Origin of the sequence: Prescottella equi (assembly GCF_020171745.1) — a bacterium.
In the GTDB taxonomy this organism is placed as follows: Bacteria; Actinomycetota; Actinomycetes; order Mycobacteriales; family Mycobacteriaceae; genus Prescottella; species Prescottella equi_A.
Genome location: NZ_JAIVAH010000013.1, coordinates 57261 through 114931, shown reverse-complemented (window position 1 = coordinate 114931; position 57671 = coordinate 57261). Strand labels below are relative to the sequence as shown.

Genomic DNA, 57671 nt, shown 5'->3' with positions numbered 1-57671 from the left:
GACCGCTCTACCGCGTCCAGCAGGCCGACGTCGCCGACCATCGCGGACGAATCCGCGGTGACGGCCTCGAGGACACGCACGAACCGCTCGCCGAACACCCGCATGGACCGCTCGTCGAACAGGTCCGTGGCATAGGTGAGCTGGACCGAATAGCCGCTCCCCGACGGCTCGACCGTCACCTGGAGGTCGAACTTCGCGACGGCCGCGTCGAAGTCGACCGCCGACGCGCTCAGCCCGGGAAGCTCGAGCGACGCGCGATCGAGGTTCTGGAACGCGAGCATCACCTGGAACAGCGGATGCCGGGCCTGCGAGCGTTCCGGGTCGAGGATCTCGACCAGACGCTCGAACGGCAGGTCCGCGTGCTCGAACGCGGCCAGGTCGGTGGACCGGACCTGCGCGAGCAGATCCGCGAACGACCGTCCGCCGTCGACCTCGGTCCGCAGCACCAGCGTGCCGACGAACATGCCGATCAGGTCGTCGAGGGCGGCCTCGCCGCGGCCCGCGACCGGGGTGCCGATCGCGATGTCGGAGGTGCCGCTCAGCCGTGCGAGCAGCACCGCCAGCGCCGCATGGACCACCATGAACGGCGTCGCACCGTGCACTCGAGCGACGTTGTCGATGCCGTCCTGTAGCTCGGCATCGATCGAGAACCTGTGCGTGGCGCCACTGTTGGAGGCCACGGCCGGCCGGGGCCGATCCGACGGCAGATCCAGCTGCTCGGGCAGGTCGGCGAGCTGCCCGGTCCAGTACGAGACCTGCTGCGCGATCAGCGACTCGGGCTCGTCCTCGTTGCCGAGGACCTCGCGCTGCCACAGCGCGTAGTCGGCGTATTGGACGTCCAGCGGCGCCCAGCCCGGAACCTCGCCGGCGGAGCGGGCCGCGTAGGCGCGCATCACGTCGCGGGTCAGCGGACCCATCGAGAAACCGTCGGCCGCGATGTGGTGCACCACGAGGACGAGGACGTGTTGATCTGCTGCCAGCTGGAACAGCTTGGCGCGCAGCGGAACATCCGATGTGAGGTCGAAGCCGGCCGATGCCAGCTCCTCGATCCGGGCGACGATTTCCGTGTCGGTCGCGGACTCCACGACGAGGTCGACCTTCGCGGCGGCGGCGGGCAGGATCGTCTGCGCGCCCACGCCGTCGACGTCCGGGAAAACCGTGCGCAGCGACTCGTGCCGCGCGACGACATCACGGAGCGCGGAGCCGAGCGCGTCGGCCTCCAACGTGCCGGTCAGCCGGATCGCGACCGGAATGTTGTTCACCGCCGAGTCCGGCTCGAAACGGTTGAGGAACCACATGCGCTGCTGCGCAAGCGACAACGGAATCCGGTCCGGACGCGGCCCTGCCGTGAGCGCCTTGCGGGCACCCGCACCCGCAAGCGACTGCAACGCCGAAGCCAGCGCATCGACCGTCGACGCCTCGAACAGCACCCGCACCGGAACCGTCGTGTCGAACGCCGCACCCAACCGGGCCACGACCTGCGTCGCCACCAGCGAGTTACCACCGAGGGCGAAGAAGTCGTCGTCCAGACCCACCCGATCCACACCGAGCACATCGGCGAACACACCCGCGACGATCTCCTGCGTCGGTGTCATCGGCGCCCGGAACTCGCGCACCTCGAACACCGGCTCCGGCAACGCCTTCCGATCCAACTTGCCCGACGCATTCAACGGGAACGCATCCAGCACCACGAACGTCGAAGGCACCATGTACGACGCCAAGCTCCCGGACAGGACAGCCTTCGTACCCTCGGCATCGAACGGCCCGTCTGCCACCACATAGGCGACCAGCTGATCATTCTTGACCAGCACCACGGACTGCGCGATCGACTCCTGCGCCAACAGCGCCGTCTCGATCTCACCCAACTCGATCCGCAGACCACGCAACTTCACCTGGAAATCGGTACGGCCGATGTACTCCAACTCACCGTCGGAAGTCCACGTCACCAGATCGCCCGTGCGATACATCCGCTCCCCGCCATCGGAGAACGGATTCGCCACGAAACGATCCGCCGTCAGATCACTGCGCCCCACATAGCCGCGCGCCAACTGGACGCCCGCCAGATACAACTCACCCGGAACACCCACCGGCACCGGATTCAGACGCCCATCCAACACGAACACCTGCGTGTTCCACACCGGCGCACCGATCGGCACACTCGCCTCGTCCGCGGCCGTGACCTCGTGGAACGTCACGTCCACCGCAGCCTCGGTCGGGCCGTACAGGTTGTGCAGCGCCGCACCCGAGATTTCCCGGAAACGCTCTGCCGTCGACGCCGGCAACGCCTCACCCGACGCGAACACGTTTCGCAGCGTCGTGACGTCCTGCGCCGCCGCCTCGGCGACGAACACCGCGAGCATCGACGGCACGAAATGCGCGGTCGTCACCGACTGCTCCACCATCACCCGCGCGAGATACGCCGGATCCCGATGACCGTCCGGAGCGGCGATCACCAGACGAGCACCCACCTGCAACGGCCAGAAGAACTCCCACACCGACACATCGAACGTGAACGGCGTCTTCTGCAGAACCGTGTCGTCCGCAGTCAGGCCGTACTCGGCCTGCATCCACACCAGACGATTCACAATCGCCGCATGCTCGACCGCCACACCCTTCGGACGACCCGTCGAACCCGACGTGAAAATCACATACGCGGTGTTCGAACCACGCAGCGGCCCAACCCGATCCGCATCCGACAGCGGAGCATCCGAGAATCCGGACACATCCGTCTCGTCGAGATTCACGACGGAGACAGACCTCTCCCCCGCGACCTCGAAACCGTCTCGCGACGTCGACAGCACCAACGCCGGAACAGCCGTGTCCAGGATGTAGCCGTTGCGCTCCGACGGCTGATCCGGATCCACCGGCACATACCCGGCACCCGCGGTCAGCACCGCATACATGCCCACCAACAGATCCAGTGATCGCCGCATCCCGAGGCCGACAAGGGTGTCGGGGCCGACACCTTCCGCGATCAGGAACCGCGCTGTCCGATGCACCCGCGCCGCGAACTCCGCATACGACAGCGACTCGCCCTCGAACACCACCGCGACAGCGTCCGGCGTCCGGACGACCTGCTGCTCGAACAGATCCACCAGCGTCGCGTCCGGCACCGGGTGCGACGTCGCGTTCCACTGCTGCAGCAGCGCACGCTCCGATGCGTCCACCACCTCGACGTCGCCCACTGCGATCGAGGGATCGGCCGTCACCGCGTCGAGCAGACGAACGAACCGGTCCCCGAAGGACACCATGGTCGATTCGTCGAACAGATCGGTGGCGTACGTCAGCTCGACGGAAAGACCTGCCGTCCCGCCGGACTCGTCCACGGACTCGGCGACGGTCACCTGGAGATCGAACTTGGCGGCCGCGGCGTCGATGTCGACCGCCGAGACGGAGAGCCCCTGCAGTTCCAGGGCGAGCGGGCCGAGGTTCTGGAAGGTGAGCATCACCTGGAACAGCGGATGCCTCGCCTGCGAGCGCTCGGGGTCGAGCACCTCCACCAGACGCTCGAACGGCACGTCCGCGTGCGCGAACGCAGCCAGATCGGTCTCCCGCGTCTGCGCCAGCAGTTCCTCGAACGAGCGGGCGCCGTCGACCTCGGTCCGCAGCACCAGCGTGCCGACGAACATACCGATCACGTCGTCGAGCGCCTGCTCGCCGCGACCGGCGATCGGGGTGCCGACCGCGATGTCCGACGTCCCACTCAGCCGCGCGAGCAGCACCGACAGCGCCGCGTGGACGACCATGAAGGGGGTCGCGCTCGCCTGCTGGGCGATCGTCTCGACGGCCCGGTGCGTCAGCGCGTCGATCGTGAACCGGTGCGTCGCACCGCGACCCGACGCGACCACCGGCCGGGTGCGGTCCGCCGGCAGATCCAGCTGCTCCGGCAAGCCGGTGAGCCGGTCGGTCCAGTACGAGACCTGCTGGGAGATCAGCGAATCCGCGTCGTCCTCCGAGCCGAGGACCTCGCGCTGCCACAGAGCGTAGTCCGCGTACTGCACGGGCAGCGGGGTCCAGGCCGGCGTCTTTCCCTCGCAGCGCGCGGTGTACGCGACCATGATGTCGCGGGTGAGCGGGCCCATCGAGAAGCCGTCGGCCGCGATGTGGTGCACGACCAGCGCCAGCACGTGCTCGGTGGGGCTCAGCTCGTACAGTGCCGCGCGCAGCGGCACTTCCCGGGTGACGTCGAACGTCGACCGCGCGAGATCGCCCAGCGCATCGATCAGCTCGTCCGTGGTGACGGCGATCGGGTCCAGCGCGATCCCCGTCCGAGATGCCGGCCGGACCACCTGGCTGCCGACACCGTCGACCTCGGGGTACACGGTGCGCAGCGACTCGTGGCGCGCGATCACGTCGGCGACGGCCGCGCGCATCGCGGTCCGGTCCAGCAGACCCGACAGGCGCACCGCGACGGGGATGTTGTTGCCGGCCGACTCGGTGTCGAACCGGTTGAGGAACCACATGCGCTGCTGCGCGTACGACAGCCGCACGACGTCGGGCCTACGCTGCGCCATGAGGCGCGGACGGCCACGCGTGCCGGAGAACTGTTCGATCCACGCGGCGAGGGCGCCGACGGTGGACGACTCGAACATCGCCCGCACCGGCACCGACGTGTCGAGCGCCTCGCCGAGGCGTGCGACCACGCGGGTCGCGGTCAGCGAGTTGCCACCCAGTTCGAAGAAGTCGTCACCACGCCCGACCCGGTCGACGCCGAGCAGGTCGGCGAACACGTCGGCGACCATCTTCTCGAGCGACGTCTCCGGCGCCTCGAACGCGCGGGACTCGAACTCGGGTTCCGGCAGCGCCTGCCGGTCGAGCTTGCCGCTTCCGCTGATCGGCAGCTCGTCGAGCACGACGACGGCCGCCGGCACCATGTAGGACGGGAGCGCGCGTCCGACGGCATCCTTCACTGCGGACGAATCGATCGACTCGCCTTCCGTGGCAACGAGATACGCCACCAACTGCTCGCGCTTGACCACGACCACGGCCTGCGCGACGGCGTCCAGTCGCAGCAGGACGGCCTCGATCTCGCCGAGCTCGATCCGGAAGCCACGCAGCTTCACCTGATCGTCGGCGCGGCCCACGTACTCGATCACTCGGTCGCCGCTCGTCCGCACGACGTCGCCGGTGCGGTACAGGCGGGATCCGGGCGCCCCGAACGGGTTTGCCACGAATCGCTGTGCGGTCAGACCGGCACGGGCGTGGTAGCCGCGGGCCAGTCCGGCTCCCTCGAGGTACAACTCGCCGACGACCCCGGCCGGGACCGGGCGCAGCCGCGCGTCGAGCACATAGGTGTTCGCACCGCGGATCGCCCGTCCGATCGTGACGGATTCCCCCGGAACCAGCGGATCGGAGATGTTCGACGCCACGGTCGCCTCGGTCGGGCCGTACGCGTTGAACATCCGCCGGCCGCCGGTGGCCCACCGCGCAACCAGATCGGCCGAACAGGCCTCACCACCGACCACGACCGCCCGCAGCGCGTCCAGGCCGGACGGGTCCACCGATGCCAGCGCCGCCGGAGTGACGAACGCATGCGTCACTCGTTCGACAGCCAGCAGTTCGGTCAGTTCCTGACCGCCGTAGATCGACGTCGGCGCGATCACCATGGTCGCCCCGGCGCCGAACGCCATGAGCAACTCGAGGATCGACGCATCGAAGCTCGGCGACGCGAAATGAAGTGTCCGCGAAACGGACTCGACGCCGTAGCGCTCCACCTGCTCGGCCGCGAACGCGGCCAGACCGGTGTGCGCGACCACCACGCCCTTCGGCACACCCGTCGAACCGGAGGTGTAGATGAGGTAGGCGGGATGGCTCGTCGTGAGAGCGCGCACCCGGTCGGTGTCCGTGATCCGGACCGGCGACTGCTCGTCGACCGCGGCGGAGACCGCGGCGTCGTCGAGGACCAGCCACGGAATGCCCTCCGGCAAACCCGCGGCATGCTCGGACGTCGTCACACCCAGCAGAGCGCCGGAATCCGAAACCATGTGCGCCACCCGGTCACCCGGATAGTTCGGGTCCACCGGGACGAACGCGGCGCCGGACTTGGCGACCGCCCACACCGCGGTGACGGACTCGACCGAGCGGGTCAGCGCAACAGCGACGACGTCCTCCGGGCCGGTGCCACGCGACACGAGCAGGCGCGCCAGTCGGGTGGATCGCTCGTCGAGTTCGCGATACGTCACCCCGGTGTCACCGGAAATGAGCGCGACCGCATCGGGGTCGATGTCCGCCGCGGCCGTCAGCAGATCGGCCAGCAGCACCGGCGCGGGCGCGGCCACGGGAGCCGGTCCGGTCAGCTCGGCTGCCTCGTCGGCACCGAGCAGGTCGATGTCGCCGACGACGGTGTCCGCCGAGGCGATGACAGCCTCGAGCACGCGGAGGAACCGGGTGGTGAACGCGCGCACCGTCGGCTCGTCGAACAGATCCGTCGCGTAGGTGAACTCGCCGGTCATGCCCTCCGCGAGTCCGTCTGCTCCGATGGCCTCGCGGAAGGTGAACTGCAGATCGAACTTGGCGACCGCGGCATCGAGGTCGACCTTGTCGATCGTGAGTCCGTGCAGGTCGAGATGGGTGGCGCCGAGGTTCTCGAACGAGAGCATCACCTGGACGAGCGGATGCCGTGCCGTCGACCGGGTGGGGTTGAGGACGTCGACGAGTCGCTCGAACGGAATGTCCGAGTGCGCGAACGCCCCGAGCGCGACGTCCCGCGCACGTGAGAGGACGTCGGTGAACCTGGCGTCCTGCTCGACCTCGGTCCGCAGGACCAGGGTGTTGACGAACATGCCGACGAGATCGTCGAGCGCCTGCTCACCGCGCCCGGCGACCGGGGTGCCGATCGCGATGTCAGAGGTGCCGCTGAGCCGCGACAGCAGCACCGACAACGCGGCGTGGACGACCATGAACAGCGACGCGTTGTGCGCGTGCGCCAGATCGATGAGCGCCCGGTGTGTGTCCGGGGAGATCTCGAACTCGACGTGCGCACCGCGGAAGGACTGGTGCGCCGGCCGCGGCCGGTCGGCGGGCAGGTCGAGCTGGTCGGCGAGCCCGTCGAGGTGCCCGGTCCAGTACCGGGCCTGGCTCGAGATCACCGAGTTCGGGTCGTCCTCGGAGCCGAGGATCTCGCGCTGCCACAGCGCGTAGTCCGCATACTGCACCGGCAACGGAACCCATGCGGGCTGATCCCACTGGGTGCGGGCGGCGTAGGCCGCCATGATGTCGCGCGCGAGCGGGCCCATCGACCAGCCGTCGGCGCTGATGTGGTGCACGACGATCGCCAGCACGTGCTCGGTGGAATCGAGGCGGAACAGCTCGGCTCGAACCGGCGTCTGGGTGGTGACGTCGAATCCGCGACCGGCGAGGGTCAGCGTCGCGTGCCGCAGCCCTTCACGGGACACGTCCCGAGGCAACAGGTTCGGCACACTCTGGACGGCGTCGAGCACCACCTGATGAGGTCCGTCCGCGGAATCAGGGAAGACCGTGCGGAGGGACTCGTGCCGGTCGAGAACGTCCATGATCGCGATCTGCAGGCCGCCGACGTCCAGGCCACCGGACAGCCGCAGCGCGAAGGCCAGGTTGTAGGTGGGCGATTCGGGATCGAGGCGGTTGAGGAACCACATCCGCTGCTGCGCGAGCGACAGCGGGATCCGCGCCGGGCGGGGTCCGGCGACGAGTTCCTTCCGGGCACCGGCGCCCGCGTGCTGTTCGACGCGCGCCGCGAGCGCGGCGACGGTCGACACCTCGAAGAGCACCCGCACCGGAATCCGGGTGTCCAGCGCCGCGCCCAGGCGGGAAATCACCTGCGTCGCGATCAGCGAGTTGCCGCCGAGCGCGAAGAAGTCGTCGTCGAGACCGACCCGGTCCACGCCGAGGACGTCGGCGAAGACGTCGGCGACGATCTCCTCGATCGGTGTCGTCGGCGCCCGGAACTCGCGCGCCTCGAACACCGGTGCGGGCAGGGCGGCGCGGTCGAGCTTGCCCACCGGGGTGAGCGGCACCTCGTCGAGCACGACGATCGACGCGGGCACCATGTACGACGGCAGCAGCGACGCAACATGATCCGAAACTGCCGCCACGTCGACGCCGTCGCGTGCCGACACGTACGACACGAGCGCGGTCTGACCCGACGGCATGCGGTGGCCGACGGTCGCGGCGAACGACACGTCGGGATGATCGGTGAGCGCGGCATCGATTTCGCCGAGTTCGATGCGGAAGCCGCGCACCTTCACCTGGAAGTCGGACCGGCCGACGTACTCGATCGCCCCGTGCGCGGTCCAGCGGACGACGTCACCCGTGCGGTACATCCGCTCGCCGGGCCCGCCGAACGGGCTCGCGACGAACCGGTCGGCGGTGAGCGCGGGACGGTCGATGTAGCCGCGCGCGAGCGCGTGGCCGGTCAGGTAGAGCTCACCGGCGACCCCGACCGGGACGGGCCGCAGCCGCGAGTCGAGGATCAGGGCCCCGGTACCGGCGACCGGGCCACCGATCGTTACCGGCTCACCCGCGAACAGTTCCGCGCGAGTGGAGACGATGGTGGTCTCGGTGGGTCCGTACGCGTTGAAGAACTGCCGGCCCGGCGCCCAGCGGGCGACGAGTTCGGCGGAGGAGGCGTCGCCGCCGACCGACACCACGCGCAAGTGTTCGAGGTCGTGCGCGTTGACCGAACCGAGGACCGCAGGGGTGATGATCGCGTGCGTGACGCGCTGCTCGGCGAGCAGCGCATGCAGTTCCGCGCCACCGATGATCGTGGGCGGGACGACCACCAGTTCGGCGCCGGAAGACGACGCCAGCGTCCACTCGAGCACCGACGGGTCGAAGCTCGGCGAACAGATGTGCAGCACCCGGTCACCCGCGCCGACCCGGTACAGCGCCCGGGTCTGGTCCACCAGCCCGGCGAGGCCGCGGTGCGTGACCGCGACGCCCTTGGGCCGGCCCGTCGAGCCCGACGTGTAGATGACGTAGGCGACGTGGTCCAGCCTCAGCCCGGCCGTGCGCTCGACGTCCCGAACGGGGCCGGACGCCCGGTCGCGCGCCGCCGCTTCGAGGTCCGCGAGCGCGTGCCAGCGCGTCGCCTGCGGAAGCTCGGCGAGATCGGCTGCGGACGTGATGCCCAGCACCGCACCGGAATCCGACAGCATGTGCGCGATCCGCTCGGCCGGGTACGTCGGATCGACCGGCACGTAGGCGGCACCGGTCTTGGCGACCGCCCACACCGCCAGCACCATCTCCCACGATCGCGGGAACCCGAGTGCCACGACGGATTCGGGGCCGACACCGGACGCGATCAGTTCCCGCGCCAGCCGGCTCGACCGCTCGTCGAGATCGCGGTAGCTCAGCACCGTGCCCGCGCAGCCGACCGCGGCCGCGGCCGGGTCGATCGCGACGCCGGACGTGAGGAGATCGACCAGCAGTCGCTCCTCCTGCACGGGATCGCCGTGGACCGCGGTCAGCGCGTCGAACTCCCCGGAATCCAGGATCTCGATGTCGCCGACCGCTGCGGCGGGATCGGTGACGACGGCGTCGAGAAGGCGCACGAAGCGCTGCGCAAAGGACTCGACCGTCGACGCGTCGAACAGGTCCGTGGCGTACTCGAAGACCGCCGCCACCGCGGCCGGAGCGCCCGATTCGTCGAACGCCTCCGAGATCTGCAGCTGCAGATCGAACTTCGAGATCGGCACGTCCAACTCGGCCGCGCTGGCCCGCACGCCCGCGAAGCTCAGGTCGCGGACACCGGTGACCTCGGCCGACAGCATCGCCTGGAACAGCGGATGCCGGGCCGGCGACCGGGTGGGCTCGAGCGCCTGGACCAGCCATTCGAACGGGACGTCCGCGTTGCCGTAGGCCTCGAGATCGGTCTCCTTGACTGCCGACACGAGGTCGGCGAACGACACCGTCGGATCCACCCGGGACCGGAGCACCAGGGTGTTGACGAACATGCCGATCAACCCGTCGAGGGCCTCGTCGCCGCGGCCGGCGATGGGAGTGCCGATCGCGATGTCCGACGTGCCGCTCAGCCGCGACAGCAGGACGGCGTACGCCGCGTGGACCACCATGAACAGCGTGGCGCCGTGCTCGCGGGCGAGGCCCTGCAGGCGAGCGTGGGTGTCGGCCGGGATCTCGAAGCGCAGCTTGGCGCCGGCGTTGGACGCGACCGCGGGCCGCGGACGATCCGCCGGGAGGTCGAGCTGGTCCGGCAGACCCGCCAGCGTCCGCTTCCAGTACGCGATCTGCTGCGCGGCAACCGAATCGGCATCGCCCTCGGAGCCGAGCACCTCGTGCTGCCATACCGCGTAGTCGGCGTACTGGACCGGCAGCGGCTCCCATGCGGGCGCCGCGCCCTCCGCGCGGGCGGCGTACGCGATCATGAGGTCCGCGGCGAGCGGGCCGAACGACGATCCGTCGGCCGCGATGTGGTGCAGCACCATCGCGACCACGTACTCGGTGTCGGACAGCTGCAGCAGTTCGATCCGGAACGGCGGTTCGGTGGTCACGTCGAAGCCACGCGCGGCGAGGCCGAACAGCGTGCCCTCGAGCGCGTCGGGCGCCGTGGCCACCGGTTCGAGCGGCCGGACGACGTCGGAGACGGGCAGGATCACCTGCTGAGCGGCGCCCTCGACCTCGGGGTACACGGTGCGCAGCGACTCGTGACGCGCCACGACGTCGGCGAACGCGGCCGAGAACGCCTGGGTGTCGACCGCACCGGACAGCCGGACCGCGAACGGAAGGTTGTACACGGCCGTCTCGGCGTCGAAGCGGTTGAGGAACCACATCCGCTGCTGCGCGAGCGACAGCGGGATACGTGCGGGGCGGGCGACCGAGCCGAGCGCAGGGGCCCCGGTGCCACGCTGAGCGGTCGCACCGGCACGTGCCGCCAGCGCCGCGACGGTCGACGCCTCGAACAACTCACGCACGCCGAGCCGGACGTCGAGGGCGGCCCCGACCCTGGTCACGACCTGGGTCGCGACGAGCGAGTTGCCACCGAGTTCGAAGAAGTCGTCGTCGAGCCCCACCCGCTCGATGCCGAGCACCTCCGCGTACACCGCGGCGACGGTCTTCTCGGCATCACTACGGGGAGCCCGGAACTCCTTGTTGCTCAGGAACATCGGCTCCGGAAGGGCCTTGCGGTCGAGCTTGCCGCTGGTATTGAGAGGGAACGCGTCGAGCACGGTCACCGACGCCGGGACCATGTAGGCCGGCAGCGACCGGCCCGCGAACTCGGCCAGCTCGGCCGGGACGATCGTGCGCCCGGGCCCGGGTACCACGTACGCCACCAACTGGTCGCCGGTCGCGGTCGGCACCACGAGGACGACGGTCTGCGACACGTCGTCGTGCGCGAGCAGGACCGTCTCGATCTCGCCGAGTTCGATGCGCTGGCCACGGAACTTCACCTGGAAGTCGGTGCGCCCGATGTAGTCGAGGTTGCCGTCCGCCCGCCAGCGGACGAGGTCGCCGGTGCGGTACATCCGCTCACCCGCGTGGCCGACACCGTCGACGCCGCCGAACGGGTTGGCGACGAAGCGATCCGACGTGATGTCGGGCCTGCCGACGTAGCCGCGGGCCAACTGGTCGCCCGCGAGATAGAGCTCTCCCGGCTGACCGATCGGGGCGGGGCGCAGCCGGTGATCGAGCACGTAGGCGCGGGTGTTCCACTCGGCCAGGCCGATCGGGACCGTCGTGGTGTCCTGCGGGCCCGACTCGTAGTAGGTCACCGACACCGCAGCCTCGGTGGGGCCGTACAGGTTGTGCAGACCCGCGCCGCACAGCTGACGGAACTCGGCGGCGGTCTCGGGCGGCAGCGCCTCGCCGATGACGAAGCAGTCCCGCAGCGAATCACACGATCCGGCAGGAGCATTCGCGACGAACACCGTCAGCATCGACGGCACGAAGTCGGTGACCGTCACCGAGTGCTCGGCGATCTTGTTCGCCACGTACACCGGGTCGCGGTGGCCGTCCGGAGTGGCCACGACCATCGACGCACCGACCCGCAGCGGCATGAAGAAGCCCCACAGCGACACGTCGAACGTGGTCGCGGTCTTCTGCAGGTACGCGTCCGACTCGGTCATCGGGTACTCGTGCAGCATCCACTCGAGCTGGTTGTCGATCGCGGCATGCGAGACCGCGACGCCCTTGGGCCGGCCCGTGGAACCCGACGTGTAGATCACGTACGCGGTGTTCTCCGGGCGCAGCGGCGCGAGCCGGTCGGCATCCGTGACCGGCCCGGCGTCGAGCGCCGAGAGGTCGACCGTGTCGATCTCGATCGACACGGTGCCCTGCGGTAGATCCACCGCGTCCCGCGCCGTGGTGAGCACGCACGCCGGCCCGGCCGATTCGAGGATGTAGGCCGTCCGGTCGGCCGGGTGGTCCGGGTCGATCGGCACCCAGGCGCCGCCGGACTTCACGATCGCGTACAGTCCGACGATCAGATCGAGGGAGCGTCGAATGGACAGTCCGACAAGCGATTCGGGGCCGACACCCATTCCGATGAGCGTGCGGGCGAGCGCGTTGGCGCGGGCATCGAGCTCCGCGTAGGTCAGCGCCTCGCCCTCGAACACCAGCGCCGTCGCATCGGGCGTGCGCGCCACCTGCTCGTCGAACGCCTCGGCGAGGTTGCGCGGGCGGAACTCGTGCCCCGTGCGAACCCAGTCGCCCAGCACCGTGCGGCGCTCGAGTTCGGTGCCGAGCCGGAGTTCCCACACCGGCTGCTCCGCCCCGGCGGCCACGTAGCGGTCGAGGAACTCGACGAAGCGCTCGTGGTTGCGGCGGGCTTCGTCGTCGCCGTACAGGTTGGGGTTCGACTCGAAGTCGACGTGCGTCGTCGCGCCCGCGATGCCCTGGTAGACGTTGACACCGAGGTCCTCGATGAGACCGGTCGAGAGGATGTGCTGTTCGCCGACCGTGTCGCCGAACCGCAGTTCCGTGTGGAACATCATGATGTTCACCCACGGACCGAAGAAGGACGCCTGACCCGCCGCGCCCGTCACGTCACGTCGGATGTCCTCGTGCCGGTACCGCTGGTGGCGCAGCGCGCCCGACACCTCGGTCGCGACCCGGCCCAGCAACTGCGACACGGTGGTGTCGGCGGTCACCGTCAGGCGCAGCGGGACCACGTTGGACGTCATGCCGCCGGAGCGCCGCAGCACGGCGTTGGTGCGGGCGGTGACGGGCAGGCTCAGGACGACGTCCTCGCGGCCTGTCATCTGAGCCAGGTAGGCCGCGAACGCCGCGATGACGACCGTCGCGATCGTCGTGTCCTCGCGTTCGAGGAACGCGTCCATCCGGGCGGACGTCCCGTCGGGCAGGGCGACGCTGTCGATCCGGCTCAGTGGCGCGGGCGGCGCCGCACGGCCGGCGAGGCTCGTGGGCTCCTCGACACCGGCGACGCGGTCGAGCCAGTAGTCGCGGTCCGACGCGAACCGCGTCGAGGATCGGTAGGTGCGGTCGGCGTCGTAGACCTTCCCGAGCGGCGACGCCAGGCTCGGCGAGGGTTCCGTCCCGTCCACGTCGGCCGAGTACAGCTCGGCCACCCGGTTCACGAACGTGGTCGCACCGAATCCGTCCAGCACGACGTGATGGGCACGGTTGTACCAGTAGTAGAGGCCGTCCTCGACGTGCAGGACCGCGGCGACGGCCAACCGGTCGGTGAGGAGGTCGACCGGCGCGCTGTAGTCGGCACGCATCCACGCGAGGGCCGCCGCGCGCGGATCCGGCTCGGGTCGCAGGTCGACGTACTCGGGCGCGTCGTCGAGCGAGGCGTCGACCACCTGCATCGGCTGGGCGTCGACTTCGAGCAGGCGCACGTAGCCGGACCGGGTCTCGCCGGCCGCGCGGGCGCTGGCCCGATGCAGTCGGGCGATGTCGAGCTCGCCACGGAGTTCGACGTAGTGCGCGATGTTGGCGGGCACGGACGGGTCCACGTGTTGTGCGAACCACATGCCGAGCTGTGCCTGGGACAGCGGGAACGGACGTGCGTCCCCGCCGAACGAGCTGTCACCCTCTAGTCCACCGACGCCTAGCGAGTCCAAACCCAGAGCCTCTCTTCTCACCATCACGCGCCCCCGCCCACATGTCGCCGAGCGACCCGAGGCGGACACCGAAACACATGACCCTTCTCAGCTGCGCCCGACACGGGTTCGCACGGTCAGCCGACAAGGCACACACTCGGGATGTATCTGCTGATCGGACCTGTTTCGTTACAGCAGCGGGCGCCGGCAGACGCCGGTCACAGAGTTCAGGGAGAGACGGCCAACCACGTGGATCGCAATCGCGCAGACTCGCCGAACCCCGGTCTTTCCGAGGGGTCACCTATGGCGGTCTATCACCGATTCACCTGGGTCGAGCACACCCGCATCAATCTACAGGGTCGCCCCGGCAGAACCCATTTCCGACCAGTTCACCAAACGTTCATTCGGTGACGTCGAGCGCGGCGATCACCTTGGTCGGGCGGATCCGAACCACCAACTCCCCCGGAACCCCGTTGCGGCGGCCGAACTCCTCCGCCCGCCCGTCTCCCATGTAGCGCCTGCCGATCTCGGTCGCGACCCGCAGCAACTCGTCCGGATCCGTCGAGATCACGGCCTCACCCTGGATCTGCACGAACGCATACGGCGGCTCCTCCAGATCGACGCACAGGGTCACGCGAGGATCCCGGGCGAGATACCGCCCCTTGGCCGTCGACGCACCGGTGTTGAACACCACATCGTCACCGTCGAGGACGAACCAGACCGGGGCGACGAGAGGACGGCCGTCTCCGGAGAGAAAGCCGAGCTTGCCGGTCCGGGTTCCCCGCGTGAGGAACTCCCGGACGTCCGGGTCCTGCAAACTGTCACGCAGACTGCTCACGAACCGAACAGTACGCGCGTCGCAGGACGCCCGCCGGGTTCGAGTCCGGTTCGGTCGGTTTCGAATCAGGAAAGCACTTCGACCAGCGTGGTCGCCGAGTCCCCCACCATGTACTTCTCGATCCCGTCGAGGTGCTTGCGCCAGAAGTCCTGCGCTGCAATCGCGTCGCCGCTGCGCAGGTGCGCGAGCAACTTCGTGTAGGCACGGTGCGCCGCCCGCGCGGCCGGCTTGTCCTGGTTGTCCCCGTGCGACGCGATGAACAGCGCGTTGTGCGCCTCGATGATGTGCACGAGCATCCCGGCCAGCACGGCGAGTGTCTCGTTCCCCGCGAGATCGACCAGGCTCTGGTGCAGCTGCACGTCGTGGTGCGCGAACGCGGCGGCGTCGTCCACCAGGCCGGCGCCCTCCTCGATCAGCGTCGCGAGGCGATCGAGTTGCTCCGCGTGGCCCGGACCGGCCAGAACTCCCACCGCGGACACCTCGAGCGAGGCGCGCGCGCGATAGACGTCGACCAGCGGCGTTCCCTGGTACTGCAGCAGCAGACCGGTGTACCGCGCGGCGACCGATGCGTCCGGCGCCATGACCCGGGCACCACCGCGCGCTCCTCGGAGCACGGTGATGATCGACTCGGATTCGAGAATCCGGAAGGCCTCGCGGAGGGTGGGACGGGAGACACCGAACTGCTCCATGAGCACCGATTCGTTCGGCAGCGGATCGCCCGCACCGAGCTCGCCGGTGATGATCCGCCGACGCAGATTCGCGGCGACGAGCTCACCCGCCTTGGGCACCCGCACCACAGTCGACTTCGATCCGACCGCCACGTTGTCCCTCTCGTCGGCTTCCGTCCCGGCAGACGCCCGGACCCGGTACCGATGAAGAGTACAAGGCTTTAGTTGTTTCCTCGCCTCGCTACGGCGCGATCGGTCGGTGTCGTGGGCGACGACGGGCGGAAGCGATGCTACCCATGGGTAATCTCACACCGTCAGCGAGCCCCGAATCGGGCAAACCAGTCGATCAAGTCGGCATTGTCGACGGCGCTGCGGTCGATCACTCGGGCCGCGTCGCCACCCTGGAACAGACGTTTGATCGGGACCTCGAGCTTCTTGCCGGTTCGCGTGTGGGGAATGCCCGGAGCAGCCACGATCTGGTCCGGCACATGCCGCGGCGACGCGTTCTCCCGGATCTCCGCACGGATCCGCTCGGCTAGTGCGTCGTCGAGTTCACACCCGTCCGCGAGGACCACGAACAACGGCATCCAGTAGCCGCCGTCACTTCTCTCCGCACCTATGACGAGCGCCTCGACGATCTCGGGGAGACGTTCGACGGCCTGATAGATGTCGGCGCTGCCCATCCGGATGCCGTTGCGGTTGAGTGTCGAGTCCGAACGCCCGTGCATCACGACACCACCGTGCTCGGTGATCGAGATCCAGTCGCCGTGCCGCCAGACGCCGGGAAAGGTATCGAAGTAGCTCGCCCGGTAGCGGGCGCCGTCCGGGTCGTTCCAGAAGCTGACGGGCATCGACGGGAGCGGGCGGGTGACCACGAGTTCGCCAACGTCACCGCGGACCGGCCGACCGGACTCGTCGAACGCGTCGAGGGCGACCCCGAGGTACGGCACCGACAACTCCCCGGGCCACACCGCGGTGACTCGTGTCCCACCGACGAACGCCGACACCACGTCGGTGCCGCCGCTGATGGACATGACGGGCACGTGCGCGCCCACGTTCTCGGACAGCCACCACGACGAGGACGCCGGCAGCGTGGACCCGGTGATCCCGACCGCGCGCAGCGCACTCAGGTCGTGTTCCTCGGCCGGGACGATCCCGGCCTTCTGGCAGGCCAGGACGTACCCGGGGCTGGTGCCGACCACGGTGACCCCGAGCCTTGCCGCCGACTCCCACAGCCGGCCCTGCGCCGGGTACGCGGGGCTGCCGTCGTAACAGACGACGGTGGCGCCCACCAGGAGCCCCGCCACCTGGAAGTTCCACATCATCCAACTCGGGCTCGTGTACCAGAAGAACGTGTCGTCGGGTCCGATGTCGCTCTGCAGCGCGATCGCCTTGAGGTGCTCGAGAAGGACACCGCCGTGGCCGTGCACGATGCCCTTGGGCAGACCCGTCGTGCCCGACGAGAAGACGATCCACAGCGGGTGGTCGAACGGCACCGGCACGGTCTCGAGCGCGGCGTCACCGGCGGTGGCCTGCGCCCAGCCGAGCGCGCCGGGGACGGCACCCGTCCCGAGACGCGGTACCAGCACGGTCGCGGCGAGCGTGGGCATGCCGTCCCGCAACTGCTCGATCTCGCCGGTCCGGGCGTAGTCCTTGCCACCGAACCGGTAGCCGTCGGCGGCGATCAGCAGCTTCGGTTCCAGCTGCCCGAGTCGGTCGAGCGCGGCAGGGGCCGAGTAGTCCTGCCCGCACGCGGCCCACACCGCCCCGACGCTCGCGGTCGCGAGGAACGCGACGATCGCCTCGGGGACGTTGGGCAGGTAGCCGACGACCCGGTCTCCGGGGCCGACGCCGAGCGAACGCAGGGTCGCGGCGAGCGCACCGGTCTGCCGAGTCAGCTCCGCCCACGACAGCGTCTCGCGGTCGCCGGCCTCGCTCTCGTACACGACGGCGGGACGGTCGGTGCGCGCGTTCCGCACCACGTGGTCGACGTAGTTGAGGCGGGCCTGCGGGAACCACACGGCACCGGGCATCGTGTCGACGGCGAGAGCCGGGCCGGGATCCGACGCCGAGGCGACCTCGAAGTAGTCCCACACCGATTGCCAGAAGGCGCCGAGGTCGTCCACCGACCACTGCCACAGGGCCCGGTAGTCCGCGAATGTCAGGCCGGTGCGGCGCTCGGCCCAGCGCGCGAAGTCGGTGATCCGGGCGTGGGCGACGTCCGTGTCGGTCGGCACCCACTGCGGCCGGGTACTGGTGGTTCCTTCACTCGTCACGCGGTCACGTATCCCTTCCCTGCCCGACGCCGGAGCGCCGCACGATCTCTTCCGCGTGCCGCAGCACCGGCGCATCCACCATCCGGCCCTCGAACGTGAAGACCCCGCGTTCGCGCGAGGCGGCCGCGATAACCCTTTCGGCCCAACCCAATTGCTCCGCGGTGGGCGCGTAGGCGGTGCGGATGACGTCGATCTGGCTCGGGTGGATCGCGACCTTCGCATCGAATCCGACCGCGACGGCGTCCTCGCACTCCGCACCGAGGCCGGCGAGATCCGGGATGTCGAGGAACACCGAGTCGAGTGCGAACCTGCCGTGCGCCTTCGCGGCGAGCAGGGCGGTCGACCGCACGTGCCGGGCGACGTCCCGATAGCCGCCTGTCACGTGTCTGCTCGAGGCACCACCGAGCGCGGCGACGAGGTCCTCGGCGCCCCACATCACGCCGACGGCGTTCTCGGCCTGGACCGCCCGTTCGATCGCGAGCGCCCCGAGCGGCGATTCGACGAGCGCGATCACCGACAGTGGTGCGAGATCGAGGATCTGGTCGACGGATTCACACTTGGGCAGCATCACCGCGGTGTACGGCGTGCGGTCGAGCGCGGCGCAGTCGAGCGCGTGATCGTCGGTGCCGTGCGCGTTGACCCGGATGACGGTGCGGTCCGGGTCGAGCGGATTCTCGACGAGGGCGCGGCGGGCGGCGTCCCTGTCCGCCGGAGCGACGCCGTCCTCGAGATCGAGGATGACGACGTCCGCGACGGCCGCCGCCTTGGCGAAGCGTTCCGGGCGGTCGGCGGGGCAGAACAGCCAGGCCGGTCCGGGAACGGTTCCCGCCCAGAGCCTCTCGGCGGTGGGATCACTCATGCGGGCCTCTTGCGGACGAGGGTCTTGCGAACCGCGGTCGCGACGACGTCGCTGTGCTGGTTGCGGCCGGTGTGCTCGAACGTCACGATGCCCTCCCCCGGCCTGCTGCGGGACTCGCGCAGGTCGGTTACGACGGTCTCGGCGTAGAGCGTGTCGCCGTGGAACAGCGGCTTGGGGAAAGTGATCTCGGAGAATCCGAGGTTCGCGACGATGGTTCCCTGCGTCAGTTGCGCCACCGAGAGTCCGACGAGCGTCGACAGCGTGAACATCGAGTTCACCAGGCGCTCACCGAACTGCGTCTCCGCGGCGAACGCGGCGTCGAGGTGCAGCGCCTGCGTGTTCATCGTGAGCGTCGTGAACAGGACGTTGTCGGCCTCGGTGACGGTGCGTCCCGGCCGGTGTGCGTACACGACCCCGGTCTCGTACTCCTCGAACCACAGCCCACGCTGGACGATCTTGCGTGCCGTCACTCGTCAGACCCCCAGTTCCCGTGCGATGAGCATCAACTGGACCTCGGTGGTGCCCTCCCCGATCTCGAGGATCTTGCTGTCGCGGTAGTGCCGGGCCACCGGGTACTCGTTCATGAAACCGTATCCACCGAAGATCTGGGTGGCATCGCGCGCATTGTCCATCGCGGCCTCGCTCGCGACAAGCTTCGCGATCGACGCCTGCTTCTTGAACGGCTTGCCGGACAACATGAGTGCGGCGGCGTCGTAATAGGCCGTCCGGGCCACGTGGGCCCGCGCCTCCATGCGCGCGATCTTGAACTCGATGGCCTGGTTGGCCCCGATCGGGCGTCCGAACGCCTCGCGCTCCTTCGCGTAGCGGACGGACTCGTCGACGCAGCCCTGCGCGGCACCGACCGACAGCGCCGCGATCGCGATACGGCCCTCGTCGAGGATGCGCAGAAAGTTCGCGTAGCCGCGGCCACGCTCGCCGAGCAGGTTCGCCTCGGGCACCCGCACGTCCTGGAACGTCAGCGGATGGGTGTCGGAGGCGTTCCAGCCGACCTTGTTGTAGGCCGGTTCAGCGGTGAACCCGGGGGTGGAGGTCGGCACGAGGATCGTCGAGATTTCCGGAGCGGAGCCTGCGGAGCGACCATCCCGCGCCGTCTTGCCGTTCTCCTCGAGCCCGGTGACTGCGGTGACGGTGACCAGCCTGGTGATGTCGGTGCCCGAGTTGGTGATGAACTGCTTGTTGCCGTTCACGACCCACTGACCGTCGACGAGCTTCGCAGTGGTGCGGGTGCCGCCCGCGTCGCTGCCGGCGCCGGGCTCGGTCAGACCGAACGCGGCCAACGCCTTTCCGCTCGTGAGCTGCGGCAGCCACTCCTGCTTCTGCTCCTCGTTGCCGAAGCGGTAGATCGGCATCGCGCCGAGCGAGACGCCAGCCTCGAGGGTGATCGCGACGGACTGGTCGACCTTGCCGAGTTCCTCGAGCGCGAGGCACAGCGCGAAGTAGTCGCCGCCCATGCCGCCGTACTCCTCGGGGAACGGCAGACCGAACAGGCCCATGTCGGCCATCCCGTCGACCACCTCGTACGGGAAGGTGTGGTTCGCATCGTGTTCGGCGGAGACCGGTGCCACGACGTTCTGGGCGAAGTCCCGGACGGTCTTCGCGAGCTGCTGGTACTCGTCGGGCAACGATCCGGTGGACAGGTGATCGGTCATGACACGACATCCTTCGTTGCGAGTTCGGAAGACTGCTCGGATTCGGTTGCGGGGCTGACCCGCGCGAGCGGTTGATCGACCTTGACCTGGTCGCCGACGGCGACGAGGACCTCGACGACGCCGCCGATGGGAGCGGACAGGGTGTGCTCCATCTTCATGGCCTCGACGACCACGACGGCGCTCCCGGCGCCGACGGTGTCACCGGACGACGCGGACACCGCGATGACGGTGCCGGGCATGGGGCTGGTCAGCTCGGCGTCACCGGCGTGGGCGTCTTCGCCGCGGACACTGGCCTCGCGCAGTTGCGAGACGATCCATGTGCCGCCTCCCCCGGCCAACCACAGGGTGCCGTCGTCTTCCGCGACGCGGTAGGTGTCGCGGAGTCCGTCGATCACGACGGCAAGGACACCGCCGTCGAGTCGGGCTGTGAGCGTACGGTTCTCGCCACCCTCGATGCGCGCGAGGCCTTCCGCCGGGGTCCCGGTGATCTGCACATGCTCGGTGCGGTCGCCGCAGCGCAGCCGCAGCGAGATCGGGTGTGCCCCGCCGACCCGCCAACCACTGGGCAGGTCCCACGGATCCGCGGTGTCACGGGGCCACAGCGTGAGCCAGTGGTACGCGGCCGCGGCGACGAGGATGTCGTCGTCGACCGGTGGGGTGTGGAAGTCGGTGACCCGGCGGTCCAGCAGACCGGTGTCGAGGCGTCCGGCACGCACATCGTCGTCGGCGAGCAGGAACCGCAGGAACTCGATGTTGGTCACGACGCCGAGGACCGCGGTGTCCGCGAGTGCCCGGTCGAGCCGTCGCAATGCCTCCGCCCGATCGTCGCCGTGCGCGATCACCTTGGCGAGCATCGGGTCGTAGTCGCTGCCGACGACCGTGCCGTCCCGCAGACCGGAGTCGACCCGCACTCCGGCACCGAGTGGTTCGGCAATGTCCAGCACCGTGCCGCCGGTCGGCAGGAAGCCGCGAGCGGGATCCTCCGCGTACACGCGGGCCTCGATCGCGTGGCCGGTGAGCGTGACGTCGTCCTGCGTGAAACCGAGCGGCTCACCCGCGGCGATCCGCACCTGCCACTCGACGAGGTCGAGTCCGGTCACCAGCTCGGTGACCGGGTGCTCCACCTGCAGCCGGGTGTTCATCTCCATGAAGAAGAACTCGTCGGGCCGGTCCGCGGACACGATGAACTCGACGGTGCCGGCGCCGGTGTAGTCGACGCTGCGGGCCGTGTCGCACGCGGCAGCGCCGATCCGAGCGCGGGTCTGCACGTCGAGCAGCGGCGACGGAGCCTCCTCGATCACCTTCTGGTGCCGGCGCTGCAGGCTGCACTCGCGCTCCCCGAGGTGCACGACGTTGCCGTGGTCGTCGGCGAGGATCTGCACCTCGATGTGCCTGGGCCGCAGTACGAACCGCTCGAGGAACAGGGTGTCGTCGCCGAACGCCGACGCCGCCTCACGCCGCGCGCTGACCAGCGCCGCCGGTAGGTCCGCAGCATCCTCGACCAGCCGCATGCCCTTGCCACCGCCACCCGCGGACGGCTTGACGAGCACCGGGTAGCCGATGTCGGCGGCCGCGGCGATCAGGTCGGCGTCGGACAGTCCCGGCTTCGCGATGCCCGGCACCACCGGTACGCCGAAAGCCGCCACCGCGTTCTTCGCGGTGATCTTGTCGCCCATCACCTCGATGGCCCGCGCGGACGGACCCAGGAAGGCGATGCCGGCCGCAGCACAGGCCGCGGCGAACGCGGTGTTCTCGGAGAGGAACCCGTAGCCGGGATGGATGGCCTGCGCGCCGGTTCGTTTCGCGGCGTCGAGCACCTTGTCGATGTCGAGGTAGCTCTCCCGGGCGGCGGCCGGACCGATCAGCACCGCGGTGTCGGCCTCGCGGACGTGCCGCGCACCGGCGTCCGCCTCGCTGTAGACCGCGACCGAGCGGATGCCCATGCGGCGCAGCGTGCGGATGACCCGGACCGCGATCTCGCCGCGATTGGCGACCAGAACGGTTTCGAACTGTGTAGTCATGGGTGCCCTCACATCCGGAAGACGCCGTAGGAGACCGGTTCGAGCGGCGCGTTCGCACACGCCGACAGCGCCAGCCCGACAACGGTTCTGGTGTCGGCGGGGTCGATCACACCGTCGTCCCACAGCCGCGCGGTCGAGTAGTACGGATTGCCCTGCGCCTCGTACTGGGCCCGGAGGGAATCGGGGTCTCGTCCCGAATCGCGCCCGGAACCGACCGCACCGAGCACCGACGCGGCCTGCTCACCACCCATGACCGAGATCCGGGCGTTGGGCCACATCCACAGGAAGCGCGGCGAGTACGCCCGCCCGCACATCGAGTAGTTGCCCGCACCGTACGAACCGCCGATCACGACGGTCAGCTTCGGCACCCGCGCGCACGCGACGGCGGTGACCATCTTGGCGCCGTGCTTGGCGATGCCGCCGGCCTCGTATTCGCGGCCGACCATGAAGCCGGTGATGTTCTGCAGGAACAGCAGCGGGATGCTGCGCTTGTCGCACAGTTCGATGAAGTGCGCGCCCTTCATCGCCGACTCGGCGAACAGCACGCCGTTGTTGGCGACGATGCCGACCGGGTGCCCGTGTATCCGGGCGAAGCCGGTGACCAGCGTCTTGCCGTATTCGGCCTTGAACTCCTGGAAGTTCGCCCCGCCGGCACCGTCTCCGTCCACCATGCGTGAGATGACCTCGCGCACGTCGTACGGGATCCGCGGATCGGTGGGGACCACGTCGTACAGCTCGTCCTGGTCCGCGACGGGCGCGACGGTCTCGGCCACCGCCCACGGCCGGGGTGCACGTGGACCGAAGGTGGAGACGATGTTCCGGACGATCCTGAGTGCATCGCGGTCGTCCTCGGCCAGGTGGTCGGTGACCCCGGAGACCTTCGAATGCAGGTCGCCGCCACCGAGTTCCTCGGCCGTGACGACCTCGCCGGTCGCGGCCTTCACGAGCGGCGGACCACCGAGGAAGATCGTGCCCTGGTTACGGACGATCACGGCCTCGTCGCTCATCGCCGGGACGTACGCACCGCCCGCGGTGCACGATCCGAGGACCGCCGCGATCTGCGGAATCCCCCTGGCGCTCATGGTCGCCTGGTTGTAGAAGATCCGTCCGAAGTGCTCGCGGTCCGGGAACACCTCGTCCTGCATCGGCAGGAACGCGCCACCGGAGTCGACGAGGTAGAGACACGGCAGGTTGTTCTGTAGTGCGATCTCCTGCGCCCGCAGGTGCTTCTTGACCGTCATCGGGTAGTAGGTGCCGCCCTTGACGGTGGCGTCGTTCGCGACGATCACGCACTCGCGGCCGGAGACGCGTCCGATCCCTCCGATGACGCCGGCGCCGGGGCACTCGTCGTCGTACATGCCGTTCGCGGCGAGCGGGGCCAGCTCGAGGAAGGGGCTGCCCGGATCGAGCAGGGTGTCCACCCGGTCGCGGGGCAGGAGCTTGCCGCGGGCGATATGGCGCTCCCGGGACTTCTCGCTGCCACCGAGCGCCGCGGCGGCCAGCTTGTCCCGCAACTCGGACACGAGCGCGAGGTGCTGTTCCCGATGGGAGGTGGTCGAAGCGGTTCGAGCGGTTGTCACGTCACCGTCCTCGCAGTTGATGGATACGATGGGACTCGGTTAATCCTGAATAACTGAATTCAGGTTATCCGTGATTAACTGAGTTGTCCAGATCACACGAACGGAAAAATGTGACCGATGACCGACGTCGATCGTGAAGCGGGGGCGGCCCCGGGCCGGCGCAGTCAGGCAAAGGCCGACCGCCGCCGCGAACTCCTGCGCGCCGCGGCGCGGCTGATCGCCGAGCGTGGCTTCCCAGGCGTCCGGCTCGAGGATCTCGGATCCGCGGTGGGCATCAGCGGTCCGGCCGTGTACCGGCACTTCCCCAACAAGGACGCCCTGCTCGTCGAATTGCTCACCGACATCAGTGAGCGGTTGCTCGCGGGCGGCACGGACGTCTCCGAGCGTGTGTCCGATCCGCGGCGCACACTCGAGGAACTGGTCGACTTCCACCTCGACTTCGCGCTCGGCGAGCCCGACCTGATCCGGGTGCAGGACCGCGACCTGCACTCGCTGCCCGACGACGCCCGGCACCGCGTCCGGCAGACACAGCGGCGGTACGTCGAGATCTGGGTGGACGTACTGCGGCGGATGGATCCCGACCTGGACAGCGCGCGTGCCCGCATCGCCGCGCACGCGACGTTCGGCCTGATCAACTCGACTCCGTACAGCGCACTGTCCCCGTCCGCCGATCCGGCGGACGGGGACGTGACCCGCACGGTGCTGCGCCGGATGACCCTGGCAGCGCTGGCCGCCGAGACCGGCTGAGCCCGTCAGCTTCGTTTGGCCGTGACCGAGGTGTACGCGAGCGTGAGGACCGCGGCGACCGCGATGCTGATGATCCACCGCCACCAGTCGATTCCGGGTGTATCCCCCTTGTCGCTGATGAGGCCCCAGATCCAGTAGCCGATCAGCGCGCCGACGATGCCGATCACGATGGTGATGATCCAGCCCATCGCCTGCTTGCCCGGAACGACCAGCCGGGCGAGGACGCCGATGACCGCGCCGAAGATGATCGTGCCGATGATCTCGCCCATCACGGGCTCCTTCCGTCCGCCCCCGGCGTGCGCGGAACACGCTCCGCCCTGGCTCGACGGTACGACCTCGATCGAGCCGGGGCGGGTGTTCGCGTGAATCGTTGTGCGAGCGAGTCCGTCAACGCCCGCGGCATCCGGTCAGAGGGCGACGTTGACGGCCTTGGTCTGGGTGTAGTGGTCGATCGCGGAGGCGCCGAGCTCGCGGCCCCATCCGGACTGCTTGAAGCCACCGAACGGCATCGCGGTGTCGAGGCCGTTGCACTGGTTGATCCAGACCGAGCCGGCCTTCAGCCGGCGAGCGGTGCGATGTGCCTTCGAGATGTCCCGTGTCCAGATGCCGGCGGCCAGTCCGTGGATCGAGTCGTTGGCGGCCGCGACGACGCCCTCGTCCGCATCGAACGGCATGGCAGCTATGACCGGACCGAAGATCTCCTCCCGGACGACGCTGAACTCGGGCTTCACGTCGACCAGGACGGTGGGCTCGACGAAGTAGCCCGCGTCGCCCCAACGGTTGCCGCCGGTCAGCGCACGAGCCCCGTCGGCGAAGCCGTCGCGCAGGTAGCCGGTGACCCGGTCGAGCTGCTCCTGAGACACGAGCGGACCGAGCTCGGCGGTGGGGTCGAGTCCGGATCCGAGCCGGACCCAGCTCGCCGCCTCGGCAAGCGCCTCGGTGAAGCGTTCGAAGATGCTGTCCTCGACGTACAGCCGGGTTCCGGCGACACTGCACCAACCGTGGTTGAACAACCACGCGTTGAGCGAACCCTGCACGGCCGCATCGAAATCGGCGTCCGCGAACACGATATTGGGGCTCTTGCCACCGAGTTCGAGACCGACCTTCTTGAGGTTGCCCTTCGCGGCCTCGACAACCTTCCTGCCCACCTCTGCGGAACCGGTGAACGACACCATGTCGACGTCGTCGTGCGCCGACAGCGCGGCGCCGGCTTCGCCGAAGCCCGGCACGATGTTGACCACGCCGGGCGGGAACCCGGCCTCCTCGAACACTTCGGCCAGCATGATCGCAGTGAGCGGTGTCTGCTCGGCGGGCTTGAGGATCACCGTGTTTCCGGCCGCGAGCGCGGGTGCGAGCTTCCACGACGCCATGAGCAGCGGGAAGTTCCACGGCACGATCAGCCCGCAGACACCGATGGGCTCACGGAGCGTGTACGCGTGGAACTCGCCGACGGGCGCGAACGGCATCGACACGTTGACCGTACTGCCTTCGATCTTGGTGGCCCAGCCCGCGTAGTAGCGGAACACGTCCGCGGCCCGGGCCGTGTCTGCCGCCGACGCGACGGCGGACTTACCGTTGTCGAGCGACTCGAGCTGACCGAACTCGGCGGCACGCTCGGTGAGCAGGTCACCGACCCGCCAGATGAGGCGTTCACGCTCGTTCGGCTTCACCGCAGCCCACGGCTCGGAGGCGCGGCGCGCTGCGCGGACTGCGCGGTCGATGTCGGCCGCCTCGCCGTGGGCGACGTCCGCGAGATGCTCGCCGGTCGCGGGGTCGAGTGTGACGAACGTGCGCCCGGACACCGCGTCGACGAACTCGCCGTCGATGTACAGCTGCTTGGTGCCGGCGAGGAACTGGCGCACCCGCGGTGTCACGATCTGCTCGACAACGACCGACATGCCCGAACCTCCTGAAGCTCAGTCTTGGAAGCACAACACAGCCATCGTGCGCCGTGATGCGGCCTGTCAACTGTTCAAGGTTTGGACAGCGGTCGGTCAGACGGTGATGTCGAGCGCGCGGATCCGGCTGTAGAGGGTCGTGCGGCTGATACCGAGCCGCGCCGCGGCATGCACCTTGTTGCCGTGACTCTCCCTCAGTGCCTCGATGATCGCGTCCCGCTCGGCGCGTTCGCGGCCGCCGAGGCGGGCCACCCGGCCGGACGAGCGGTACTGCGGGGGCAGGTCCTCGACTCGGATCGCGGATCCGCCTCGATCGGGCAGTCCCGCGAGCACCGCACGCAGTTCGACGAGGTTCCCCGGCCACGTGTGCTCGGACAGCGCCGTCAGGGCACTCGGCCCCAACCGCACTCCTGCACTGCCGATCTCGACCGCGAGGGCCGCGACGAGCGTCGGCAGTTCGCGGATTCGTTGACGCAGGGCAGGCACAGTCACCTGCGCGCCACAGCGTGCGAGCAGATCGCGTACCGCTGGGCGGACGGTGCCGAGAGGGTCGGAGGTGAACACCAGCCGGGGCCCACCGGCACGCGCCGCCAACGACGCGAGCAGGGCGAGGACGGCGTCGGGCGCGAGGTGGACGTGTTCGACGAGGATGCGTTCCGGAGTGGTCCCGACGTGCCCGAGTAGGCGGGCACACCAGTCCCGCTCACCCTCGGCCACGACATGCGCGGCGTCCATCGTCAAGATCGGCCCCTCCGCGTACTCGCGCGCGGCCCAGGCACGTCCGCTGCCCGGTTCCCCGACGATCGCGAGTGCACCGGCGGTGGAACGCAACTCGCTCAGGCGGGCGCGCAGGCGGGAGGTCGCGTCCTGCGGGATCGCCCTGCGCCGCACGGGTTGCCGCGCCCCGTCGGCGTCGAGCAGAAACAGGACACCGCTCTCGGCACCGGCCACCCGCGCGATGCGCAGATCGGCGTGCCCGCCCCCGGACAGCATGAAGTCCAGGGTCCACGACTCACCGGGAGGCACTTCGCCCGCGAGTGCCCGCAGTGCGGCGTGGTCACCCGGTTCGAGCAGTTCGACCGCCGCCTTGTTGGTGAGCATGATGTCCTGCCCCATCGCGGCCACCGCGACGCCACGCTGCCGGGCCGCGATCTGGAAAGCGTCCACCACGCGTCGGTCCGATTCCCGCGCCCCCTCGAGGAGTCGGGCTTCGATATCCCGCACCGCCCGCACGAGAAAGGGCACGAACAGCGGGTTGGCTGTCTTCTCCATCGCCGTGATGTCGAGGATGCCCTCGATTCGGCGCGTGACCGGATGCACGATGGGGTGGCCGTAGCAACTGAACTGCTGGAACGATTCGAGGAAGTGTTCGTCGCGGTGGACAACGACACCCTGGCGCACCTCGAGGGGCGTGCCGAGTGCGTTCGTACCGTAGTTCTCCTCGCTGAGGGCGACCCCGGGCAGCACACCGACACCCTCCATCGCGAGCCTCAGCGGACGAGAGTCGAACACGCGGGACACGACACGACAGTCCCTGTCCACGAGAAGGATTCCACAGCCCGTTCCCGACAACTGCACACTGAGTTCGTCGAGAACCGGCCCGGCCGCGCGCAGCAGACGTCCTGCCGCGTCGGATGGATCGATCAACGTCGGTTCGGGTACCCGCGCCGGGTCGATTCCGCTGAGCTGAGAACGCTTCCAGGACATCTCGATCTCCGGCCGCAGACCATACTCCACTACTGCCTCCTTCGATCAGGTGTGCTCGATCAATTCGAGCGACCTCTCGCGCATCTCGACCTTGCGAACCTTCCCGGTGACCGTCATCGGGAACTCGTCGACGATGTGCACGTACCGCGGAATCTTGTAGTGCGCCAGGCGACCGGCACAGAACGCCCGCACCTTGTCCGCGTCGAGCGGCCCCGCACCCTCGCGCATCCGGATCCACACCATGAGTTCCTCGCCGTACTTCGGATCGGGCACACCGATCACCTGGGCATCGAGAATATCGGAGTGGGTGTAGAGAAACTCCTCGATCTCCCTCGGGTAGATGTTCTCGCCGCCGCGGATCACCACGTCCTTGATCCGGCCGGTGATCGCGACGTAGCCGTCGGCGTCCATCACCCCGATGTCGCCGGTGTGCATCCACCGCGCGGCATCGATAGCCTCGGCGGATTTCTCCGGGTTCTCCCAGTACCCCAGCATCACCGAGTAGCCCCGCGTACACAGCTCGCCCGGCTCGCCGCGCGGCACCGTCAGCCCCGTGGCCGGGTCGACGATCTTCACCTCGAGGTGCGGGCCGACGCGCCCCACGGTGGACACCCGCTGGTCGACGCTGTCGTCGCGGCGGGTCTGCAGCGACACCGGCGACGTCTCCGTCATGCCGTAGCAGATCGACACCTCGGTCATGCCCATGCGCTCGATGACCTGTTTCATCACCTCGACCGGACACGGTGAACCGGCCATGATTCCGGTGCGCAGGCTCGACAGGTCGTAGCTCTCGAAGTCCGGATCGGCCAGCTCGGCGATGAACATCGTCGGCACGCCGTACAACGAGGTGCACCGCTCGGCCTGCACTGCCGCCAGCGTCGTGCCGGGCTCGAACGCCGGCCCCGGAATGACCATCGCGGCGCCGTGGCTGGTGCACGCGAGGTTGCCCATCACCATGCCGAAGCAGTGGTAGAACGGCACCGGGATGCACACCCTGTCGCGCTCGGTGTACCCGCACAGTTCTCCGACGAAGTATCCGTTGTTGAGGATGTTGTGGTGGCTGAGCGTCGCCCCCTTCGGGAATCCTGTTGTCCCGGAGGTGTACTGGATGTTGATCGGGTCGTCGGCGGACAGCGCAGCCTGCGCCCGCACGAGCACGTCGCGATCGTCGGCGAGCGCGGCGTGTCCGTCGGCGAGTAGTCGCTCCCAGTCGGGCGACCCCAGCAGCACCACCCGATCGAGCGCCGCACACTCGGGCCGGACCTCGTCGATCATCGCCGCGTAGTCGGACGCCCGGAACGACGGCGCGGCGATCAGCGTGCCGATACCCGCCTGGTTCAGTACGTACTGCAGTTCGTGAATGCGGTAGGCCGGGTTGATGTTCACCAGGATCGCCCCGACCTTCGCGGTCGCGTACTGCACCAGCGTCCACTCCGCGCAGTTGGGCGCCCAGATCCCGACGCGGTCACCCTTCTCGATCCGGGCTCCGAGCAACCCGGCAGCGAGCGCGTTCACGTCGACCGCCAGTTCGCGGTACGTCCACCGCCGCCCGGACCCACGGTCGACCAATGCGAGGCGGTCACCGTGCGCGGCGACCGTGCGGTCGAAATCGTCGCCGATCGTGTCGCCGAGCATGGGCGCGTCCCACGTGCCCGACGCGTAGCTCGGCAGGGACACCGACTGCGAAGGTGTGGTCATCGCGTTTCCTCTCCAGGCGCCGACCCGGTACCCACGGGGAAGCCCGCCGGTCCCGGCGTCCTCAACGTACTCGCTCGAGTGTGATGTAGGACATAGCCGACGATCGGGGCTCACGGCAACTGTTCGGGGCCCGACACGCCGGGCGGCATCTGTGCGATCGCGACTGTCAGCACGGATCCCCACAGTGCGGCCAACCACAGCGCATTCAGCCCGATGAAACGATGCGCCGTGGCACCCAGGAATGCTCCGACGATCATCGCCGCCCACAGCAGGAAGTGTCTGACCCAACCCCACTTCTCGCCCCCGGACAGCGCGGTGACCAGGCGCTGTCCCATCTTCACCAGCGTGCCGGTCATGTACGTGAGACTGATACTCACCTCGCCCTCGCGCTCGAACGTGGTGTTCTCGGCGCCCATCGCGGTGACCATCAGCGAGATCGCGACCGGGGTCCAGCCCAGCAGGTGCGCGATCGCGGCGAGCAGCAGCAACGACGTCACCAGGGTCAGGACCGCGGGTCTGTGACTCCTGCCGGCGCGCCGCCCGGTCACCGATCCGATCATCACCCCGACCACGAACAGCGCGACGATCCCGGCGCCGGTCAGCGCGGTCGTCACCAGGCCGTCCGCGGCGGACACCGACAGCTTGGTGGAGTTGCCGCTCATGAACGAGACGAAGAATCCCCCGAGCGTGATGAAACCCATCGCGTCGACGAATCCGGCCAGACCGGAAAGGAATACCGCGACGACGAGCACGCCCCGTGGGTAGTGGACGACCACTCCTCAGACGATAAACCCACCCGGACACGGTCCGGGTGGGTTCGGTCGCCGATCAGGTGTTCGGACGGTCAGGCAGCAGAGTCCTCGTCCAGGCCGCAGGCACCGCGCAGTTCGCGCGCGATCTCGCCCCACACCGTGGCGTACGACGCGATGTCCGGGGCCGCGATCCACGCCGGCTCGCCGGCCTGCGCCTTCTTCAGCGCCTCCGCGAACAGATCCTGGTAGCGCGACAGCCGCGGCACGAACGCGGAGACGTCGTCGAGCACGTCCTGCGCCTTCCTGTCCAGCGCGGCGAGCTGCTCGACGTCGGTCTCCCCCGCGACAAGTTCGCGCAGCGGGCCGTCGAGCTCGAGGAAGCGCTCGTGGATCTCGGCGATCGAGTCCTCGTCGATCGACACCCGCTCGGCGTCGAGCTGGTCGCCGAGCTCGGCCACACCGGCGTCGGTGAGCGCGAACGCGCCGTCACCGGTCTCCTCCGCCTTGCCCTGAGCGAGGAGTGCGTCCCGTGCCGCCTCCGCGGATGCGGCGGCGACGCCGAGCTGCGCGGCGAGGACGTCGGCCGTCACCTGCCCCTTCAGCCGGATCGTCTGCAGCAGTGCCAGTTCGTCGACGTTGCCCGCGAAGGCCATCGTGTTCTCCTCGTGTGTGCGGTAGTTCCGACAGGGAACCTACCGCCCGAGGATCCGCGCCGGGTCACCCACGGTGGCCGGGCACCGGGCACGCGTCGGCGGCCTCGGCCACCACGAGCGGACCCGACGCCGGGCCCGGCCGCACGCCGCGTTCCCAATCGGCGCCGAGCACCGGCACCTCGCCGTCCAGCGCGGCGAGTTCGGCGGCGTCGAACACCCGGCCCCGGCTGAGCAGGCGCACCCCCTCGGGCGCCTCGAGACTGAACCCCGCACCGCGGCCGGGCACGACGTCGAGCACCAGTTGCGTGTGCTTCCACGCGTCGAACTGCGGACCCGAGATCCACAACGGCACGGCGTCGTCGTCCTCCGGTCGGGCGATACCGACCTCGCCGACGCCCAGACTCAGGTCGAACACTCCGAGCAGGACGTCACGATCACCGACGGTGAACTCCCCCAACGGGAAACACATCGGGGCCGAACCGTCGCAACAGCCACCGGACTGGTGCAGCATGAGCGGGCCGTGGACGTCGGCGAGGTGTCGCAGCAACGACGCCGCCGCGCCCGTGACGACCGCCCGGGGCGGGGCCGCGCTCATGCGAAGTCCAGGACGACGCGACCGTCGATCATGCCGCGGTCGAGTTCGTCGAGGACGTCGTTGATGTCCTCGAGTCGACGCGTGTGGACGGTGGGGTGGATCGAGCCACGCGCATAGAAGTCGAGCGCCTCGACCATGTCCTGCCGGGTGCCGACGATCGATCCGCGCAGCGTCAGCCCGTTCAGGACGGTCTCGAAGATCGGGGTCGGGAACTCGCCGGGCGGCAGCCCCATGAAGGTGATGGTGCCGCCGCGTCGGGCCATGCCGATCGCCTGCCCGAACGCGGCCGGGTTGACCGCGGTCACCAACACCGCGTCGGTGCCGCCGGTGGCCTGCTGGATCTTCGCGACAGGGTCCTCCTCGGACGCGTTGACGAGAAGTTCGGCTCCGTAGCGGGCCGCGAGCGCGAGCTTGGAATCGGCGACGTCGACCGCGGCGACGCGCAGGCCCATCGCGGTCGCGTACTGCACCGCGACGTGACCGAGTCCGCCGATCCCGGAGATCGTCACCCACTGACCCGGGATGACGTCGCTCACCTTGAGCCCCTTGTAGACGGTGATGCCGGCGCACAGGACCGGCGCCACCTCGATCGGATCGGCGCCCGCCGGCACGCGGGCCGCGAACCGGGAATCGACGAGCATGTACTCCGCGAACGAACCGTCGACGGAATAGCCGCCGTTGACCTGCTTCCCGCACAGCGTCTCCCACCCGGTGCGGCAGTACCGGCACTCGAGACACGCCGACCACAGCCACGCGTTGCCCACCAGGTCCCCCACCGCGAGTTCGGTCACGCCTTCCCCGACCTCGACGACCTCGCCGTAGCCCTCGTGCCCGGGAATGAACGGCGGCGTCGGCTTGACGGGCCAATCCCCCTTGGCGGCATGCAGATCCGTGTGGCACACGCCGCTGGAGCGAACCTTCACGAGCGCCTGATCGCGCCCTGGCTTCGGGATGGGGACGTCCTCGATCGACAGGGGCTTGCCCAGCTCACGAACTACCGCGGCCTTCATCGTCTCGGTCATACGAAACCTCCGGACTCGGGGATGTGGGGTGCGGCGCTCAGAAGAAGCCCTGGGCCTCGGGGGCGTAGCTGACCAACAGGTTCTTCGTCTGCTGGTAGTGGTCGAGCATCATGTGGTGGTTCTCGCGGCCGATGCCGGACTGCTTGTAGCCGCCGAACGCCGCGTGCGCGGGGTACTGGTGGTACGTGTTGGTCCACACCCGGCCGGCCTGGATGTCGCGTCCGGCCCGGTACGCGACGCTGCCGTCCCGCGACCACACCCCGGCACCGAGACCGTAGAGCGTGTCGTTCGCGATCGCGATGGCCTCGTCGTAGTCCGCGAACGACGTCACGGACACGACCGGACCGAAGATCTCCTCCTGGAAGATCCGCATGTCGTTGGTGCCGGTGAAGATCGTCGGTTGAACGAAGAACCCCTCGGACAGGTCACCACCGAGTTCGGCTCGCTCGCCGCCCGTGATGACCCGTGCGCCCTCGTTCTTCCCGATCTCGATGTACGACAGGATCTTCTCGAGCTGGTCGTTCGACGCCTGCGCACCGATCATCGTCTCGGTGTCGAGCGGATCGCCCTGCCGAACCGCCTTGGTGCGCACCGCCGCAAGCGCGAGGAAGTCGTCGAAGATGTCGCGCTGGATCAACGCGCGCGACGGGCACGTGCACACCTCGCCCTGGTTGAGCGCGAACATCGTGAAACCCTCGAGTGCCTTGTCCTGGAAGCCGTCGTTCGCGGCGAGGACGTCCGAGAAGAACACGTTGGGGCTCTTGCCGCCGAGCTCGAGCGTGACGGGAATGAGGTTCTGCGACGCGTACTGCATGATCAGCCGGCCGGTCGTCGTCTCGCCGGTGAACGCGATCTTCTTGATCCGCGGGCTCGACGCGAGCGGCTTGCCCGCCTCGGTGCCGAACCCGTTGACGATGTTGACCACACCCGGCGGCAGCAGGTCGCCGATGATCGAGAACAGGTACATCACCGACGCCGGTGTCTGCTCCGCCGGCTTGAGGACGACGGCGTTGCCGGCGGCGAGCGCGGGCGCGAGTTTCCACGTCGCCATCAGGATCGGGAAGTTCCACGGAATGATCTGTCCGACCACACCGAGCGGCTCGTGGAAGTGGTAGGCGACGGTGTCGGCGTTGATCTCCGACAGCGCACCCTCCTGCGCCCGGATCGCCCCCGCGAAGTAGCGGAAGTGGTCGACCGCGAGCGGGATGTCGGCGTTGAGCGTCTCTCGGATCGGCTTGCCGTTGTCCCAGCACTCGGCGAGCGCGATCTTCTCGAGGTTCGCCTCGATCCGGTCGGCGATCCTGTTCAGGACGAGCGCTCGCTCCGCCACCGGCGTCTTCCCCCACGCGGGTGCGGCGGCGTGCGCGGCGTCGAGCGCGAGTTCGATGTCCTCGGCCGTCGACCGCGCGACCTCGCAGAACGGCTTGCCGGTGATCGGCGTCGGGTTCTCGAAGTACTGCCCCTTGACCGGCGCCACCCACTCGCCGCCGATCCAGTTGTCGTAGCGCGATTCGAAGGACATCAGGGCATCGGGCGAACCGGGGCGGGCGTACACGCTCATCGAAGACTCCTTCTCTGCCGGGACGAACACCTCACTCGGGGTGTGACACAGGACACAATCACGTGAACGTTGCGATTACGCGGCCGAAGTGGTCACAACTGGGCGACGGCGCGGTTCGGATCGGCGGGAAGGCCTGTGGCCGCCCACCCAGATCGGGTGCGCGGCCACAGGACGTGAGTGGTGATGGTGTCGGCGGGTCAGGATGTCCAGTTCAGAGAACCGACACTGCCGAACGAACCGAACGATCCGGTCGCGGGCGGGGCGGTGTCGGTGATGTCGAGAACCACGGGCAGGACGGCGTCGGCGCCGATGCCGTTGGAGGCGGTGAGGACGAACTCGAACCGACCGGCGGCGGTGGGGGTTCCGGACAGCACGCCGTCCTGCGACAGAACAAGTCCGTCGGGCAGGGTGCCGGTGGCGGTCACGGTGGGGGCGGGTTGGCCGGTGACGGTGAAGGCGTGGCTGTAGGGCTGGTCGACGGTTCCGGCGGCGGGGGTTCCGGTGAGGGTGGGTGCCAGCTCGATCGCGATCACGGACACGGTGTTGCCGGCCAAGTTGGTGACGTAGGCGCGGGCGCCGTCCGGGCTGATCGCCACCCCGGCCGGGGTCGCGCCGACGGCGATGGTCGCGGTGACGACGGGCGGGGTCGCGGCGGTGTCGATCACCGACACCGTGCCGCTGCCCTGGTTGGTGACGTAGGCGCGGTCACCGCTGACCGCCACCGCGGACGGAGTCGCACCGGCCGGGACGGTCGCGGTGACAGCATTGGTGGCGGTGTCGATCACCGACACCGTATTGCTGTTCCAGTTGGTGACGTAGGCGCGGGCGCCGTCCGGACTGATCGCCACACCGTACGGATTCGCGCCGACGGTGATGGTGTCGATGACAGCGGGCGGGGTCGCGGCAGTGTCGATCACCGACACCGTGTCGCTGCCGTTGTTGGCGACGTAGGCGCGGTCACCACTGACCGCCACCCCGGACGGTTCCGAGAGTGCCCGGATGGTCGCGGTGACAGCGGGCGGGATCGCGGCAGTGTCGATCACCGACACCGTGTCGCTGCCGTTGTCGGTGACGTAGGCGCGGTCACCACTGATCGCCACCGCGCCCGGATTCTTCCCGACCCCGACGGTCGCGACGGCTTCGGTGGCGATGTCGATCACCGACACCGTGCTGCTGTTCCAGTTGGTGACGAAGGCGCGGGCGCTGTCCGGGGTGATCGCCAACCCGGACGGACTCCCGCCGGCCGGGATCGGGGTACCGATGACGGCGGGCGGGGTCGCGGCGGTGTCGATCACCGACACCGTGCCGCTGCCGAAGTTGGTGACGTAGGCGCGGTCACCGCTGATCGCCACCCCTTCCGGATTCACGCCGACCGTGATGGTGTGGGTGACGGTGTCCGCGGCCGACGGCGCGGCAACAGCGGTGGACAAGACCGCGGCGAGGGTGAACCCACCGACGCCGAAGGCCGCGGCGGCACGAGACCTTCGCACACGCGGGCGTGGCCGATCAATGATGGACATACGTGGATGTTCCCTTCCCGGTGCAGTCCGTGCTCTTCCGGAGAGCGCGCAGCAGCCACGATCGAGTAGCCACCCGAGAAAGAACATAACGGACATTCGTCCAAAAACTGCTTTACTCCTCGGCGGCAGTCGAACCCAGCGACGGGTTTCGCCGATCCTCGCCGCAAGTCGACCGGGAGCACTCCCCTGCATCGAGGTCACCCGATGTCCGATTTCGTCCCGAAACCGGCATCCGACTGGCTAGTGTGCGGATCAGAGGTGGAACGCGTTCCACCGGATGAGTCGTTGCTCTGGAAGGAATGTCGATGCAGTTCAACCTGGCCGATATCTTCGAGACCGTCGCGGCAGCCGTGCCCGACCGCATCGCGCTGACGTACGAGGGGCAGCACCTGTCGTACGCGAGCCTGAACGCGGAAGCGAACAAGGTTGCGCACTTCCTGTCCGAGGCCGGGGTCGCGCCGGGCGAACACGTGGCGCTCTTCCTGAAGAACAGCGTCGAGCACGTGACGTCACTCCTGGGACTCCTCAAGATCCGTGCGGTCCCGATCAACGTGAACTACCGGTACACCCCCTCCGAGCTCGAGTACATCTTCACCAACTCGGACTCGGTGGCCGTGGTCGTCGAACTCCCCGAGCACCAGCGCACCCTGGCAGGTCTCCTCGACAACTGCCCGCTGGTCCGGACCGTGATCGTCGTCGGCGAACCGGAGCAGGAGCTGCTCGCCGCAGCCGAGTCACGTTCCGTGACAGTACTGCCGTTCGCCGATTCCCTGACCCACTCGGACGCCACCGATTTCCCCGCTCGGTCGGGTGACGACCTGTACGTGCTGTACACGGGCGGCACCACCGGCTACCCGAAGGGCGTCATGTGGCGCCACGACGACTTCTTCCACAAGCCGCTGTCGGGCGGCAACCCCTACGGCGCGGAAGCCCGCAAGGATCTCGCGGAGATCGCGGCCGCCGCCAAGGAATTCCCCGACATGACGTTCCTGATCGCGGCGCCGCTCATGCACGGGGCCGCGTCGTACTCACTGTTCACCTTCTTCACGCTCGGCGCCCGCCTGGTGGTGATGCGCGACTTCGATCCCGTCAAGGTGGTCGAGGGCATCGAGAAGGACAAGCTGCAGGTGATCCTCATCGTCGGCGACGGCATGGGACTGCCCCTGGTCGACGAGATGGAACGCCGCAAGGGCGAGGTCGATCTCAGCTCGCTGTTCTCGATCACCTCCGGCGGCGCGATCTGGTCGCTGAGCGTGCGCGAGCGGATGCTGGCCGTCAAGCCGGAACTGTTGCTGCGCGACAACTTCGGTGCGTCGGAGTCCGGCAACGACGGCGCGTTCACGATCGACGACAACGGCAACCTGCGCATGCCTCCGTCGCCCAACTTGATCCTGGTCGACGAGCGTCTCGAGCAGATTCCCGCGGGCTCCGACGAGATCGGCTACATCGCGCGCATCGGCAACGTCCCGCTCGGGTACTACAAGGACGAGGAGAAGACTGCCCGCACCTTCCCCACCCGCGACGACGGCACCCGCATCTCGGTGCTCGGCGACATGGGCACGATCGAGGCGGACGGCACCATCGTCTTCCTCGGACGCGGGTCGCAGTGCATCAACACCGGTGGCGAGAAGGTCTTTGCCGAGGAGGTCGAGGCGGCCCTGCACGCACACCCGTCGATCTCCGACGCGCTCGTCGTGCCGGTGCCGGACGAGCGGATGGGTCAGCGGGTCGCGGCCGTCGTCGCGGTGTACCCCGGCTCCGACGAGCTGACCCTCGACACCGTCCAGGACCACTGCCGCCAGACACTCGCGGGCTACAAGGTGCCGCGCGCGTTCGTGGTCGTCGACGAGGTCAAGCGCACGCCGGCCGGTAAGGCCGACTACCGCTGGGCCACCGACGTCGCCGCGTCGGACGCCGTCACCAGCTGAGTCCCGTCACCAGCTGAGTCCCGTCTCGAGCCGATTCACAGGAGGGTGCTCGCACGCTCCGCCACCATCACGGCGGTGGCGTGCGGGCCCCGACTAGGGATCGCCGGGAAGATCGACGTGTCGACGATGAACAGTCCGTCGACGCCGTGGACACGGCACCGCTCGTCCACCACCGACGTCGCCGGGTCGGTCCCCATCCGGCAACTGCCCGACAGGTGCAGCGACGTACCGAGATGATCGGACAGCCACTCGTCCGAGGTGTCGACGTCGTCGGGGTCCACGAGCGCGCTCATCGCACCGGTGCGCATCAGGTCGGCCGCGTGGGTCACCGCGGACCGCAGGGCGTCCCGGTCCGCGGCCGACTCGAGGTAGCGATAGGACACGGACGGCGGATCCCCCGGATCGGCCGAGACCAGCCGGATCTCGCCGCGACTGTGCGGCTTCATCAGCACCACCCCGAGGCACGGCCGGCCGATTCCGGATCCGGGAATGAGATCGCCGAACGACGCTGTGTAGGGCCGCATTTCGATGTCATCGGTGTTCAGGGTCACCTGCAGCGCCGGCATCCTCGTGGTCCGGGCGACCGGCAGGCGGTAGCGGTACGGCAGCACCACCTCCGGATGGTCGCTGAAGTCGGATCCCACCGCGGGCAGGTCCGCGACCACCTCGATGCCCAGATCTCCCAGGTGCCGTGCGTCGCCGACTCCGGAGAGCATGAGCAGGTGCGGGGTCGCGACCGCACCGGCGGTGAGGACCACCGTCGAGGCCCGGATCGTGTGCCGCCCCGCATCCGTCACGATCTCGAGTCCGGCAACGCGGGTTCCTTCGAACAGCAGCCGGGTGACGGTCGCACCGGAACGCACCGTGAGGTTGGGGCGGGCCAGATTCGGCAGCAGGTAGGCCGACGCCGGACCCACCCGGACGCCGTCACGGATGTTGAGCGGCACCGGGCCGACGCCGTGGGATCCGGGCGCGTTCTTGTCCGGGTCCTCGGGATGCCCGGCGTCGCGCGCGACGTCGGCGAAGGCGCTGCTCACCGGGTGCCAGCTGTCGCGAGGTTCGCGGTGCACCGGGATGGGCCCGTTCGATCCGTGCCACGGTCCGGTGAAGTCCGCGTCGGATTCGATGCGCCTGTAGTGCGGCAGGACGTGCTCGAAGGACCACGACGCCGGCCAGTGCGCGAAGTCGTCGACCTGAGCCCGCACGAAGTAGCCGCCGTTGACCGCACCGGAGCCTCCGAGGACCCGGCCGCGCGCGATCCACCCCGACCGGTCGCTGGTCAGGTTCACCGGGTACGGCCACACCCAGCGGCTGTCGGGTCCCACCGGAAGGACGCCGGCATCGACCAGTTCGGGGGGATATTCCGAGGGAATGTGATGTCCCGGACCGGATTCGATCAGCAGGACGCGACGGCTCGAATCCTCACTGAGCCGTCCGGCGAGGACGCTTCCGCACGAGCCGCCACCGATGACGACGACGTCGGCGGACTCGGTCGGATTCGGGACGTCCGATTGCACTGTCAGCTGCCGATACGGGGTGCGAGCGCCCGCAGATCACGGGCACGAACGGCGCCCTGCCACAGGCCCGCGCCGTATGCGATGTCGTCGAGGCGCTTGAACGCCGTGTACCGCAGCGGGTCCAAGCCGCCGGGCTGACGATGCTTCGTCCAGTCCACGACACCTTCGGTGACGGCCACCGCGAGCGCCAGACGCCGGATACGCCGGGAGCACAGGACCGCCAGGAGCGTCACCGGCCAGTAGTGGCGGCACATCGCGGACGCGAGTTGCCATGCGCCACCGGCAAAGCCGCGAGCCGCGAGGATCGCCGCGATCCGCGTCGGCTGGTCGAGTTCGCGGAACGTGCGGCGCAACCGGGTCATCGTCACGAGCGTCGTCACGAGGCTGCCGAGCAGACCGATGCGCGTGCACGTCGCCGCCGCGAGCAGGGCGAAGAGCGTCCACTTCGACATAGCGACGGGCGGGACCAGGCCCTCGTGCCGTGACGCCAGCGGGGCGGCGCCGGTGCCGTAGAAGAGTTTGCGGGTGAACCACTTCCCGAAGGTGACGCGGTGGTCGTGCGCCACCTGCGAGACCGGTTCGTAGCGCAGCCGCCACCCGGACTCCTGCAGGCGCCAACACAGGTCGACGTCCTCCGCGACGTGCATGGTCTCGTCGAATCCGCCGGCCTCCACCAGGGCGTCGCGGCGCACCAGCATCGCGGCACTCGGCACGTACGCGACCGGACTGCCGGAGCGGACGGCAGCCTCCTTGCGGCCCAGGTCGAGCGACGAGCGGGTGTGCTCGTATCGGGCCAACACCGACCCCTCCGGTTCGAGGGCCACGATGCGCGGCGCCACCAGCGCCACCGCGGGGTCGCTGAAATGCCCCAGCATGAGCTCGAGCCAGCCCGTCCGCGGCACCACGTCCGAGTCCAGGAAGGCCACGAAAGGTGTTTGTGCCGAACGCAGTCCCGTGTTTCGGGCGGCGGCGGGGCCCCTGGAGGAGTCGTGTCGCAGCAGCGTCACGTGCGCGGTGCACTCGGACAGGTCAGGAAGCTCGAGCGGGGTGGCGGAACCGTCGTCGACGACGATGACGTTCAGCCCCCGCAGTGCCGGCACCAGACGGGCTATGCCGTCGACGTTGTCGCGGATCGGCACGACGACCGTCACGTCGCTGGGCGACGGGGTGCTCATGGGACGCGGATTGCCGACTCCGGAATCCAGCAGTCGCCGCGCCACCATCGCGGTCTGCGAGTCCACGACCTCGAGGTAGCCGTCACCGATCATCTCGGCCGCCGCGGGTGCGAGCTTGAGCATCCGCATGGGTGAGCCGCCGATCAGGACCCGGCCTCCCGAGTAGGCGCGTACCTGGGGATCGAGGCGGACCCCGAACCCGTCGGGAAGTCGAGCATTGCGCATCAGACGATGTTAAGGGGCCGTGCGGTCACGGGCAGAACTTGCTGCGAAAAACCGGGACAAACCGCCACACCAGTCACACCAGTCTCCCGTCGGGCAGTGGGGACCAGTTCTGGATCGCCTTCCCGGCCCGGCGAACGAGGTCTGCGAACAGTCTTTCCCCCTCCTCCGCGGTGGCCCCGGTCGGGTCGCCGAGAATGCCGTTGGGGGTCGCCGCGAGCATGCCGCCCGACCGCAGTTGCGGCATGAGTTCCGCGATGGGCGCGGTGTTGCCGGGCTCGGCGCGGTCCATCGCGACGTCAGCGGGTGAAAGATGCAGCAGCAGGGATGTTTCGGTGCGTCCCGCGTGCGCGTCCGCCGCCGGCACGGCACACGGCAGCCACGCGACGTCTCGGCCCTCGTAGCGAAGGAGTTCGACGGCCTTCACCAGCGCCGGGCCGTTCCCTCCGTGGCCGTTGACGAACACGACACGCCGCGCCCACCGACACACCGACCGGCCGTACTCGACGAGCAACATCTCGAGCGCCTCCGTGCCGATCGAAACCGTGCCGGCGAACCCCTCGTGCTCGCCGCTGGCCCCGTAAGCGATCGCCGGGGCCTGGGCGACACCGGTGAGCGCGCGGGCCACCGCCGTCGCGATGCGGGTGTCGGTATCCAGCGGCAAGTGCGGGCCGTGCTGCTCGAACGATCCGACCGGGACCGCGACGGTGAGGTCGTCGCGCGTGACGTCGGGCCACGGGGTGCGGGCGAGATCCATCGGTCGATGGTAGGCGAGGCTGTCGTGCATGCCGGTGCGGCGTGCACCACCGCGTCCGACCTGTCGAGCGGATGGACCGGACCGAGCTCGGTGCGCATCGGCCCGCATAGCGACGGCTCGGCACTCTACGCAGCGACCTTCGATGGGACCCTGCGCCGACTGGCCCCCGCCCGCCGGCGTGGACCTCTCCCCGCCACCCGACATCTGACGAGGAAACGCGTTCAGCACCAGCACCCGTACAACGTCGACTGATCGGTTTCTTTTCCCTAGCATCGATTCGGGGCGGCGAGCGTCGCCGATTCGGAGTTCAGGGGGAGATTGTGCGCTGGCTGATGTCGATCCTCGCGGTAATGGGACTCGCGGCCGGCGTTCCGTTGGCCACACCCACCCTGGCTCGAGCCTGCTCGTGCGCCTACAGTGCCGATGGATCTCAGATCATCGATCAGGTGTCTCATGCCGCGGCGGCATTCACCGGAACCGCCACCTCCGAGAGCATCGTTGATCAGACCGCCTTCTACGAGTTCGAGGTTCGCGAAGTGTTCGCCGGAGATGTCGGCGCCTCGACCACTGTCTCGTCGAGCGTGCAGGGCCCCGCGTGTGGGCGCGGTTTCGAGGTCGGCACCGAGTACCTGGTCTTCACCTCCACCTACGAGACCCACGGAGCACAGTGGTCCGTCAACAGTTGCTCGGCAACAACGGACTCCACCGACAACCACACTCGCGAAGCAGCGCTCACCGTGTACGGCCGGCCCCGAACTCCGAGCCCGGAGGTCACGAGCGTAACGGCGGATGAGTCATCCACCAGCAGCGTCGACACCGGGGCTCCTCGCGTGTGGATTGCGGTCGCGATCGTCACCGCAATCGCCGCGGTTGCGGCCCTTGCACTCTTCGGGTGGCGTCACTCTCGCCGCCGATAGCGGCTCGAAAGGCCGATGCGTCCGGCCTCAGCCGTGTGTCGCACCTCTCGGGAATCGCATCTGTCGTCACCGCCTGGTCTGCACCGGAAGGTGTTCACGATTGACGCACGAGAAAGCCATTGACTCGAACATCAGTTCGAACTACGATCGAGTCATGAATCCGGGGGGACTCAACAATTCGTGCATCGTGGTCACGGCGCCGCGGCCCGAAGACATGGGCACGCTGCCCGAGATCTCGCTGCTGCAGACCACGCTCGACATCTGCCACGCGATGGAACAACTCGAAGCCCTTCGTGCCGCTGCCGTTGCCGAAATCGACGAGCGCGCAGTCGCGTTCGACACCCTCGGTTTTCGGAGTGTGAAGATGTGGCTGGCGGCGAACACGCTGCTGGAAGTATCGACCGCGGGACGAATTCTCGGGTTGGGCCGCATGCTGAGCCGACAACCCGAGATCGCCGACGCCTTCAACGCCTGCGCCATCTCCGCCGAGCACGCCGCACTGATCGGGAAGTTCTGCGAAACCCCGCCGCGCGGCATGCCGAACGAGGCGTTGGATGCGTGCCGGAAGGTGTTGCTGGACAGCGCCACCGGTCCCGCCGCGACCACGACGACGGTCCGCACGTGCATCTCCAGGTTGGAGCGGATCTTCGAATCCGACGAACTGCCACCGAGCGAGGACACCGAGCGCAACGAATTCCACGCCTCGAAAACTCTGAACGGGCGGGTCGCGGTAAAGGGTGATCTCGACGCGGTGACCGGTGAGATGCTGTTGACCGCGCTGTCGGCATTGACCAAGCCATGCAACCCGATGGACGACCCTGCCGGCGCCCGCACCCCGGCGCGGCAGCGCGCGGACGCGTTCGCCGAGATCCTGCGCCGCTATCTCGATTCCGGCGACGCACCGATCGAAGGCGGCGAACGGCCCCACCTATCCCTGCACGTGAACGCCACCGATCTCGCCCGCGCCGAAGCGGATCACGAGTGGACGGATGCGCACGGTGATCCGGACCTGTTCGGCGACACAGACGTTGCCCGCATGCCGCACATGGGGCCGCTGTCGATCGCGACCGCACGCAGATTGGCCTGCGACTGCCACCTCACGCCGATCGTCATGAGCGACGGCGTCCCGATCGATCTGGGTCGCTCGAGCAGGACGGTGCCGAAGAAGCAGCGCCGGGCACTGGTTGCCCGCGATCACGGCTGCGCCTTCCCCGGCTGCGGCGCGCCACCCGCCCACTGCGAAGGCCACCACGTAAAACACTGGGCAGACGGCGGACCCACCGACCTCGACAACCTCGTCCTGCTCTGCCGCTACCACCACCAGCTGCTGCATCACTCCCACTGGGAAGTGAAAATCGGCACTGACAGAAAGCCGTGGTTCACCCCACCATCGACCGTCGACCCCTACAAGAAACCCATCCCAGCCCACAATCGTGCCGGACCTCACGCGGCATAGGAACGTGCGACGGGTACGGAAGTGCTCCGTTACAGCGACACCGCCACCCGATGCCCCTCGAGCACTGCGGCATGCGAGCGGCGGGGCGTCACGGCGTCCCCGATCCTGTACACCTCGAACGGAGTGGAGCTGCTGTGTGTCAACGACTTCCACAGATCGTCACAGGGTTCCTGATGGATGGCACAGACCACCCAATCGAACTCCTCGGTGCGCGCGACTCCCGTGAGGTGGTTGTCCAGCGTGACCTCGAGCCTGCCGACCACGTCGGCCACACCGCTCACCGCCACATCGGTCCACTGCTCGATGCCGGCACGGTGCGCACGCTGCTGCCACCGCTCCATGTCGAGGGTGACGCCCAGGTCCTGTCCCACAATCATGCCCGGCGTACAGATAGTGACCGCACACCCGCGTGCCGCCAACGTCTCCGCCACGGAGGGACCCTGCTGGAAACCCAGTTCGTCCGCCACGAGAACACGACCGGCCGGGGCGGCGGTTCCATCGAGCACGTCCCGGGCATGAGCGACACGCGTGCACTCCCCCGCCCACCACGGGCGGACCGGTCGTGCCCCCGTCGCGACCACCACGACGTCCGGCGACTCTGCCAGCAATTGCTCCGCGCTCATCTCGACACCGGTCTCGATCCGCACTCCGCGACGCGCACACTCGCGCTCGAGGTTCCGCACCAGGTCACCCAACTCGCCGCGTCCGGCAGCAGACGCCGCGACACTGATCTGGCCACCCACGACGGGCGAACGTTCGAACAGTGTCACCCGATGCCCGCGCTCCGCCGCGGTCGCCGCCGCCGACAGCCCGGCCGGACCGCCTCCGACCACCACGACGCGTCTGCCCGGCAGTCGTGGATCGGGCAACGGTACCGATTCCCGACCGGCACGCGGATTCTCGACGCAGCCCAGCCACCGGCCCAGGCCCATGCGTCCGACACACTCCTGATTGCACGACAGGCAGGTGCGGATCTCGTCGTCGGCGCCACGCAGTGCCTTCGCAGCAAAGTCCGGGTCGGCGATCTGCCCGCGTGCGATGCCGACGAGATCGCAGCGGCCGTCGGCGAGAGCGAGCTCCGCTTCCGCGGGTTCCTTCAGCCGACCCACCCCGACCACCGGCAGCGTGACCTCGCGTCGAATCGCCTCCGAGATGTGCAGCGCGTAGCCACGCGGAGTCGCCATCGACGGCTCCACCAGGTGCAGCGTCTCTGTCGCCACGCCCATCGTGGTGTTGATGTAGTCGACGCCGCCCGACGCCTCCACGATCCGGGCAACGGCCACCGCCTCGTCGAGCACGATCCCGCCAGGCACCTGCTCATCGCCCGAAAGGCGCACACCCAGAATCAGATCCGGACCGATCGCGGCGCGCACGGCCGCGATCACCTCGACGAGGAACCGGGCACGGTTCTCGATCGAACCGCCGTAGCCATCGTCGCGCCGGTTCGTGGCCGACGACAGAAAACCGCGTATGAGCGACGACTGCGAGCCCTGCAGTTCGACGCCGTCGAATCCCCCGTCGCGGCAGTGCCCGGCGACGACGGCGTAGGCCTCGACCAGTTCCGCGATCTCCGCGCCGTCGAGCGCCTTGGGGACCTCGCGAAACAGCGGATCCGGGACAGGGCTCGGCGCCCACAGCGGTCGGCGCGAGTACAGCCCCGAACCCTGACCGCCGTTGTGGTTGAGCTGCGCGAGGATCACCGCACCGTGAGCGTGCGCGGCGTCGGTGATCCTGCGGTAGCCGTCGATCACCGCCGGACGGTAGCCGTGAATCACTTTCTCGTACGGCCAGTCCGACGGGTGGACGCACTGCTCCTCGGTGATGATCATCCCCGCCCCGCCGGCGGCACGCGCCGCGTAGTACGCGGCATGCTGCTCGGTGGGCAGACCCCCGTGCGCGTAGTTGGTCAGGTGCGCGGTGAACACGACCCGATTGCGCAGGGTCCGCCCGCCGACGCGGAGCGGGGACGACAACCATGGATACAGCATGGATCGGTCGCGTCAGACCTTGGTGTTGCCCTGATCCAGCGCGACCTGGCTGGCCGTGACCGTCTTGGCTCCGTCACCGGCGAGCCACAACACCGCATCCGAGATGTCGTCGGGGTCGGCGATGGGCTTCTCGGTGAGGATCGGCGCGAAGCTCGGCCCGTAATGCGGGTACTGCTGCAGGATGACGAGGCTGCCCGCATCGGTGCCCATGTGGGTGTTGACGCCGTACGGGTGGATCGAGTTGACGCGGATCTTGTACTCGCCCAATTCCTTCGCCGCGGCCTGCGTGAGACCGACCAGACCGAACTTCGACGCCGCGTAGTGCGCCTGACCGGGCAGTGCCTTGATGCCGGCCACCGAACTGACGATGATGATCGAGCCACCGTTGCCGGCCTCGATCATCGCCGGCACCGCGGCCTTGAGAGTCTTGAACGAGCCGGTGAGGTTGATGTCGATCAGCGTCTCCCACTGATCATCGGACATCTCCCAGAAGCGGTTCCAGTTACAGATGCCGGCGTTGGCGATCACGATGTCGAGTCGACCGAACTGCTCGACACCCGCATCGACGACAGCCTTGAGCGCCGCGCTGTCGCGGACGTCCGCCTCACGGGCGTAGATCTTCGCGCCCTCGGCCTCGACGAGGCGCACGGTCTCCGCGAAGTCGTCGGCCGTCGCGGCGTCGTACGTGTTGTGGTCGGTGACGCTCTTGCAGACGTCCACCGCGATGATCGCGGCGCCCTCACGCGCCAACCGCACCGCGTGCGTGCGGCCCTGACCGCGCGCCGCGCCCGTGATGAAGGCGACCTTGCCGTCGAACTGTCCCACCGTGATCTCCTAACCCGTGACTACCTCGTGTTGCGACATGGACATTGCCGCGAGTCTTCCCTCGCGAACGGCTTCGAGGACGGTGCGGGGGGCGACGCAATCGCCGACCCTCGCCGCCTCCTCGCCGACGGCCAACTGTTCGTTCGGCAGCGGAAGCGAACAGTCCACCAGTACCGAGCACGGTACGCCGAAGCGAACACCCGTGAAGCGGTTCTGCAGCAACACTTCTCCCGCTGTCCCGGCCACCGGGAGAACTGCAAGATGCGACGTCACGCCAGCTTCCTGCAGCCGCTTGTTCGCGCCTACCAGATCCCCCGTCGGACCGAGTCGCGAACCGATCAGCTGATCCGGTGTCGCGATCGCGACGTCCCGCCCCCGCTCGGCCAGCAGCAGCGCCACCGACACCGCGACCGGACTGCCGACGGGGTCGATCACCACGACCGGTCCCGCATCCGACCCGGCGCCCGACAGCACGTCGGCCGCGGTGAGCACCTGCACTCCCGCCTCCACCGAACACGGTGCCGGACGGGACGTGCTTCCGACCGCGACGACCACGGCAGCGCCGGCCCGACGCGCATCCTCCACACCGTCCGGCCCGATCTCGGTGTTCGTCCTGATATCCACTCCGAGGCGACGGCACTCCGCCTCGAGCCAGTCGGCCAACAGCGACAGCCGCTCCCGTCCCGGCCCGGCGGCCGCGGTGCGCAGCATTCCACCGAGCCGAGCAGTCCTCTCCGCCAACGTCACCCGGAATCCGCGCGTCGCGAGGATCCGGGACGCCTCGAGCCCGGCGGGCCCGCCACCCACCACCAGCGCGCAGGCCGGGCCGGCAACCTCGACGGGTTCCGGATCGACCGTCTCGAATCCCGCCGTCGGGTTACCGATACACGTCACCACCGGATTCCGCGGATCCCGGACCAGGCAGGTCTGGTTGCACAGCACGCACGGCCGCGGCGCGGCGCCGCCCCGTACCCGCGCCACCAGATCCGGGTCGGCGATCTGTGCCCGGGTCATCTCCACGAGATCCGCGACACCGTCGTCGAGCGCCCGCTGAGCCTGGGCGGCGTCGACGACGCTGCCCTGCAACACCACCGGGACCCGTCCACGGGCGGCGGCGCGCATCGATCGGCACAGGTCGAGGTTGAAGCCCGGCGCGGTGTGGCCGTCCGGTCGATAGGCGGCAGTGGAGTACGGCCCGCCGCGCACCACGACGAGCAGGTCCAGCGCATCCGCCAGCGCACCGACCTGATCCGCCGCGTCCTGCGGCGTGACGCCCGCCCACGGCGCCTGCTCGTCACAACTGAGCCGCAGCGACAGGATGCGATCGCCGAGTTCGGCGCGCACCGCGGCGATCACCTCACGGGTGAGCCGGAGCCGATCGGAGCCGTAGCCGTCCGCACGGCGGTTCGTCAGGCCCGAATGGAACTGACGCAGCAGCGAGAACGGTCCGGCGTCCAACTCGATGCCGTCGACCCCAGCGGACACCGCGACCCGCGCGGCCTGGCCGAAACCCTCGACGAGCGAGGCGATCTCGCCGGACTCCATTTCCATCGGCAGCTCACGCGACACCGGGTCCGGGAAGCGGGACGGCGCCCACAGCGCCGACTGCGACCACGCACTCGACCCCTGCAGTCCGGTGTGCCCGAGTCCCGCGAGCACCAGTGTTCCGTGCGGGCGGCACGCGTCGGCCACCGCACGCCAACCGGTTTCGCAGGCCGCGGCGAGCGGGGCCCGCTCGTACGGCCAATCACTCGCGTGCACCGACGCGGTTTCGGTGACGATCAGCCCGGCGCCGCCCCGAGCACGACGTTCGTAGTACGCGACGTGCCGCGGGGACAGCGCGCGGCCGTCCCCCAGGTTGGTCTCGTGCGGACCGAACAGCACCCTGGCCGGGGCGATGCGCCCGGCCAGGGTGAACTGCTCGGTGAGACTGCCGCGCACGTGCGCGGTTTTCTAGCCGACGCCCAGGTCGCGGCGGAAGCCCTCGGGGATCACCAGATCGTTGGGGCTCAGGTCGTGAATCGACTTGTGGCCCAGACCGAGGACGGCCGAGTCGATGCCGCCGCGCAGGATGTCGAGGACGTTCTCGACACCGGCCTGGCCGTTGGCCGACAGGCCCCACAGGTACGCGCGGCCGATCATGACGGCACGGGCGCCGAGGGCGAGTGCCTTGACGACGTCGCTGCCGCGGCGGATACCGCCGTCGAGCACGACCTCGAGCTGATCGCCGACCGCCTCCGCGATCGCGGGCAGCGCCCGGATCGGAGCCGGGGTGCCGTCGAGGTTGTTGCCGCCGTGGTTCGAAACCGAGATCGCGGAGCAACCGGCGTCCAGAGCCCGCTTGGCGTCGTCGACGCGCATGACGCCCTTGAGCATGAACGGTCCGCCCCACTGCTCACGCAGCCAGGCGACGTCCTCCCACGTGGGCAGCGGGGTGCCCATCCACTGTCCGTACGCACCGAAGAACGTGGGCGGCTGCTGGCCCGGCGCCGCCAGGTTGGGCGTCGTCAGGTCCGGGACCTTGCCGGTCTTGGCGAACTCCCACAGCCACTTCGGGCGCGTGATGCCCTCCGGGGCGAACTGGAACATCGCCTTGAGGTCCATCTTCTCGGGGATGGACGGGCTGCCCCAGTCGCGGCCGTTGGAGAAGGACCAGTCGAGCGTGATGATCAGTCCGGTGGCCCCGGCCGCGCGGGCCCGTTCCATGCGCTGGAGCAGGGTGTCGCGGTCGCCGACCCAGTACATCTGGAAGAAGGTCTGCGGATTGGCCGCCGCAACCTCCTCGATGGACTTGCTCGCGAAGGAGCTGAGCCCGATCGCGGTGCCGCGGGCCGCCGCGGCGCGGGCGACCGCGACCTCGCCGTCCGGGTGCACGGCCTGCACACCGGTCGGCGAGATCATCACGGGCATCGAAATGGGCTGGCCCATAACGGTGGTCGACAGATCACGCTCTCCGGACAGGCCGGCCACGTGCGGGGCGAAGCCGAGTTCGGTGAAGGCCGCGATGTTGTCGTCGACGGTCAGCCCCTTCTCGGAGCCGGCGACCAGTGCCGCATACACCGACTTGGGCAGGCGTTTCTTCGCCCGCCGCTGCGCCTCGGCGACCGTCTCGAACCAGGCACTCTTGGCCATGTCAAACCTCTCGTACTGCTTGTGAACTACTTCTTATTCCATTCCGGCAAGCGGATTTTCGTCGCAGATCTTCGCCGGCGGACGGGTCAGCAGGGTCAGCGGAACCGGCGCCTGCGGCGTGCGCCGCTCGGCACGCTTACCGGTCCGCGAGTGGTCCTGGCTCGACTTCGGCACGGTGCGATCCGCCTCGAGCGCGGACGTGCCGTAGCCCTGGACACACTCCGGGTCCGGGCCGTCCATCGGCAGGCCGGTGAAGAACTTGGCCGCCATGCAGCCGCCGCGGCACGAGTCGTAGTGGTTGCACTTGCTGCACGCTCCGCCGGTCTGCGGCGACCGCAGATCCTGGAACAGCTCCGAGTGCTGCCACACCTGCTGGAAACCGCCGTCCGAGACGATGTTTCCGGCCAGGAACTGGTCGTGGATCGCGAACGGGCACGCGTACACGTCACCGATCGGGTCGATCAGGCAGACGACGCGGCCGGCGCCGCACAGGTTCAGACCCGGAAGCGCGTCGCCGTAGGCGGACAGGTGGAAGAACGAGTCGCCCGTGAGCACGCCCTCGCCGTTGGCGACGAGCCAGTCGTACAGCTCGCGCTGCTGTTCCTGGGTGGGGTGCAGCTCGTCCCACACGTCGGCGCCGCGGCCCGACGGACGCAGCCGCGTGATGCGCAGCGTTGCACCGAACTTGTCGGCGAGCGCCTTGAACTCGTCGAGCTGGCTGACGTTCTCACGGGTGACGACGACGGAGATCTTGGCGTCCTTGAACCCCGCCTCCGCGAGGTTCTCGAGCGCACGCACGGCCATCGCGAACGAACCCGGCCCGCGCACAGCGTCGTTCACCTCGGCGGTCGCGCCGTCGAGGGAGATCTGGACGTCGACGTAGTCGCTGGCCGCGAGACGCTCGGCGACCTTCTTGTCGATCTTGACGCCGTTGGTGGAGAACTTGACGCCGACCTGGTGCTCGGTCGCGTAGTCGACCAGCTCCCAGAAGTCGGAGCGGACGGTGGGTTCACCGCCGCCGATGTTGACGTAGAAGACCTGCATGCGCTGCAGCTCGTCGATGATCGACTTGCACTGTTCGGTGCTGAGCTCGCGCGGATCCCGTCGTCCCGAGGACGACAGGCAGTGCACGCACGACAGGTTGCACGCGTAGGTGAGTTCCCACGTGAGACAGATCGGGGCGTCGAGACCGAGTTCGAACTGGTCTACGAGACGACCGACCTTGGGGACGAGCGGAGCGGCGGGAGACGACATGGTCGCGGGCGGCTCGAGAACTGAGGTCATGGGCTGAGTCCTCAAATCTGAAGAGTCTGGTTGGGTACAGAACGTGAAGAAGAGGCTGGGTTCAGGACGGCACGATCATGTGCGAGTCGGCCAGGGTGCCGAGGGCGCGCAGATACGGCCGCGCCTCATCCTCCTCGATGCCGTGCGCTCGCAGGGCTGCCCCGACGTTCGGGTGCTGGGGCAGCGATTCGACGATCTCGACGATGGTCCGGTTCTTCAGGAACGACAGCTTGCGCGTCCCGAAGTGGTAGAGCAGCGCCCCGAAAGGTTCGGGGCGCAGCGCCACCTGCGGATGAAGCTTCCACGCCGCGTCGAGATCGATCGTGCCGGCCGACGAGCCGGAGCCGAGGGCCTGTTCGGACACGATCAGTACACGCCGCACATGCCGTCGATGGAAACCTCTTCCACGAGGGACTCCTCGACGAGCGAGCTCTCGTTGGCAGAAATGACACTGTCGCGATCGGACATCGATTCCTCCTCCAAATCGGACCCCAGCAGCGGGATCTGCGGTCATAGTGACTTCTTCACTGTGACTCGGTTCACCACTGTAATGGCATCGGGTGCACAATGACTAGTGAAGGAGGTCACAGAAGTGCGCAGTCGTAGAAACCCGTCGTCGCGGATCGGCCGGAGGCCGACCACCACACGCGACCGCATCGCGGCGGTGGGCATCGACCTGTTCGCCACCCGCGGGTTCGACGACACCAGCGTCGACGACATCGCCGAGGCTGCAGGGATCGCGCGCCGCACGTTCTTCCGCTACTTCCCGTCGAAGAACGCGGTGCCGTGGGGCGACTTCGACGCGCACCTGGCCGAGATGCGCACCCTGCTCGCCGAGATGCCCGACGACATGTCGATCCTCGACACGCTCGTCTCGGCGGTGATGGCGTTCAACACCTTCCCGCCCGAGGTCGCCGAGGGACATCGCCGCAGGATGGAACTGATCTTCGTGGTTCCCGCGCTGCAGGCGTACTCGGTGGTGATGTACGACGGATGGCGCAAGGTGATCGCCGAATACGTCGCCGGCAGACTCGGCCTCGATCCGGCCGATCAACTGCCCCGAACGGTGGGCTACATGATGCTCGGCATCGCGCTGGGGGCGTACGAGACCTGGCTGACCGACGACTCGCTCGACCTGATCGAACTGCTCGCAAAGGGCAGTCGACTGCTGTACACCGGACTGTCCGAACTGCACGAGCCGCTACTGAACGGAACCGCCCCATGACGCTCGACTCGCTCGCCCCCTGCGCCCCGGGGCTGTGGTCGCACGACCACGTCACCGTCGAACGCGTCCCGAGCGGGCCGATCACCCTGACCCGTAGCGGCAATTCGCTGCATGTGCGGCACGCACTGGGACCCGAGGCGCTCAGCGAGCGTCTGGTCGCCGAGGTGACCGCCTCGATCGGGGACGCCGACTTCGGGCAGACGGAGTTCGAGCTGACGATGGTCGGACTGGTCCGGTCGACCGTGCCGGGTGCACTCGAGTCGTGGACCGTCTACTACCGCAACTCGCTCGAGGAACTACTCGACGGCACCGCGGACTTCGCGCCGATCCACGACAAGGCCGCCGAACTGGTCCGCGGCTCGGTGCTCGACCTGGGCTCGTGCTTCGGCTTCCTGCCGCTGCGCCTGGCCCGCGCCGGCGTCCCGGTCACCGCCACCGACATCCTGCCGGGCACGATGACCCTGCTCGACGCCGTCGCTCCCAGCCTCGACATCCCGATCACCACCCTCGTGTGCGACGCCGCGAACGTCCCGGTCCCCGACGACAGCGCCGACACCGTGACCGCGGTCCACCTTCTCGAGCATGTCGACGCCCGCACCGGCGCCGACGTGGTTGCCGAGGCCCTGCGCATCGCCCGCGAACGCGTCGTCGTCGCGGTGCCCTACGAGGACGAGGCGACCGCCTGCCACGGGCACGTCCGCACCTTCGACGCGGACTCGCTGCGCGAACTCGGCGCATCGACGGGCCGGCCGTTCGAGGTGTTCGACCACCACGGCGGATGGCTCGTCCTCGAGGCGTGACGCCTCGAGAATCCGGTCACACTCTCGAGGACGCTCCCGATCAGCGGGAGCCGGAAGAGGCGAATTACCATCGCCCCGGTAGCGTCGCTACGCTGATACGCTGAAACTAGAACACGTTCTATACGTTCTACACTGATCCACGAGAGGACCAGAGTTCGCATGACCACTATCGACGTGCCGCACAGTTCTCGATCCGCGGTGCTCACCGTGTCCGGGGTGATCGAGGAAACCCCCGACTCGCGGTCGCTGGTCTTCGACGTCCCCGCGGACATGAAGAGCAAGTTCCAGTACAAGCCCGGCCAGTTCCTGACGCTGCGCATTCCGAGCGACCAGACCGGTTCGGTCGCCCGCTGCTACTCCCTCGCGAGCTCGCCGTTCACCGACGACGCCCCCAAGGTCACCGTCAAGCGCACCGCCGCGGGTTACGGCTCCAACTGGCTGTGCGACAACCTCAAGGTGGGCGACCAGCTCGAGGTCCTGCCCCCGGCCGGTGTCTTCACCCCGAAGTCGCTCGACCACGACTTCCTGCTCTTCGGCGGCGGCAGCGGCATCACGCCCGTCATGTCGATCCTGAAGTCTGCGCTCACGCAGGGCGGTGGCAAGGTCGTCCTGCTGTACGGCAACCGCGACGTCGAGTCGGTGATCTTCGCTGCCGAGCTGCGCGAGCTGGCCGCCAAGTACCCCGACCGCCTGACGATCATCCACTGGATCGAGACGGTCCAGGGTCTGCCCAGCGTCACCCAGCTCGCGACGCTGCTGTCGCCGTACACCTCGTACGAGGCGTTCATGTGTGGCCCCGGCCCGTTCATGGACACCATCCACGAGGCCCTGGCCCAGGCCGGGATGCCGCGCTCGCAGGTCCACGCCGAGGTCTTCAACTCCCTGAGCGGTGACCCGTTCGCGGACGTCGAACTCGAAGAGGTCACCGCGGAGGAGGCCGCCGACGCCGCCACCGTCGAGATCGAGTTGGACGGCGAGAAGCACAACCTCAGCTGGCCGCGGAAGCAGACGCTCGTCGACGTCATGCTGTCGAAGGGCCTGGACGTGCCCTACTCCTGCCAGGAAGGCGAGTGCGGCTCGTGCGCCTGCACCGTCCTCGAGGGCGAGGTCACCATGGAACACGCAGGCGTCCTCGACGAGGAAGACATCGCCAACGGCTACATCCTGGGCTGCCAGGCCAAGCCGGTGACCGATCACCTCAAGATCGAGTTCTGAGACTCGGCACCCGTTCGCAGAAGGGCCCGATTCACCGTTCGGTGGGTCGGGCCCTTCTCGCGTCCCTGCCCCGTGTCGGTGGCCGAATGTCACACCGGTTCGGTCCACCTGACCGCGTGTGACATTCGGCCACGGAAAAGTGGCCCGAACTGCACTAACCCGTGATGCGAGTGCAATCCGGACAATATTGATCGGCCGGTCAGTCAGCGTGACACTGGGGGTGAGGACACGATCCTTTCCCAGAGGAGGCTGGTCATGAAGGCATCAACTCGTTGGCAGGACTACGCGGCCGTCATCATCGGCGCCTACGCGGCCCTCTCACCGCTGTGGCTCGACACCAACAATGCCGCCGTGTGGTCGCTGATCGTGCTCGGCGTGCTCGTCGCGGTTGCCGGACTGCTCCACATGGCCCGGCCCGAGATGGTCGCGGCCGACTACGCGATGGGCGTGCTCGGCGTGCTGATGTTCATCTCCCCGTGGGTGATGAACTTCCACGGCATGACCGGGGCTGCCTGGACCGCATGGGTCGTCGGTGCTCTCGCCGTCGTGGTGTCCGTCGTCGGTATGCCGGCGATGAGCTCCCGAATGCACGGGCACGGAGGGGTGGCTGCACACTGATCCACTCCGACCGGGAGGCACCCCCATGCCACCGCGCCCACGTCGACGGCGGAGCGCGAAAACCGACGGCGACGCGCGCGAGAAGATCCTCGACGCGGCGGAGTCGCTGTTCGCCGCCCACGGCTTCGACGCGACGTCCACCGCTGCCGTCGCGGGGGCCGCGGGGGTGCCGAAGGGCCTGATCTTCTACTACTTCCCCACCAAGGCCGACATCCTCACCGCGCTGCTCGCCGAACGCCTGCCCGCCGAACCACTCGACGACCTCGCTCCGCTCGTCGCGCCCGGTGACCCTGCGACGAGCCTGGTGAACCTCGACAACGCGCTCAACCTGCGCGATCACCACTCCTCGGTGGTGCGGGTGATCATCTGGCGCGAGGCCGAGTCCCACCCCGACGTCCGCGACTCCCTGCGCCGCTTCCGGTCGTATCTGTACGACGCGACGATGCGGATCCTCGAGGCCAGCGCGTCGGCACCGGTCCGTCCCGGAACACTGCGCGCGTGCGCGAACGCATGGGTCGCGGCGATGTTCTCCGCCGCCAGCAACGACCGGATGCGCGACCTCGACGACATCCCCCGCCGCCACGACGAACTCGACCCCGTCGCCCAGGTCGTGGCCGCCGGCATGGCGCAGCTGGGCTGACGCCGTCGGCTCTGGTCAGCGCGACGGGGCGGCGAGCAGAAGGCGCCCGGCGTCGAAACTCGCGGCGCTGATCGGCAGCTCGCCGCGAGTCCCACTCAGTAGGACCTCGACGGTGCCCTGACCGGTCGTGTCCCGCCCGAGCGCGTCGATCCGGCGCAGGGTCTGCGCCGCCACCGCCTCGGCGCTGTCGAACAGCACCACACCCTCCGGCAGGTGCGCCGCGATCTCGTCGGCGACGAGCGGATAGTGCGTGCAGCCCAGCACGACACCGGTGACGTCACCCGGGGTGCGGGCGGCGGCCGCGGCGATCGCCGCCCGAGCCGCCTCGACGTCGCCGAGATCGATCGCGTCCGCCAGACCGTGGCACGCGACGCCCACCACCGAGCTGCCGTTCGCGAACTGCTGCACCAGGTTGGCCTGGTAGTCGCTCGCCGTGGTTGCCGCCGTGGCCCAGATCGCCACCGAGTCGCACACCGCCGCGGCGGGCTTGATCGCGGGCACCGTGCCGATCACGGGAACCGCGTCCCCGAGGTCCGCCCGCACGTGCTCGAGCGCCGTGACGCTCGCGGTGTTGCACGGCAACACCACGACCTCGGCGCCACGGTCGACGGCCCGGCGCGCGGTGCCGACCACCCGGTCGATCACCCAGCGCTCGTCACGCGGACCCCACGGCGCACCCTCGGGATCGAGCGACAGCATCAGATCGAGATCCGGCCGCAACCGACGCAGCCACGCAGACGTCGGCAGCAGTCCCAGACCCGAGTCGATGAGCGCAACGATCACCCGACAAATCTAGCCCGCTCAGGCAGGGGCGGACTCGAGCAGTTCCCCGATCGGCGCCCCGGCCGCGATCTTGGCCCGCATCTTCATGACCGCGCCGGCCGATCCCGCACCGACGACGGCGGTGAGCGCGCCGCCCCGTGAGTAGTACACGACGAACTTGCGGCCGTCGTCCTTGATCACGTGGACGTCGTCGGTGGCCGACACCGTGCCGAGCGCCTGGATCTTGAGGTCGTACTGGTCGCTCCAGAAGTACGGGACCTGTGTGGGCGCGTCCGGATCACCCGTGCCGGTGAGGGCACCGGCGAGGATCTTCGCCTGGTCACCGGCATTGCTCCAGTGCTCGACGCGCTTGCGCTCGCCCGTCCCCAAAGTCCACGCCGCGACGTCCCCGATCGCCCACACATGCGGATCGGCGGTACGGCCCACCGCGTCGCACACCACCCCGTTGTCCAGTTCGATCCCGGAATCCTCGAGCCACCCGGTGACCGGTGTCGAGCCGATACCGATCGCGACGACGTCGATCTCGAGTTCGGTGCCGTCGGACAGGACGGCGCCGCTGACCCGCCCCTCACCGGTGAGCGATGCCAGGCCGACTCCGGCCCGGACGTCGACGCCGGCCTCGACGTGCATCCGTCCCACGAGGGCGCCGACCTGCTCGCCGAGCACCGACGCGAGCGGCGCGGGCTGCGGTTCGACCAGGACCACCTCCATGCCCAGCTTGCGCATGCTCGCCGCCAGCTCGCAGCCGATGAACCCGGCACCGACCACCAACGCGCGCTTGCCCTCGGCGAGATCGGCTCGCAGCGCACGGCTTTCGTCGATCGAGCGCAGCACGTGCACGCCCGCGAGAGCGGGCAGACCTGGAATCCGGCGCGGTGTCAGGCCGGTCGCGACGACCAGCTCGCCGTACGCGATCTCGCTGCCGTCGGCCAGGACGAGCCGTCGCCCGGCCCGATCAAGCCCGGTCGCGGCGGACCCGAGGCGCAGTTCGATCCCGTGCTCGTCGAAGAACTCCCGCGGCCGCAGGGTGGTGTCGTCGTTCTCACCGCGGACTACATCCTTGGACAGCGGCGGCCGGTCGTACGGCAGGTGCGTCTCGTCGCCGACGAGGACCAGTTCGCCGTCGT

General features: G+C 68.9%; 39 protein-coding genes (2 of these 39 cut by a window edge). 8 read left to right on the top strand and 31 right to left on the bottom strand.

Features of this window, described 5'->3' with window-relative positions:
- From LCL87_RS10710 to LCL87_RS10670, 9 genes are all read right to left on the bottom strand, one after another.
- Positions 1 to 14042: the 5' portion of a non-ribosomal peptide synthase/polyketide synthase gene (locus LCL87_RS10710; protein ID WP_225019422.1), read on the bottom strand. Its footprint begins 6673 nt before the window's first position; only the first 14042 of its 20715 coding nucleotides appear in the window; its start codon is at positions 14040 to 14042; its stop codon lies beyond the left edge, outside the window.
- Positions 14043 to 14397: 355 nt separating this feature from the next.
- A complete protein-coding gene (locus LCL87_RS10705; RefSeq protein ID WP_225019981.1) occupies positions 14398 to 14814 on the bottom strand; it encodes a PPOX class F420-dependent oxidoreductase in 417 nt (138 codons plus the stop codon).
- A gap of 86 nt (positions 14815 to 14900) precedes the next feature.
- The gene (locus LCL87_RS10700; protein ID WP_225019420.1) at positions 14901 to 15656 is read right to left on the bottom strand and encodes a GntR family transcriptional regulator; all 756 of its coding nucleotides are present in this window, start codon (positions 15654 to 15656) and stop codon (positions 14901 to 14903) included.
- Between the two features lie 161 nt (positions 15657 to 15817).
- Positions 15818 to 17779 carry an acetoacetate--CoA ligase gene (locus LCL87_RS10695; protein WP_225019419.1) on the bottom strand — a complete coding sequence of 654 codons (1962 nt, stop codon included), beginning with the start codon at positions 17777 to 17779 and terminating at the stop codon, positions 15818 to 15820.
- Between the two features lie 4 nt (positions 17780 to 17783).
- Positions 17784 to 18638 (bottom strand): HpcH/HpaI aldolase/citrate lyase family protein, encoded by an 855-nt coding sequence (locus tag LCL87_RS10690; RefSeq protein ID WP_225019417.1) that lies wholly within the window; start codon positions 18636 to 18638, stop codon positions 17784 to 17786.
- Positions 18635 to 19108, bottom strand: a complete 474-nt coding sequence (locus LCL87_RS10685) for a MaoC family dehydratase (protein ID WP_225019415.1) — start codon at positions 19106 to 19108, stop codon at positions 18635 to 18637. The genes LCL87_RS10690 and LCL87_RS10685 overlap by 4 nt, the downstream gene beginning before the upstream one ends.
- A gap of 3 nt (positions 19109 to 19111) precedes the next feature.
- Positions 19112 to 20308 carry an acyl-CoA dehydrogenase family protein gene (locus tag LCL87_RS10680; RefSeq protein WP_225019413.1) on the bottom strand — a complete coding sequence of 399 codons (1197 nt, stop codon included), beginning with the start codon at positions 20306 to 20308 and terminating at the stop codon, positions 19112 to 19114.
- Complete coding sequence (locus tag LCL87_RS10675) at positions 20305 to 22329, bottom strand: acetyl-CoA carboxylase biotin carboxylase subunit (RefSeq protein ID WP_225019412.1); 2025 nt, start codon at positions 22327 to 22329, stop codon at positions 20305 to 20307. Before LCL87_RS10675 ends, LCL87_RS10680 begins: the two co-directional genes overlap by 4 nt.
- Positions 22330 to 22337: 8 nt before the next feature.
- Positions 22338 to 23909 (bottom strand): carboxyl transferase domain-containing protein, encoded by a 1572-nt coding sequence (locus tag LCL87_RS10670; RefSeq protein ID WP_510850738.1) that lies wholly within the window; start codon positions 23907 to 23909, stop codon positions 22338 to 22340.
- Between the two features lie 117 nt (positions 23910 to 24026).
- Here LCL87_RS10670 and LCL87_RS10665 point away from each other — a divergent pair, with 117 nt between their 5' ends.
- Complete coding sequence (locus LCL87_RS10665; protein WP_225019409.1) at positions 24027 to 24656, top strand: SACE_7040 family transcriptional regulator; 630 nt, start codon at positions 24027 to 24029, stop codon at positions 24654 to 24656.
- Between the two features lie 5 nt (positions 24657 to 24661).
- Here LCL87_RS10665 and LCL87_RS10660 read toward each other — a convergent pair whose 3' ends face one another.
- The 10 genes from LCL87_RS10660 to LCL87_RS10615 form a co-directional block, all read right to left on the bottom strand.
- Complete coding sequence (locus LCL87_RS10660; protein WP_005518336.1) at positions 24662 to 24925, bottom strand: GlsB/YeaQ/YmgE family stress response membrane protein; 264 nt, start codon at positions 24923 to 24925, stop codon at positions 24662 to 24664.
- A 138-nt stretch (positions 24926 to 25063) separates the two neighbouring features.
- Positions 25064 to 26554, bottom strand: a complete 1491-nt coding sequence (locus LCL87_RS10655) for an aldehyde dehydrogenase family protein (RefSeq protein WP_225019407.1) — start codon at positions 26552 to 26554, stop codon at positions 25064 to 25066.
- Between the two features lie 96 nt (positions 26555 to 26650).
- A complete protein-coding gene (locus LCL87_RS10650; protein WP_225019977.1) occupies positions 26651 to 28261 on the bottom strand; it encodes a helix-turn-helix domain-containing protein in 1611 nt (536 codons plus the stop codon).
- Positions 28262 to 28306: 45 nt separating this feature from the next.
- Entirely contained in the window at positions 28307 to 29959 is a 1653-nt protein-coding gene (locus tag LCL87_RS10645; RefSeq protein WP_225019405.1) for an AMP-binding protein, read from the bottom strand.
- 110 nt (positions 29960 to 30069) lie between these two features.
- The gene (locus LCL87_RS10640; RefSeq protein ID WP_225019403.1) at positions 30070 to 30735 is read right to left on the bottom strand and encodes a YoaK family protein; all 666 of its coding nucleotides are present in this window, start codon (positions 30733 to 30735) and stop codon (positions 30070 to 30072) included.
- A 68-nt stretch (positions 30736 to 30803) separates the two neighbouring features.
- Positions 30804 to 31364, bottom strand: a complete 561-nt coding sequence (locus tag LCL87_RS10635) for a hypothetical protein (RefSeq protein ID WP_225019401.1) — start codon at positions 31362 to 31364, stop codon at positions 30804 to 30806.
- 64 nt (positions 31365 to 31428) lie between these two features.
- Positions 31429 to 31959 (bottom strand): DUF779 domain-containing protein, encoded by a 531-nt coding sequence (locus LCL87_RS10630; protein ID WP_225019399.1) that lies wholly within the window; start codon positions 31957 to 31959, stop codon positions 31429 to 31431.
- Positions 31956 to 32981: an alcohol dehydrogenase AdhP gene (gene adhP / locus LCL87_RS10625; RefSeq protein ID WP_225019397.1), complete on the bottom strand. Its 1026-nt coding sequence runs from the start codon at positions 32979 to 32981 to the stop codon at positions 31956 to 31958. The genes LCL87_RS10630 and adhP overlap by 4 nt, the downstream gene beginning before the upstream one ends.
- 37 nt (positions 32982 to 33018) lie before the next feature.
- The gene (gene exaC / locus LCL87_RS10620; protein WP_225019395.1) at positions 33019 to 34542 is read right to left on the bottom strand and encodes an acetaldehyde dehydrogenase ExaC; all 1524 of its coding nucleotides are present in this window, start codon (positions 34540 to 34542) and stop codon (positions 33019 to 33021) included.
- A 197-nt stretch (positions 34543 to 34739) separates the two neighbouring features.
- A complete protein-coding gene (locus LCL87_RS10615) occupies positions 34740 to 36062 on the bottom strand; it encodes a YncE family protein (RefSeq protein WP_225019393.1) in 1323 nt (440 codons plus the stop codon).
- Between the two features lie 305 nt (positions 36063 to 36367).
- On the opposite strand from LCL87_RS10615, the gene LCL87_RS10610 reads away from it, so the two are divergent.
- Entirely contained in the window at positions 36368 to 37990 is a 1623-nt protein-coding gene (locus LCL87_RS10610; protein ID WP_225019391.1) for an acyl-CoA synthetase, read from the top strand.
- 35 nt (positions 37991 to 38025) lie between these two features.
- Here LCL87_RS10610 and mftG read toward each other — a convergent pair whose 3' ends face one another.
- The 3 genes from mftG to mftE all read right to left on the bottom strand — a co-directional run bounded on the left by mftG (position 38026) and on the right by mftE (position 41661).
- Entirely contained in the window at positions 38026 to 39507 is a 1482-nt protein-coding gene (gene mftG / locus LCL87_RS10605) for a mycofactocin dehydrogenase MftG (protein ID WP_225019389.1), read from the bottom strand.
- A 2-nt stretch (positions 39508 to 39509) separates the two neighbouring features.
- A complete protein-coding gene (mftF, locus tag LCL87_RS10600; RefSeq protein WP_225019387.1) occupies positions 39510 to 40907 on the bottom strand; it encodes a mycofactocin biosynthesis glycosyltransferase MftF in 1398 nt (465 codons plus the stop codon).
- A 73-nt stretch (positions 40908 to 40980) separates the two neighbouring features.
- Positions 40981 to 41661: a mycofactocin biosynthesis peptidyl-dipeptidase MftE gene (gene mftE, locus LCL87_RS10595; protein ID WP_225019385.1), complete on the bottom strand. Its 681-nt coding sequence runs from the start codon at positions 41659 to 41661 to the stop codon at positions 40981 to 40983.
- A 1071-nt stretch (positions 41662 to 42732) separates the two neighbouring features.
- Here mftE and LCL87_RS10590 point away from each other — a divergent pair.
- Entirely contained in the window at positions 42733 to 44034 is a 1302-nt protein-coding gene (locus tag LCL87_RS10590) for an HNH endonuclease signature motif containing protein (RefSeq protein WP_225019975.1), read from the top strand.
- A 29-nt stretch (positions 44035 to 44063) separates the two neighbouring features.
- On the opposite strand, the gene LCL87_RS10585 is transcribed toward LCL87_RS10590, so the two are convergent.
- The 7 genes from LCL87_RS10585 to mftA form a co-directional block, all read right to left on the bottom strand.
- Complete coding sequence (locus LCL87_RS10585; protein ID WP_225019383.1) at positions 44064 to 46022, bottom strand: mycofactocin system FadH/OYE family oxidoreductase 2; 1959 nt, start codon at positions 46020 to 46022, stop codon at positions 44064 to 44066.
- Positions 46023 to 46034: 12 nt separating this feature from the next.
- The gene (locus LCL87_RS10580) at positions 46035 to 46847 is read right to left on the bottom strand and encodes a mycofactocin-coupled SDR family oxidoreductase (protein WP_225019381.1); all 813 of its coding nucleotides are present in this window, start codon (positions 46845 to 46847) and stop codon (positions 46035 to 46037) included.
- Positions 46848 to 46856: 9 nt separating this feature from the next.
- A complete protein-coding gene (locus LCL87_RS10575) occupies positions 46857 to 48788 on the bottom strand; it encodes a mycofactocin system FadH/OYE family oxidoreductase 1 (RefSeq protein WP_225019379.1) in 1932 nt (643 codons plus the stop codon).
- 12 nt (positions 48789 to 48800) lie between these two features.
- Complete coding sequence (gene mftD, locus LCL87_RS10570) at positions 48801 to 49979, bottom strand: pre-mycofactocin synthase MftD (RefSeq protein ID WP_225019377.1); 1179 nt, start codon at positions 49977 to 49979, stop codon at positions 48801 to 48803.
- Between the two features lie 33 nt (positions 49980 to 50012).
- Entirely contained in the window at positions 50013 to 51263 is a 1251-nt protein-coding gene (gene mftC, locus LCL87_RS10565; protein WP_225019375.1) for a mycofactocin radical SAM maturase, read from the bottom strand.
- Between the two features lie 61 nt (positions 51264 to 51324).
- Positions 51325 to 51645 carry a mycofactocin biosynthesis chaperone MftB gene (mftB, locus tag LCL87_RS10560; RefSeq protein ID WP_510850737.1) on the bottom strand — a complete coding sequence of 107 codons (321 nt, stop codon included), beginning with the start codon at positions 51643 to 51645 and terminating at the stop codon, positions 51325 to 51327.
- On the bottom strand, positions 51630 to 51731 hold the full coding sequence (mftA, locus tag LCL87_RS10555; protein WP_103143061.1) for a mycofactocin precursor MftA: 102 nt from the start codon (positions 51729 to 51731) through the stop codon (positions 51630 to 51632). Before mftA ends, mftB begins: the two co-directional genes overlap by 16 nt.
- A 124-nt stretch (positions 51732 to 51855) precedes the next feature.
- Here mftA and mftR point away from each other — a divergent pair, with 124 nt between their 5' ends.
- The 5 genes from mftR to LCL87_RS10530 all read left to right on the top strand — a co-directional run bounded on the left by mftR (position 51856) and on the right by LCL87_RS10530 (position 55761).
- On the top strand, positions 51856 to 52488 hold the full coding sequence (gene mftR, locus LCL87_RS10550; RefSeq protein ID WP_225019371.1) for a mycofactocin system transcriptional regulator MftR: 633 nt from the start codon (positions 51856 to 51858) through the stop codon (positions 52486 to 52488).
- Complete coding sequence (mftM, locus tag LCL87_RS10545) at positions 52485 to 53288, top strand: mycofactocin oligosaccharide methyltransferase MftM (protein ID WP_225019369.1); 804 nt, start codon at positions 52485 to 52487, stop codon at positions 53286 to 53288. Before mftR ends, mftM begins: the two co-directional genes overlap by 4 nt.
- A 159-nt stretch (positions 53289 to 53447) precedes the next feature.
- A complete protein-coding gene (locus tag LCL87_RS10540) occupies positions 53448 to 54503 on the top strand; it encodes a ferredoxin--NADP reductase (protein WP_225019367.1) in 1056 nt (351 codons plus the stop codon).
- Between the two features lie 255 nt (positions 54504 to 54758).
- Positions 54759 to 55121: an SPW repeat protein gene (locus LCL87_RS10535; RefSeq protein ID WP_225019366.1), complete on the top strand. Its 363-nt coding sequence runs from the start codon at positions 54759 to 54761 to the stop codon at positions 55119 to 55121.
- 25 nt (positions 55122 to 55146) lie between these two features.
- Positions 55147 to 55761, top strand: a complete 615-nt coding sequence (locus LCL87_RS10530; RefSeq protein WP_225019363.1) for a TetR/AcrR family transcriptional regulator — start codon at positions 55147 to 55149, stop codon at positions 55759 to 55761.
- Between the two features lie 15 nt (positions 55762 to 55776).
- On the opposite strand, the gene LCL87_RS10525 is transcribed toward LCL87_RS10530, so the two are convergent.
- Both LCL87_RS10525 and LCL87_RS10520 read right to left on the bottom strand, forming a co-directional pair.
- Positions 55777 to 56544, bottom strand: coding sequence for an aspartate/glutamate racemase family protein (locus LCL87_RS10525; protein ID WP_225019361.1), 768 nt, complete (start codon positions 56542 to 56544; stop codon positions 55777 to 55779).
- 18 nt (positions 56545 to 56562) lie between these two features.
- A protein-coding gene (locus tag LCL87_RS10520; RefSeq protein WP_225019973.1) for an FAD-dependent oxidoreductase crosses the window boundary here: on the bottom strand, positions 56563 to 57671 show its 3' portion. The gene runs 103 nt beyond the window's last position; 1109 of the gene's 1212 nt are visible here — the last part of the coding sequence; its start codon lies off the right edge, out of view; it ends in the stop codon at positions 56563 to 56565.

Bases quoted from the DNA above. Each gene is read 5' to 3' on its own strand.
- LCL87_RS10690 (WP_225019417.1), bottom strand. From the start codon at position 18,638: ATGAGTGATCCCACCGCCGAGAGGCTCTGGGCGGGAACCGTTCCCGGA.
- LCL87_RS10680 (WP_225019413.1), bottom strand. From the start codon at position 20,308: ATGACCGATCACCTGTCCACCGGATCGTTGCCCGACGAGTACCAGCAG.
- LCL87_RS10675 (WP_225019412.1), bottom strand. From the start codon at position 22,329: ATGACTACACAGTTCGAAACCGTTCTGGTCGCCAATCGCGGCGAGATC.
- LCL87_RS10665 (WP_225019409.1), top strand. From the start codon at position 24,027: ATGACCGACGTCGATCGTGAAGCGGGGGCGGCCCCGGGCCGGCGCAGT.
- LCL87_RS10660 (WP_005518336.1), bottom strand. From the start codon at position 24,925: ATGGGCGAGATCATCGGCACGATCATCTTCGGCGCGGTCATCGGCGTC.
- LCL87_RS10655 (WP_225019407.1), bottom strand. From the start codon at position 26,554: ATGTCGGTCGTTGTCGAGCAGATCGTGACACCGCGGGTGCGCCAGTTC.
- LCL87_RS10650 (WP_225019977.1), bottom strand. From the start codon at position 28,261: ATGTCCTGGAAGCGTTCTCAGCTCAGCGGAATCGACCCGGCGCGGGTA.
- LCL87_RS10645 (WP_225019405.1), bottom strand. From the start codon at position 29,959: ATGACCACACCTTCGCAGTCGGTGTCCCTGCCGAGCTACGCGTCGGGC.
- LCL87_RS10635 (WP_225019401.1), bottom strand. From the start codon at position 31,364: ATGGCCTTCGCGGGCAACGTCGACGAACTGGCACTGCTGCAGACGATC.
- LCL87_RS10630 (WP_225019399.1), bottom strand. From the start codon at position 31,959: ATGAGCGCGGCCCCGCCCCGGGCGGTCGTCACGGGCGCGGCGGCGTCG.
- adhP (WP_225019397.1), bottom strand. From the start codon at position 32,981: ATGACCGAGACGATGAAGGCCGCGGTAGTTCGTGAGCTGGGCAAGCCC.
- exaC (WP_225019395.1), bottom strand. From the start codon at position 34,542: ATGAGCGTGTACGCCCGCCCCGGTTCGCCCGATGCCCTGATGTCCTTC.
- LCL87_RS10615 (WP_225019393.1), bottom strand. From the start codon at position 36,062: ATGTCCATCATTGATCGGCCACGCCCGCGTGTGCGAAGGTCTCGTGCC.
- LCL87_RS10610 (WP_225019391.1), top strand. From the start codon at position 36,368: ATGCAGTTCAACCTGGCCGATATCTTCGAGACCGTCGCGGCAGCCGTG.
- mftF (WP_225019387.1), bottom strand. From the start codon at position 40,907: ATGCGCAATGCTCGACTTCCCGACGGGTTCGGGGTCCGCCTCGATCCC.
- mftE (WP_225019385.1), bottom strand. From the start codon at position 41,661: ATGGATCTCGCCCGCACCCCGTGGCCCGACGTCACGCGCGACGACCTC.
- LCL87_RS10590 (WP_225019975.1), top strand. From the start codon at position 42,733: ATGAATCCGGGGGGACTCAACAATTCGTGCATCGTGGTCACGGCGCCG.
- LCL87_RS10585 (WP_225019383.1), bottom strand. From the start codon at position 46,022: ATGCTGTATCCATGGTTGTCGTCCCCGCTCCGCGTCGGCGGGCGGACC.
- mftD (WP_225019377.1), bottom strand. From the start codon at position 49,979: ATGGCCAAGAGTGCCTGGTTCGAGACGGTCGCCGAGGCGCAGCGGCGG.
- mftC (WP_225019375.1), bottom strand. From the start codon at position 51,263: ATGACCTCAGTTCTCGAGCCGCCCGCGACCATGTCGTCTCCCGCCGCT.
- mftA (WP_103143061.1), bottom strand. From the start codon at position 51,731: ATGTCCGATCGCGACAGTGTCATTTCTGCCAACGAGAGCTCGCTCGTC.
- mftM (WP_225019369.1), top strand. From the start codon at position 52,485: ATGACGCTCGACTCGCTCGCCCCCTGCGCCCCGGGGCTGTGGTCGCAC.
- LCL87_RS10540 (WP_225019367.1), top strand. From the start codon at position 53,448: ATGACCACTATCGACGTGCCGCACAGTTCTCGATCCGCGGTGCTCACC.
- LCL87_RS10535 (WP_225019366.1), top strand. From the start codon at position 54,759: ATGAAGGCATCAACTCGTTGGCAGGACTACGCGGCCGTCATCATCGGC.
- LCL87_RS10530 (WP_225019363.1), top strand. From the start codon at position 55,147: ATGCCACCGCGCCCACGTCGACGGCGGAGCGCGAAAACCGACGGCGAC.